A 42,086-nucleotide genomic window follows, 5' to 3' on the forward strand; every position below is an offset into this window, starting at 1 on the left:
GTCAGCACGTCGACCATGCGGACTTTGTGCACCAAGGCGCGCTCGGCGGCGCGCTGGATCACCGGGCCGTCGGCCATGGGGTCGCTGAAGGGCACGCCCAGTTCGATCACGTCGGCCCCGCCCGCCACCAGGGCATGCATCAGGTCCACGGTCAGGGTCGGGTGCGGATCGCCAGCGGTGATGTAGGGGATCAAGGCCTTGCGACCGGCGGCCTTCAACGCGCTCAGGGTGGTGGCGATCCGGCTCATTTCGCGCTCCGCAGGAAGGTCACGCCCTTGGCCTCTTCACCACGGCAGGAGGGGCGGCAGTAGAAGCTGCTGCCCGACAGGTCGGCCACGGTGCCGATGTCTTTGTCGCCGCGGCCGCTGAGGTTCACCAGCAGCACTTGGTCTTTGGCCATCGAAGGCGCGATCTTCATGGCGTGCGCCAAGGCGTGGCTGCTTTCCAGCGCCGGGATGATGCCTTCGGTGCGGCACAGGCGGTGGAAGGCGTCCAAGGCTTCGGCGTCGGTGGCGCCCACGTACTCGGCGCGGCCGATGTCCTTCAGGTAGGCGTGCTCCGGGCCCACGCCCGGGTAATCGAGACCGGCACTGATGGAGTGCGTTTCGATGATCTGGCCGCCTTTGTCTTGCAGCAGGTAGGTGCGGTTGCCGTGCAGCACGCCCGGGCTACCGGCGCTGAGCGTGGCGGCGTGGTGGCCGGTGTCGATGCCGCGGCCGGCGGCTTCGACGCCGATCAAACGCACCCCCTCGTGCGGCACGTAGGGGTAGAAGATGCCCATGGCGTTGCTGCCGCCACCGACGCAGGCGATCACGGCGTCCGGCTGGCGGCCGACCATGTCGGGCATCTGCACCAGGCATTCGTCGCCGATGACGCGCTGGAAGTCGCGCACCAGCATGGGGTACGGGTGCGGGCCGGCCACGGTGCCGATGATGTAGAAGGTGTTCTCGACGTTCGTCACCCAGTCGCGCATCGCTTCGTTGAGCGCGTCTTTCAAGGTCTTGCTGCCGCTTTCCACGGGCACGACGGTGGCGCCCAACAGCTGCATGCGGTAGACGTTCGGCGACTGCCGCTTGACGTCCTCGGCGCCCATGTAGACCACGCACTCCAGGCCGTAGCGCGCGCACACGGTGGCGGTGGCCACGCCATGCTGGCCGGCGCCGGTCTCGGCAATGATGCGCGGCTTGCCCATGCGGCGGGCCAGCAGCACCTGGCCGATCGTGTTGTTGACCTTGTGCGCGCCGGTGTGGTTCAGGTCTTCGCGCTTGAGGTAGATCTGCGCACCGCCCAGTTCCCGGCTCAGGCGCTCAGCGTGGTAGATCGGGCTGGGGCGGCCGACAAAATGGGCCAACTCCTTGCGGAACTCGGCCTGAAACTCGGCATCGTGCTGGTACTTGGCGTAGGCCTGCTCGAGCTCGTCGAGCGCGTGCATCAAGGTCTCGGCGACAAAGCGGCCACCGTAGCTGGTGCCCGAAGGGGTCGGGCCAAAGTGCCCGCGCGCGTCGGGCTGGTCGTACTGCAACATGGAAAGGTCCCTTCAGAGGGCGGCGTCGGCGGCGCGAACGGCGGCGCAAAACGCGTGGATCAGGTCGGGGTCTTTGACCCCACGGGAGGATTCGACGCCCGAGGAGACGTCAACGGCCCAAGGCCGCACCCGCCGGATGCCATCGCCGACGTTGGCTGCATTCAACCCACCAGACAAAACGACCGGACGGGTTGCGTTTGGTGCGAGCAGTGACCAATCGAATACCTTTCCACCGCCCCCGTAGCCTTCCACCGGCGCATCGACCAAGAGCGCCTGGGCCCGGGGGAATCGATCCTCCCAGTCTACCAATCGGGTGCCCGCTTGCACGGCCAAGGCCCGCAGGTAGGGACGGCCCCAGCGCTCGCAGTCGGCGGGGGCCTCGTCGCCGTGGAACTGCAACAGCAGTTGGGGCACAGCACGCAGCGCTGCCTCGATCTCGGCCGGGTTGGCATTGACGAACAGCCCCACCGGGGTGACGAAGGGCGGCAGGCGTTCGGCCCAGCGCCGGGCTTGATCCAGCGTCACGGCCCGAACGCTCGGGGCGTAGAAGACAAAGCCCACGGCGTCGGCGCCGGCCCAGACGGCGGCGTCCACGTCGGTCTCGGTTCGCAATCCACAAATCTTGATGCGGGTTCGGCGATTCATGGCAACCAGTCCATGGCAGGCGTGTGGGTGGGCAACCCTCGCTCGGCGTCGTACTGCGGGCCCAAAAAGTACAAGCCATCGGGGGCAAACGTGGGCGCGGCCAAAGACCGATCGCGGGCCTGGAGCACCTCGGCCACCCAATCCGGCGGCCGCGCCCCGTGTCCCACGGCCAGCAGGCTGCCCATCAGGTTACGGATCATGTGGTGCAGAAAGGCATTGGCCTCGAAATCGAAGCGCCAGTACGCGCCCCGCCGGCGAATGTCGAGCGTGCTGAGCGTTTTGATCGGACTGGCCGCTTGACACTCCGCCGCACGAAAGGCGCTGAAGTCGTGCTCCCCGATCAGGTGCGCAGCGGCCGCGTTCATGGCGTCGGCGTCCAGCGACCGGAAGGTCCAGCCCACGTTGCCGCATTCCCACGCGGGCCGCACTGGAGATTCGAGCAGCACGTAGGCATAACGTCGCCGTCGCGCATGGTTGCGGGCATGGAACCCATCGCCTGGCTCGGCCGACCACTGCACCGCCACATCCTCCGGCAGGTAGCGGTTGACGCCACGAACCCACCCAAAGGGCTCGCGCTGGCGGCTGGTGTCGAAATGCACCACCTGGTTGAGTCCATGCACGCCCGCGTCGGTCCGGCCCGCACACACGGTCTTGATGGGCTCATCGGCGAAGCGCGAGAGCGCCCACTCCAGACGGTCTTGCACGGTTTGCCCACCGGGCTGAGACTGCCACCCCTGGTAAGCCGTGCCGCGGTAGGCCACGCCCAAGGCCAGGCGCATCATGCGGGCGCCCCGGCAAGAAAAAGGGCGCCGCAAGCGGCGCCCATCGACGAACCCAAGAGCATCAGCGCAAGCTGTCCAGCATGGCCTTGGCCTTGTCGTACAGGGGGCCGCTGTTGACTTGGTTGATCAACTCCTGCAGCACGTCGCGCGCGCCTTCCACGTCGCCAATCTGGCGGAACTCTTCCGCCAGTTCGAGTTGACGCGTCATCGGATCGCCTTCGTCGTTGGCCAAGTCTTGGACGGCATCGATCAGGCTGTCGGCGCCCAGCTTGGTTCGATGCGGTTCGTCGGCTTCGGCCGGAGGCTCCACCGCCAAATCGCCCAACTCGAAGTCCAGCGGTTGGTTGGCGGCCGGTGCCGGCGACGGTGCCGCGGCATCCAGCAAGGGAAGGTCCAAATCGGCCGCTGCCGACTTGCTCCCACCCAGGTCCAGGTCGAGGTCCAGCGTGCTGTCGACGGCGTTGTTGGAGGCTTGAGCGAACGGCTGCGTGGCAGCACCAGCCAACGCGGCGGCAGTCGCTGGCAGGGTTGAAGCATCCATCGGTTCCGGACGCGGTGACACGTCGTCGAACATGGCCTTGGGTTTGCCGCCCGGCTGGTACAGCGTGTTCTCAGCGTCGATGCCGCGGCCCATCTCTTGGGCCTTGAGCCAATCGTCGCCCTCACCGCGGCACTCGGCGTACAGCTGCAAGGCCAGTTGTTCGAAACCGCGAACGTCACGACGCTTGGCGTACACCTCGAGCAGCTTGACGCGGATGGCCGTCCGACCCGGCTGGCTGCGCAGGGCCTCCTTCAAGATTTCTTCAGCCTGCAGGTCGCGGCCGTAGGCCAGGTACACGTCGGCTTCCGCCACAGGGTCGACGTCGCCATGGGCGTCGAGCTGGCTCAGCGAGTACGACATGGACGACACACCGCTGGCACCGTCTCGGGTGTCAACCCGCTGACCCCCGGTCACACCGAAGAAGGAATCGGGCTGCAGGCGGCTTTCGCCAAACATGGTTTCTTTGCCCAAATCAGGTTTGGACTTGCGCGTGAATCGCCAAGCCGCGAAACCGAGGGCGCCGAGCAAACCGATGCCGAGCGCCACCCCCAAGGGCGATTGCAGCCATGCCAACAAGCCGCCCTCGTCCGCAGGCTTGGCAGGCGCCGGGGCTGGCAGAGGCGCCGGCGCCGGTGCCGGCTTGCTGGCGGGCTTGGGCGCCACCGCGCTGGCTGGCGCCGGCAACGAGGCCGGCACCGAGGCCGGCAGCGCGATCGGCGCTGCCACCGAGGCCGCCGTGTCAACCGCCTTGGCCGGATCGGCCCCGGGCTTGGCCGCTTCGGACAGCTTCTTCAGGTCATCGACGTTGCGGCTCAACGACGCCACCTTGTCGGCGGGCTTGGAAGCCGCCGGGGCGGGAGCGGGAGCGGGAGCGGGAGCCGGCGCCGGCGTCGGGGCTGGCTTGCTGAGCGTCAGGCGATCGCCCGTGGGCGCAGCCGGCTTCGTCTCTTGGACCTGCGCCTGCACGGCACCCTTGGCGGTGCGTTCGGGCTCCACCGGCAAACGAGGCGCCGTGTTGGCCAGCCCTTGGCGGGCCGCGTCGAAGTCGGCACTGTGGGCACGAACCACTTGGCGCGCCTCGCCGGCAGCGATCTGCGCGGCCTCGGCACCCGGCAGGCGCAATCGAGCGCCTGCACGCAGCAGGTTCATGTTGTTGTTGAGAAACGCGTTGGGGTTCGATCGGTACAGCGCCACCAGCATCTGATCGATCGACACGCCGGCAGGAGCGTGCCGCGAAGCGATGCGCGACAGCGAATCCCCACCACGCACGACCACCGTGCCATCGGCCGGAGCCTCCGCCGGTGCACGGGGCCCGGTTGGCGGGCGCTCGGCAGCTGGCGCGGGTACGGGCGCTGAGGCGGTGCGCACCGGAGTCGGCGCAGCGACGGGCGCGGTCGGGCTGACCACCGGCGCCAGGGGCGCCTGCTCCGGCGCACGCGCCATCCGGTTGGGCGGATCGAACAGCAGGGTGTACTCCCGCGTCAACCGGCCCGTGGCCCAACTGATGTCCAGCACCACGTCCACGAAGGGCTCTTGGACGGCGCGATCGCTGACCAAACGAAGGACCGTGCGGCCGTCGGCACGCTTGACCGCTTGCACCTGGGTACCCGACAGCACGGCGTTGTAGTCCAGGCCGTTGCTGCGATAGACGTCGGGAGAGGCCAGGCGCACGCGTAAGCTGTTGGCCTCATCGGCGCTCAGGCTGGTGATTTCGATCTCAGCACGCAGGGTTTCGCCGAGCGCCGATTGCACGTTGAGGCGCCCCAGCCCGAGGGCGTGGCTGGCACCCGCCGACAGCGTGAGGCTGACCGCCAAAGCCAGTTGCGACAAGGAAAAACGCGCGCGGCGCGAGAGGTCTTGGTTCAAGGCATCCCCCATCGCCCACGACAGACCTCGTCCGTCCCCAGGGCGAAATTGCAAGAGCGGCAAGCATATCCGCTGATTTCCTGAGAAAACGCCTTCAACCCGAGGCTTGCAGGCGTTCACCGACGGGGGTTTGCCCCAGGGTGCTCAAGGAATTTCAGCGTTCCATCAAGATCCGGAGCATGCGGCGCAGCGGCTCGGCCGCGCCCCACAGCAATTGGTCACCAATCGTGAACGCACCCAGGTACTCGGGCCCCATGGCGAGTTTGCGCAGGCGACCGACCGGGATGGTGAGCGTGCCGGTGACGGCCACGGGGGTCAGGTCGCGGATCGTGGCCTCGCGGGTGTTGGGCACCACCTTCACCCAGGCGTTGTCGGCGGCGATCATGGCCTCGATCTCGTCGAGCGGCACGTCCTTCTTGAGTTTGAAGGTCAGCGCCTGGCTGTGGCAACGCATGGCCCCGATGCGGACGCAGAAGCCGTCGACCGGGATGGCCTGGGCGCCGGTGCCGAGGATCTTGTTGGTCTCGGCCATGCCCTTCCACTCTTCCTTGGACACGCCGTTGCCCAGGTCCTTGTCGATCCAAGGGATGAGCGAGCCACCCAAGGGAACGCCAAAGTTCGCGGTTTCGGCGGCGGTCAGCGAGCGCTGTTTGTCAACGATGCGGCGGTCGATCTCGAGGATGGCGCTCTTGGGGTCGTCCAGCAGGGCCTTGACTTCGGCGTTCAGCGTGCCGTACTGCGTGAGCAGTTCGCGCATGTGCTGAGCGCCGCCACCGCTGGCCGCTTGGTAGGTTTGGGTGCTCATCCACTCGACCAAGCCAGCCTTGTAGAGCGCGCCCACACCCATGAGCATGCAGCTGACGGTGCAGTTGCCGCCGATCCAGTTCTTGCCGCCCTGGGCCAGGGCTTGGTCGATCACCGGGCGGTTGACCGGGTCGAGCACGATGACGGCGTCGTCGGCCATGCGCAGGCTGCTGGCGGCGTCGATCCAGTGGCCCGTCCAACCGGCAGCGCGAAGCTTGGGGTACACCTCGTTGGTGTAGTCGCCGCCTTGGCAGGTGATGACGACGTCGCAGCGCTTGAGCTGCTCGATGTCGTGCGCATCCTGCAAGGTGGTTTCGTTCTTGGCTTGCGCCGGGGCTTTGCCGCCGGCGTTGCTGGTGCTGAAGAACAGGGGTTCGATCAGGTCGAAGTCTTTTTCGGCGGTCATCCGGTCCATCAGCACCGAACCCACCATCCCACGCCAGCCCACCAGGCCCACCAAGGTCGTCATCACCGCTCCAAAATCAAGAAAAACACGCCTAACGCATCAACCCAGCGCTTGGAGGACAGCGTCCCCCATCGCCTGGGTGCCCACCCGCTCGCAGCCTTCGCTCCAGATGTCGCCGGTGCGCAGGCCTTGGGCCAACACGGCCTGCACGGCCGCTTCGATGCGGTCGGCGGCATCAAGCCAGCCCAGGGTGTAGCGGCACATCATCGCCGCACTCAAGATCGTGGCCAGCGGGTTGGCGATGCCCTTGCCCGCGATGTCGGGGGCGCTGCCGTGGCTGGGCTCGTACAGGCCCTTGTTGGCCTTGTCGAGCGAGGCCGAGGGCAGCATGCCGATGGAGCCGGTGAGCATGGCGGCCTCGTCAGACAGGATGTCGCCGAACAAGTTGCCGGTGACGATCACGTCGAAGGCCTTGGGTGCCTTCACGAGTTGCATGGCGGCGTTGTCCACGTACATGTGGTCCAGGGCCACGTCGGGGTACTGCTGGTGCACGTCGATCACCACGTCGCGCCAGAACTGCGAGGTTTCCAGCACGTTGGCCTTGTCCACGCTGGTGACCTTGCCGCGGCGCTTGCGCGCCCCCTGGAAGGCCACGTGGGCGATGCGCTCGACCTCGGGCCGGCTGTAGCGCATGGTGTCAAAGGCCTCGTCGGCCCCGGGGAAGTGCCCGTCCACGGCCGTGCGGCGGCCGCGCGGCGTGCCGAAGTAGATGTCGCCGGTCAGCTCGCGCAGGATGAGGATGTCCAGCCCCGCCACCAACTCGGGCTTGAGGCTGCTGGCGTGCGTCAGTTGCGGGTAGCACAGGGCCGGGCGCAGGTTGGCGAACAGGCCCAGGTGCTTGCGCAGGCCCAAGATCGCCTGCTCGGGGCGCAGCGGACGGTCGAGCTTGTCGTACTTCCAGTCGCCCACGGCGCCGAACAGCACGGCGTCGGCACGCTGGGCCAGGGCCAGGGTGCTTTCGGGCAGCGGGTGGCCGGCGGCCTCGTAGGCGGCACCGCCCACGGGGGCGGTTTCCAGGGCGATCGGCAGCTTCAGGGCCTTCAGGACCTTGACGGCCTCGGCCATGATTTCGGGGCCGATGCCGTCGCCCGGCAGCACGGCGATGAGTTTCGTGGCGCTCATGCGGTCAGTTCTCGCTTCAACCAGGGTTTGGCGGCCAAGCGCTTCGCTTGGAAGGCCTCGATGTCGGCCGCGTGCTGCAGGGTCAGGCCGATTTCGTCCAGGCCGTTGAGCAGGCAGTGCTTGCGGAAGGGCTCGACGTCGAAGCCGTGCTCGACGCCCTCGGGCGTCGCCACCACCTGGCGCGCCAGGTCGATGGCCAGTTGGTAGCCCGGCGTGGCGTGCACGGCTTGGAACAAGGCGTCGACGACGGCCTCGGGCAAAACGATGGGCAGCAGGCCGTTCTTGAAGCAGTTGTTGAAGAAGATGTCGGCAAAGCTGGGCGCGATGACGGCGCGGATGCCGTACTGCTGGATGGCCCAGGGCGCGTGTTCGCGGCTGGATCCACAGCCGAAGTTGGCACGGGCCAGCATCACGCTGGCGCCGGCGTAGCGCGGCTGGTTGAGCACGAACGCGGGGTTCGGCTTGCGGCTGGCCGGGTCCTGGCCGGGCTCGCCTTTGTCGAGGTAGCGCCACTCGTCGAACAGGTTGGGGCCGAAGCCCGTGCGCTGGATCGACTTGAGGAACTGCTTGGGGATGATGGCGTCGGTGTCGACGTTGGCGCGGTCGATGGGGACGACCAGGCCCTGGTGCTGGGTGAAGGCTTGCATCACTTCTCCATGCCCAGGGCTCGGCCCTGGGCGGTTTACTTCTTGGCGGCTTCTTCGATTTTTTCGCCGGCCTTCTTCACGTCCTTGCCAATGCCTTGCAAGGTGTTGCAGGCGCTCAGGCTGACGAGGGCGAAGGCGGCGATGGCGGCGAGGATCAGGCGTTGCATGGTGGCGTCCGGCTCAGGTCAGTGACGAAGCCACCATTGTCGTCAGGCGTACTGGCGAACGTCCACGAAGCGGCCCTTCATGGCCGCCGCCGCGGCCATGGCCGGGCTGACGAGGTGGGTGCGCCCACCGGCGCCCTGACGTCCTTCGAAATTGCGATTGCTGGTGCTGGCGCAGCGCTCGCCCGGCTCCAGACGGTCGGCGTTCATGGCCAGGCACATGGAACAGCCGGGCTCGCGCCACTCAAAGCCAGCGGCCTTGAACACGCGGTCCAGTCCCTCGGCTTCCGCCTGCGCCTTCACGAGACCTGAGCCAGGCACGACCAGCGCCTGCTTGATGCCCTTGGCCACCTTGCCACCGATGCGCTGCACGATGGCGGCGGCTTCGCGCAGGTCTTCGATGCGACTGTTGGTGCACGAACCGATGAACACCTTGTCGGGCGCGATGGAACCGATTTGCTGGTGCGGCTGCAAACCCATGTAGGCCAAGGCCCGCTGGGTGGCATCGCGACGCACGGCGTCGCTCACGCGGGCCGGTTCGGGCGTGAAGGCATCGATGGGCAGCACCATTTCGGGGCTGGTGCCCCAACTGACTTGGGGCGCGATGCGCGTGGCATCGATCTCGACCACAGCATCGAAGTGGGCGCCTGGGTCGCTGACCAGGGTGCGCCAGTCGGCCACGGCTTGCTCCCACTCGTCGCCTTGGGGGCTCAACGGTCGCCCCTTCAGGTAGGCGATGGTGGTGTCGTCCACACCGACCAAGCCTGCGCGCGCGCCGGCCTCGATGGCCATGTTGCACACGGTCATTCGGCCTTCCATGCTGAGGGCTTGAATGCCCTCGCCGCCGAACTCGATGGTGTAACCGGTGCCGCCCGCCGTGCCGATGGCGCCGATGATGGCCAACACCAAGTCCTTGGCGCCCACACCAGCCTGCAGCCGGCCATTGATGCGCACGAGCATGTTCTTGGCCTTCTTGGCCACCAGGCACTGGGTGGCCAGCACATGCTCCACCTCGCTGGTGCCGATGCCATGGGCCAGAGCGGCAAAGGCGCCGTGCGTGGAGGTGTGGCTGTCGCCGCAGACCACGGTCATGCCGGGCAACGTGGCGCCCTGCTCGGGGCCGATGACGTGCACGATGCCTTGGCGGCGGTCGTTCATCTTGAACTGACGGATGCCATGCTTGTCGCAGTTGGCGTCCAGGGTGTCGACTTGCAGCTTGCTGATCGGGTCGGCAATGCCCAGCGCGCGGTCGGTGGTGGGGACGTTGTGGTCGCTGACGGCCAAGTTGGCGGCGATGCGGAACACCTTGCGACCGGCCAACGCCAGGCCCTCAAAGGCCTGCGGGCTGGTGACTTCATGCACCAGGTGGCGGTCGATGTAGATCAGCGCGGTGCCATCGGGCTCGGTGCGGACGACGTGCTCGTCCCAGAGCTTGTCGTACAGGGTCTTGGCGGTCATGCGAAACAGGGATCAGGTCGAAGACGAAGCGCGTCGCTTGGGCTTGGCCAGCGCGGGCGCGGGAATGGGCGCAGGCTCAGCGGCTTGCAGGCTGGCCTGGGCAGCGGCCAACGCCGCAGCAGCGGCGGCGGCGGCCTGGGGGGGGCACAGGGCATCGACGAAACGCTGCACCACCGCCGACAAGCTCTGCTGACGCGGCACGGCGACACGGTACTCGCGCGCGGCCCAAGGTTCTTGCAGGCTGAGTTGCTCGACGGCGAAGACTTGCGCGAACCGCTCGGCCGGCCCCTGGGGCAAGACCGCGACACCGAGACCCGCTTCCACCAACTGCGCGATGGCGTCGAAGCCTCGCACCTGCAAGCGGGCTTTCAGGGTCTTGCCCACCAAAGCGGCTTGCTCGCGCATGACTTCCTGCGCCGCCGCACCGGCGTGCAGGCCGATGAGGTCGTACTCCAGCAGGTCGGAAAAACGCACGCTGCCGCGGTCGACCAAGGGGTGGCCCCGGGGCACCAGCACCGACAGGCGGGCAAAGCGGTAGCTGCGGGTGTCCAGGCGGTTGTCCAGGACCGGCGGCGTGAAGATGCCAACATCGGCGCGCCCCTCGGCCACGGCGGCCTGGACCTCGGCGCTGGTCAAATCTTCCAAACTGATGCGGATCTGCGGGTGGCGGTTGCTGAAGTTGGCCAAGTCCGCGGGCAAGCACTCGGCGATGGCGCCGCCGTTGGCCACGATGCGCAGGTGGCCCTTGATGCCGCGGGCGAATTCCACCACCTCCGATTCCATGGCGTGCAAGCTGGCCTGCAAGGTTCGGATGTGGCGCACCAGGGCGCGACCGGCTTCCGTGGGCTCGACGCCGCGCGCGCGGCGCTCGAAGAGCTTGACGCCGAGGCGCAGCTCCAAATCGGCCAATCGCTTGCTGGCGGCCGCCAAAGCGAGGTGTTCGGCCTTGGCGCCGGCCGTGATCGAGCGGGTGCGCTCGATGGCCAGCACGAGGTGGAGGGTGGTGAGGTCGAGGCGCATGACGTTCACTGTAAACCTTCGTCTGTTGGGGAGGCTTCGACAGATTACTGCCGAATACCACCAAATCAACGAAGGCTTAACCCTGATGTCCGCCGGACTGAGCGGCGCAACCACCCCCGCGGAACGACCCTCTCAGGGCGTCAGGCCCACCTGGGCTTGCACGCCCCGCACGGTGTTGCGGGTGTGCGCACCCAGGTGCCGCAGCAGCGTGGCGATGGCCGCCACCATGGCGTCCCGCTGGGCCTGCAACTGACGACGCATGTCCGCGTCGAGGTCGATGGCGTCTTCCTGCGCACCGAAGTCGAAGGCTGGATCCAACACGAAGCGGGCGGGCGCGCCCACGACGATGGCGGCATCGGTGGCTGGACCCGCCGCATGGGCTTGGGCGGCCACCACGTCTCGCAGGTACTGCGGATGCCACGCGGGGTAGCTGGCGTCGTGCTGGGTGTCGCGCAGCGCCTGCTCCAGAACGGTGTCCTGCCCCGCCTGGGCCGATGCCAGCAGACGCCGCGTTTGGTAGTTCTCCATCACGAAGTGGCGGTTGCTTTGCAAGACGATGAGGCCAGCCTTGCGCCCGGGGAAGCCGAGTTTGTCCAACAGGTTGGCCCACACCATGCCGGGCAGCCGCTCGCCCGGGGCGGCGCTGGCGTGGTAGGGCTGCGTCAGGTCTTGAACGTAGTGCAGGGCCAAACCGGTGAAGCGCCAGCCCCAGTAGTCGTGACCGCTGCGAAACGCCAGCGCCGCCAAGGTGGTGTACTGGTGCACGCGCAGTTGCGCGTAGCTCCGGGCAAAGGCCGGCGCCAAGGCATTGAACACAGCGCCTTGGTGGAAGAAGCCCATGTGAAACGGGGCTTGGCTGCTGATGCGGATGGCCGGGTTGCCAAAAGGCTGCGGGCCCAGGCCGTAATCGGCGCTGCCAGGGTTGTCGTCGAACAGGTCGATGTCGTAGCCGTAATCTGGCTCGTCGCTGGCCGAGGCCAGTACCGCCAGCGGTGTCACGGGCTGGCCGGGCTGCAAGGCCACAAAGCGTTGCGTGGCGCCTTTGCTGGGTGGGATGTTGAAAACCGCCTCCGGCTCGAGCGGCTGACTGTGCGCCGTGGCTTCGGGGTGGCGAGGATCGACCTGCACGAACAAGGCCAGCGGCGCCTTGGGCGACAAACGCAGGGCCCGAAAAAAGGCCAGCCGGCGCTCAGCGTCGGTGTCCTGCGGCTGCGGCACCCAAGTCAGACGCTCCGGCCGCGGGGTGTACGACCGGATGTTTTCGCGCGCCCAGGCTTCTTGCGCATCGGTGAGCGCGGCCACGGCACCGGATTGGGCGCGCAAGAAGTCGTCCAACGTTTCGGCCTTCACCGCGGGGGCTTGCGCCACGGTGGGCCAGCCCTCCAGCGCGCGGTAGCTGAGCAGGGCGTGGTTGCCCCACGCCCAAGCCGCGGCATGCGCCAGCCATGCGCCTGCCACAACCAGCGCCGCCCGCCACCGACCTGCCGCGTGTCGCATCGGGGCCTCCTCCACTTCGGTCAGGGGGCGGGTGTCGCCGGGGGCAGTGCCGAGACCGCCGTGCCAGAGGGCTCGCCCGCATCCATGGCGGTCTCAGCGCCCTCTCCCGAGGCAACTCCCTCGGCCTTGCGCTGGGCCTTTTCGGCCTTTTTTTGCTTCTTTTGCTGCTCGCGTTGGCGCTTCTCGAAGGCGTAATTGGGTTTGGCCATCTCGGCTCCTCATGGGGTGGGAAGCGCCCACCATACCCCGCCCGGTGGCGCAAGGGCGCCACAGGCCGTGTGCTGGGGTCAGCGCAGCGCGTCGCGCACCTCGGCGGGGGCTTGCACCAGCTCGATCAGCACGCCCTCGCCGCCGATAGGGAACTGCTCGTTGCCCTTGGGGTGCACGAAGCAAATGTCATGGCCGGCCGCGCCGCGGCGGATCCCACCCGGCGCGAAGCGCAGGCCTTGGGCTTCGAGCCATTGCACGGCAGCTGGCAGGTCGTCCACCCACAGGCCCACGTGGTTCAGCGGCGTGGTGTGGACGGCCGGCTTCTTGTCGGGGTCCAGCGGCTGCATCAGGTCCACCTCGACCGCGTGCGCGCCCCGTCCCAGCGTCAGGATGTCCTCGTCGACGTTTTCGCGCTCGCTCTGGAAGGTGCCGGTCACCGGCACGCCCAGCAAGTCGACCCACAGGGTCTTGAGCCGCTGCTTGTCCAAGCCGCCGATGGCGATTTGCTGCAGGCCGAGGATGCGAAAAGGACGGTCGCTCATGGCGGGCTCCAAGGGTTGTTCGAAAGGTCGAGGCGGCCCCAGAGCCAGCCGGTTTTCATGCCGCTCAGGGTGGCCACGTTTTGGCCGTGGAACCAAGGCAGTTGCCCCACCGGCCCCATGAGGGCATCGCGCAGGGCGGGCAGCAAGCGCTGGTGGGACTGGAACATCGGCGTCAGCCAGCGGCTGGCCTGCCCGTAGTAGCGCAGGTGGGCGCGGCGGGCCTGGGCAAAGCGGGCCAGCAGCTCGGGCCAGGGCGCCTGCGGATGCGCGCGGCGGGTTTGCGCCAGCACCTGCGCATCGATCAAGGCCATGTTGGCCCCCTGCCCCAGCTGCGGGCTCATGCCGTGCGCGGCGTCGCCGATGGCCAGCACCGCGCCGCGGTGCGTCGGACGCAGGCGCACGTCGGCGTAGCGCGCCGGCCGCAGTTGGCGGGCGTCGGTCAAGCCATCGAGCAAGGGCGCCACCCAGGGGAGCAAGTCGACCAACGGGCGCTTCCAAGCGGCCAGGTCCAAGCGGTCCAGGTCGGGCATCTCGGCCAGGGGCAGACTCCAGAACAGGTTGATGCCGGGCGCACTCCCGGCGTCGCTGCCCCAGGCGCGCCCCACGGGCATCAGGCCCAGCATCTGTCGTGCGCCGCGGAAACGCTGGCGCAGTTCGATGGCAGGAAAGCCAGTGGGCTGCGGCAGCACCGTCCACAAGGCCCCCCACGGGAAAGGGTCGGCCCGCACGCGGCCGTGCCCGGCCACCAGCTGAGACCGCAGGCGAGAAAAGCTGCCATCGGCCAAGAGCACGGCCTCGAAGCTGCCCAGATCGGCCCCGCCCTCGTTGTGAAGGCGCACCCCCTCGGGGACGTCCGTCCAGCCCGCGACCGTGGCGCCGCAATGCCAGGGCACGCCCAGGGCACGCAGGCGCTGCCACAGCAGGCCCATCAGCACGCCGCGCTGCAAGCCCAGTCCGTAGGCCTCGGGGGCGAAGCGGCTGTAGCGAAGGTGGAGCACGGTGCGCCCGCTGGCGGTGTCGCCATGCAGGCGGTCGAGCCGAGCGCCATGCGCCAAGGCCCCGTCCAACAGCCCCAGGTGCGCCAGAACCTGCTGCCCCGTGGGCTGCAGCAGCAAACCGGCCCCGATGGGCTGGGGGTCGGCCACCGTCTCGAAGACGGTGACCGGCACGCCCAACTGCGCCAGCCCGATGGCCGCCGCCGTGCCGGCGACGCCCGCGCCAACGACCGCGACGCTCAACGGGCGAAGCGCAAGATGGGCTGGTCGACGCTCAGGGACTCGCCCGGCTTGGCCAGCACCTCGGCCACGGTCACGTCCTGGGTGGCGAACAGCACGTTCTCCATCTTCATGGCCTCGATCACGGCCAAGCGCTCGCCCGCTTGCACCTTCTGGCCCACGGCCGCAGCCAGTTGGACCAGCAGGCCCGGCATGGGCGAGAGCAAGAAAGCGCTGGTGTCGGGCGGCGCCTTGTAGGGCATCAGGGCCTGCAGCTCGGCGTGGCGGGGGCGCAGCACGGTGATCTCTGCGGACTTGCCGTTGTGCTGCAAGCGGAACGCCAGCGGGTTCTTGGCCGTGCCGCGCTCGACCTGGGCCACGAAGGGCCGGCCGTTGACGCTGCCGTTCAGGCGCACGTCGATCAAACGCGAGTGGCATTCGATGTCATAGCCCTTGCCGTCCACCTCGATGCGGGCCACGCCCGGCCGGCCGGCGATCTCGGTGACGCGCACGTGCTGGCGAAGGCTGTTGCCCTCGCCCAGGTGGGTGATGGCGACGGCCTTGTTGTCCAGCCCCACCTCGTGACCCGGCAGTTGACCGCTGATGCCCACGGCCCGCTCGCGCGTCTTGCGGCGCACGAAGGCGGCCAGGGCCACCAGGAAGTCGGGGTCGTCGTGCGTCACCGACTCGGCCTTGAAGCCGCTGGGCCACTGGCGCGCGATGAAGCCGGTGTCGAAGTTCCCCGACTGGAAGTCCGGGTGGGCCAACAAGGCCGCTTGGAAGGGGATGTTGCTGGCGATGCCGCGGATGACGAAGCCGTTGAGCGCCTCGCGCATGCGGGCAATGGCGTCGGCGCGGTCCTTCCCGTGCACGATGAGCTTGGCGATCATCGAGTCGTAGTGCATCGGGATCTCGCCGCCCTCGAACACGCCGGTGTCCACGCGCACGCCTTGCGCCACGCTGGGCTGGCCCTGCGTCAGGTCGGTGGGGGGCGGCTGGTAGCGCACCAGGCGACCGGTGCTGGGCAGGAAGTTGCGGAACGGGTCTTCGGCGTTGATGCGGCACTCGATGGCCCAGCCCTCGCGCTTCAGGTCCGACTGCTGCAGCGGCAGCTTCTCGCCCGCGGCGATGCGAATCATCCACTCCACCAAGTCCAGCCCGGTGATGCACTCGGTCACCGGGTGCTCCACCTGCAGGCGGGTGTTCATCTCCAGGAAGTAGAAGCCCTGGTCCTTGCCGACCACGAACTCGACCGTGCCCGCGCTTTGGTAGCCCACGGCCTGCGCCAAGGCCACGGCCTGCTCGCCCATGGCCTTGCGCGTGGCCTCGCTGATGAAGGGCGACGGGGCTTCTTCGATGACCTTTTGGTGGCGGCGCTGGATGGAGCACTCGCGCTCCCAGAGGTAAAGCGTGCGGCCGTGGCCGTCGGCCAGCACCTGGATCTCGATGTGCCGGGGCTGTTCGATGAACTTCTCCATGAACACCCGGTCGTCGCCAAAGCTCGCTGCGGCTTCGTTGCGGCAGCTCACCAAGCCCTCGGCGCACTCCTTGTCGTTGTGCGCCACGCGCAGGCCCTTGCCGCCGCCGCCGGCGCTGGCCTTGAGCATGACGGGGTAGCCGATCTTCTGAGCGATGGCAACGGCCTCCTCGGCGCTGAGGATGGGCTCGTTGTGGCCGGGGATGGTGCTGACCCCGGCCTGCTGGGCCAGCTTCTTGGACGCGATCTTGTCGCCCATGGCGGCGATGGCGCCGTGCTTGGGTCCGATGAAGACCAGGCCCTCCTCCTCGACCCGGCGCGCGAAGTCTTCGTTCTCGCTCAGGAAGCCGTAGCCGGGGTGGATGGCCTGTGCGCCGGTCTGCTTGGCGGCCGCGATGATCTTGTCGGCCATCAGGTAGCTTTGGCGGCTGGGCGCCGGGCCGATGCACACGGCCTCGTCGGCCAACTCCACATGCCGCGCGCGGGCGTCGGCCTCGGAGTGAACGGCCACGGTGGCGATGCCCAGGCGTTTGGCCGTGGCGATGACGCGGCAAGCGATTTCGCCGCGATTCGCAATCAGTATCTTGTTGAACATTGTTTCCCTCGCAGACTCAGCCTCGTCCGCTGCCAGCAGACCAGAGTGCCAATAGAAATAAGGCCAGCAACATCAGAACCAGAGGTACCCAAAGCCAAGTGGGTAGCCGCGTGAGATTTGCCCGGTCCTGAGAAAAGAACCGATACCACCGCATCTGTCGTTGGTACTTCGCTTTTTGGGCGTCAAGCGAGGCTCGCAGCTCGAACTCAACAGCGGCGGCCTCTTGCGCTTTCCGACGGAGTGCGGCTGCCAGATCCTGATCTGTCTGCATCACTCAGCGCTCCAAGATCGCGCGGCCATCACAGCGGAATGTTCCCGTGCTTGCGCCACGGGTTGTCCAGCTTCTTGTCCTTCAGCATCTTCAAGCTGCGGCAGATGCGCTGGCGGGTTTCGTGGGGCTGGATGACGTCGTCGATGTAGCCGCGCTCGGCCGCGACGAAGGGGTTCGCGAAGCGGGTCTTGTACTCGGCCTCTTTGGCCGCGAGCTTTTCGGGGTCGCCCTTGTCTTCGCGGAAGATGATTTCCACCGCGCCCTTGGCGCCCATCACGGCGATCTCGGCGTTGGGCCAGGCGAAGTTGACGTCGCCGCGCAGGTGCTTGGAGGCCATCACGTCGTAGGCACCGCCGTAGGCCTTGCGGGTGATGACGGTGATCTTCGGGACGGTGGCCTCGGCATAGGCGTAGAGCAGCTTGGCACCGTGCTTGATGATGCCGCCGTACTCCTGCGACGTGCCGGGCATGAAGCCGGGCACGTCGACAAAGGTCACCACCGGGATGTGGAAGGCGTCGCAGAAGCGCACGAAGCGCGCGGCCTTGATGCTGCTCTTGATGTCCAGGCAGCCGGCCAGCACCAGGGGCTGGTTGGCCACGATGCCCACGGTGCCGCCGTCCATGCGCGCGAAACCGGTGACGATGTTCTTGGCGTACTCGGGCTGCAGCTCGAAGAAGTCGCCGTCGTCAACCACCTTGGCGATCAGCTCCTTGATGTCGTAGGGCTGGTTCGGGTTGGCGGGCACCAGGGTGTCGAGCGACTCGTCGCGGCGCGTGGCCGGGTCGCCCGAGGGGCGCACCGGGGGCTTCTCGCGATTGCTGAGCGGCAGGTAGTTGAAGAAGCGGCGCAGCATCAGCAGCGCTTCCACGTCGTTGTCGAAGGCCAGGTCGGCCACGCCGCTTTTGGCGGTGTGGGTGCTGGCGCCACCGAGCTCTTCGGCGCTCACCTCTTCGTGCGTCACCGTCTTCACCACTTCGGGGCCGGTGACGAACATGTAGCTGCTGTCCTTCACCATGAAGATGAAGTCGGTGATGGCCGGGCTGTACACGGCGCCGCCGGCGCTGGGGCCCATGATCAGGCTGATTTGCGGGATGACGCCGCTGGCCAGCACGTTGCGCTGGAACACCTCGGCGTAGCCGCCCAAGGACGCCACGCCTTCCTGGATGCGCGCGCCGCCCGAGTCGTTCAGGCCGATCACCGGTGCCCCGACCTTCATGGCCTGGTCCATGACCTTGCAGATCTTCTCGGCGTGCGCCTCGCTCAGGGCGCCACCGAACACGGTGAAGTCCTGGCTGTAGGCGAAGGCCAGGCGGCCGTTGATGGTGCCGTAGCCGGTGACCACGCCGTCGCCGGGGATGTGGTTGGCGTCCATGCCGAAGTCCACGCAGCGGTGCTGCACGAACATGTCCCACTCTTCGAAGCTGTCGTCGTCGAACAGCAGTTCCAGGCGCTCGCGGGCGGTGAGCTTGCCTTTTTTGTGCTGCGCGTCGATGCGCTTTTGGCCACCGCCCAAGCGCGCCGCGGCGCGCTTGTTCTCGAGCAGTTTTTGGATGTCATCCATGGGGGGTGTTCCTCAAAAACAGGGTCAACAGTTCGCGGGCGGCGGTGCTGGCGGCCAGTGTGCCGGCGCGCACTTCGCGCTCCAGCCCGGGTAAACGCGCCGCCACGGCGGCGTGGTCGTGGAAGGCCTGCTGCAGGCCGGCCTGGATGCGCTCGCGCAGCCAGGCGATGTCTTGCTGGTGCCGCCGCGCGTCGCGGTCCTGCGCGGCCTGTTGGCGTTGCACGGCCTGCCACACCTCGGCCACGCCCTGGCCGGTGAGGCTGCTGGCCTGCAACACCTCCGGCGCGGCAAGCCCGCCGTGCCCTGGCCCATGCGCTTGGCCGTGCAGTCGCAAGCTGGACACGATCTGCACCTGCGCCCGCATGGCCGCAGCGGCATCGAGGTCGGCCTTGTGGATGACCACCAGGTCAGCCAGCTCCATCACCCCGCGCTTGATGGCTTGGAGTTCGTCACCGGCGTTGGGCAGTTGCAGCAGGCAGAAGCAATCGGTCATGCCGGCCACGGCCACCTCGCTCTGGCCCACGCCCACGGTTTCGACGATCACCACGTCGTAGCCGGCGGCTTCGACCAAGCGGATCAGTTCCCGCGTGTGACTGGCCACGCCACCCAAGACGCCGCGGCTGGGGCTGGGGCGGATGAAGGCAGCCTCTTGCACCGACAGGCGCTCCATGCGCGTCTTGTCGCCCAGGATGGAGCCGCCCGACAGGCTGCTGCTGGGGTCCACGGCGAGCACGGCCACGCGGTGGCCTTGCTGGATCAGGTGCAGGCCCAGGGCTTCGATGAAGCTGCTCTTGCCGACCCCGGGCACGCCGCTCAGGCCCAAACGCACCGCGCCGCCGCTGTGCGGCAGGCAGGCGGTGAGCAGGGCATCGGCCTGGGCGCGGTGGGCCGGAAGGCTGCTTTCCAGCAGGGTGATGGCCTTGGCCAGGGCGCGGCGGCCAGGCATGCCGGGTTGGCGCAAAGCCTGGGCAAGGTCGAGCGAGGGCTTCGATACCTCAGCCCGAACGGGGGAAGGAGACGTACCAGCGGGCTCCAATCCCCGTTCGGGCTGAGGTATCGAAGCCCCCGCCAAACGCGGCGGCAGGGCGTTCTTGGTGCCCCACGCCAATCGCTGAATCAGCTGCCAGTCACTCGCGATCAAGGCCTCCTTCTTGGCGCGAGACCAGCCCTTGATCCGCAACTCCGCCGCCAACGCCTCCTCGCGGGTGCTCACCTCCTGGTTCCATACCAGCTTCACCGGTTTGCGCGTTGCCGTGTAGCCCCCCAAAGCACCCGTCTCGTGCTGCGCCATGCGCGCCGCCAAGTCATCGGTGTGGCCCGCGTAGTAGCTGCCGTCCCCACAGCGCAGCAAGTAAACCCAAAAGCCCACGTCAGGCTTTCAGCGAAGCCTGGATGTGCTTCAGCACGTCGCGCGCGCTGTCGGGGATGGGGGTGCCGGGGCCGTAAATGCCCTTCACGCCCTGGGCGTAGAGGAAGTCGTAGTCCTGCTGCGGGATCACGCCGCCCACGAACACAATGATGTCGTCGGCGCCCTGCTTCTTCAGCTCGGCAATGATGGCCGGCACCAGGGTCTTGTGGCCCGCGGCCAGGGTGGACACGCCCACGGCATGCACGTCGTTCTCGATGGCCTGGCGGGCGCACTCCTCGGGGGTTTGGAACAGGGTGCCAATGTCCACGTCGAAGCCCAGGTCGGCAAAGGCCGTGGCCACCACCTTGGCGCCGCGGTCGTGCCCGTCTTGGCCCAGCTTGGCGATCATCACGCGCGGTCGGCGGCCGTGCTGGACCTCGAAGCCCGCCACCTCGGCCTGCAAGGCCTGCCACTCGTCGGGCGCCGTGTAGGCGCCGGCGTACACGCCGCTCACTTTGTGAATGTCCGCGCGGTGGCGGCCGTAAACCGTTTCGAGTGCATCGCTCACCTCCCCCACCGTGCAGCGCACGCGCATGGCTTGAATCGACAGCGCCAGCAGGTTGCCCTCGCCCGAGCGCGCAGCCTCGGTCAGCGCGGCCAGCGCGGCCTGCACCGCCGCCGCGTCGCGCGTGGCCTTGATGTGGGCCAAGCGCGCCACCTGCTGTTCGCGCACCTTGACGTTGTCGACCTCCAGCACGTCGACCGGGTCTTCCTTGGCCAGCTTGTACTTGTTGACGCCGACGATCACGTCGGCCCCGCTGTCGATGCGGGCCTGCTTCTGCGCCGCGCTGGCCTCGATCTGGAGCTTGGCCCAGCCGCTGGCCACGGCCTGGGTCATGCCGCCTTGGCCTTCCACTTCTTCGATGATCGACCACGCCTTGTCGGCCAACTCCTGCGTCAACGTCTCCATCATGTAGCTGCCGGCCCAAGGGTCGACGACGCTGGTGATGTGCGTTTCCTCTTGCAGGATGAGCTGGGTGTTGCGAGCGATGCGGCTGGAGAACTCGGTCGGCAGCGCGATGGCCTCGTCGAAGCTGTTCGTGTGCAGGCTCTGCGTGCCCCCGAACACGGCCGCCATGGCCTCCACCGTGGTGCGCACGAGGTTGTTGTACGGGTCTTGCGCCGTCAGGCTCCAGCCGCTGGTTTGGCAGTGGGTGCGCAGCATCAGGCTCTTCGGGTCCTTCGCCCCGAAGTCGCCCATGATCCGACTCCACAGCAGGCGGGCCGCCCGCAGCTTGGCCACTTCCAAGTAGAAGTTCATGCCGATGGCGAAAAAGAAGCTCAGGCGGGGCGCGAAAGCGTCCACCGCCAGGCCGCGCTTCATCGCGGTGCGCACGTACTCCATGCCGTCGGCCAGGGTGAAGGCCAGCTCCAGCGCCTGGTTGGCGCCGGCTTCTTGCATGTGATAGCCGCTGATGGAGATGCTGTTGAACTTGGGCATCTCCGTGGCGGTGTGGGCAATGATGTCCGCGACTACCCGCATGCTCGGTACCGGCGGGTAGATGTAGGTGTTGCGGACCATGAACTCCTTGAGGATGTCGTTCTGGATGGTGCCGCTCAACTTGGCGCTGGGCACGCCCTGCTCTTCCCCCGCCACCACGTAGGCGGCCAGCACTGGCAGCACGGCTCCGTTCATGGTCATGCTGACCGAGACCTGATCCAGCGGAATGCCGTCGAACAAGACCTTCATGTCCTCCACCGAGTCGATGGCCACGCCGGCCTTGCCCACGTCGCCCACCACGCGCGGGTGGTCGCTGTCGTAGCCGCGGTGCGTGGCCAGGTCGAAGGCCACGCTCACGCCTTGGCCACCGGCGGCCAGGGCCTGGCGGTAGAAGGCATTGCTCTCCTCGGCGGTGGAAAAGCCGGCGTACTGGCGGATGGTCCAGGGCCGCACGGCGTACATCGTGGCCTGGGGCCCGCGCAAGAAGGGCGCGAAGCCGGGCAAGGTGTCGGCGTGGGGAAGCCCGGCCAAATCGGCCGCCGTGTACAGCGGCTTGACCCGCAAGCCCTCCGGGGTCACCCAAGTCAACGCGCCCACATCCCCACCCGGGGCCGATTTGGCGGCCGCCCTCTCCCATTGGCTCAAGGTCGGGGCGGCGGTTTCAGCGGGCTTCTTGTCGGTCATGGTCGGCCTTGGGGCGGTCGGGCAAGGGATCGCGGCGGCCCACGCTCCCTGGTGAGGGGACCCGCGAAGCGCCATTTGTTGTGCGGTGCATCATAGCGTCCGCGTTATTCATAATTATGAATTCAAAACTGACTACACTCTGACGCCGTCGGCCGTCGATGCCAGGGCGCAGCGCCCATGCTGCGCCGGCACTGGCCGCCTGTCCATCCGCCCTGCCCCCACCATGCCCGCCGCCCCACTCGCCCCGCGCGCCCTCTACTTGGAGGTGGCCGAGCACGTGCGCCAGCGGATCTTTGGGCGGCAGCTGGAGCCAGGCGCCTGGATCGACGAACAGGCCCTGTGCGCCGAGCTCGGCATCAGCCGAACGCCCCTGCGCGAAGCCCTGAAGGTGCTGGCCGCCGAAGGCCTGGTGACGATGAAGGTGCGCCGCGGCGCCTACGTGACCGAAATGAGTGAGCGCGACGTGCGCGAGGCCTACCAGCTGCTGGCCCTCTTGGAGAGCGACGCCGCCGCCCAGTTGGCCGCGCGGGCCACCGAGGCCGAATTGGCCGAACTGCAAGCCCTGCACGACGAGCTGGAGCGCAGCGTCAACCAGCGCGACGCCTTTTTCGCCGCCAACGAGCGCTTCCACCTGCGCCTGTTGGAACTCGAAGGCAACCGCTGGCGCCTGCACATGGTGACCGACCTGCGTCGGCTCATGAAGCTCAACCGGCACCACAGCCTGTTTCAGCAGGGCCGCTTGGCGGAGTCGCTGGACGAACACCGACAGCTGATGGCCGCGCTGACCCAGCGGCACCCCGAAAACGCGGCGCGTTTGACCCGCCAGCACTTCGACAACGGCCTCCAAGCCGCACGCCCAACCGCCTGAAGCCTCATCCGCACAAAGGTGGACCGTCCGGCAATACGTCGCAATACCTCTCGGATCACCGGCCTATTGGAAGCTTCCGTTCTTGCTTGGGCGGCCTAGCATCAGCCGGTGAGATGGAGCCCGGCTCAGCCACGGGTAAACCCCATGACCCGCTGAAAGCCGACCTGCATCCGTGTGAAAAAGAGCCAGAGGACCCCCTCAAGTTCGACCAACAGCGACCGAAAGACCCATGACGAAGGCCTGTCGATGGCGTACGCGGTAACTCGCGTGTCGTCGTCGTACGAGCCGGCCCATGGCAACGACCCCTAGAAAAGTGAGCGCATCATGGCCTCTCTCATCTCCAGCCTGACCTCCGACCAGATTGCGGGCCTGTCTACCGCAACGATCGGCCGCCTCACCAGCGAAGACTGGGCCGCGTTCACCACCGACAAGATCCAGGCGCTGACGACCGACCAGGTTCGCATCTTGTCGAGTCAAGCGTTCTCCTTCATCAACACCGAGCAATTTGCGGCTTTCGAGACGCAGGACCTCAGGGTCATCGGCACGGCGGCCCTGAGCAGCATCAGCACCGACAAGATCGGGGCGCTCAGCACCGACCAGCTCCCGGTGTTCACCACGAATCAAGTTCGGGCATTGACCACCGCCCAGGTGGCTTCGCTGAATACCGACAGCACCAACGCACTCACCACCGACCAGTTCGCCGCCCTCAGCACCCAGCAGATCGGTGCCTTGACGACGGAACAAGTCGGCGGACTCCAAAGTGCCGACCTCGTCGCAGTCGGCAGCGCCGGCCTCAGCGCACTCAAGAGCAACGCCATCGCGGCGTTGGCCACCGACAACGTGGCCGCGCTGACCACAGCGCAGGTGCGCGTCTTGACCTCCGTTCAGGCCCAGGGTTTGGACACGGACCAAATCGGAGCGCTCAACAGCAGCAACGTCGGGGTTTTGAGCACGAGCGTGCTTCGCGGACTCAACACCGACCAGATCAGCGCCATGAACTCCCAGCAGTTCGGTGCTTTGAACAGCAACCAGGTGCAATCGTTCAGCACGGGCCAGATCTCCGTGCTGGGCAGTGACACCATCAACGCCCTGGGAACGAGCCAGTTTGCCGCCCTCTCGACCTTTCAGGTCAGCGCGCTGCAAACCGTGCAAATCGCCAACCTGGAATCTGACGACCTGCGAGCGCTAGGCACCGCTGGGCTGCGCTCCTTCACCAGCGCCCAAGTGGCGTCGCTCAGCAGCGACGGCATCGTGGCCCTGACGACCGCCCAAGCCGCGAGCCTGACCACCACGCAAGTGCAGGGCCTGAACACCGAGCAGATTGGCGCGCTGCAAACCGACGACTTCCGGGCCTTGGGTACCGCGAGCCTTCGCACGCTGACCTCGGCGCAGTTCGCCGCATTGGGCACCGACAACCTCGTGGCCCTGAGCACCGCGCAAGCGGCTGCCATCGGGTCCAACCAAGTGCTGGGTCTCAACAGCGACCAAATGGCCGCTCTGGCGACGGACGACTTGCGCGCCCTGAGCACAACCACGCTGCGCGCCTTCAACAGCGACCAGCTGGGCGCCCTCGACTCCGCTCAGCTCGGGTCCTTGAGCACCACCCAGGTCCAAAACCTGACCACGGCCCAGGTGGCCGCCCTGGCATCCGAAGACCTGAACGCCTTCGGAACCGCACAGTTTGCGGCGTTGACGACGGCTCAGCTCGCCGGCTTGACCAGCGATCAAGTCGCCACCCTGGAGACGGCCGACCTGGCTGCCGTGGGGAGCGCCGGGCTACGGGCACTCAGTTCGGTGCAAATCGGCGCCATCAGCACCGACGGCATCGTGGGCTTGACCACGGTGCAGGCTGCGAGCATCACGACCACGCAAGCCCTGGGTCTGACCACCGACCAGATGGCCGCCTTGGCCAGCGATGACCTGCGCGCGATCACCAGCAGCGCGCTCAGGGCGCTCAACTCTGATCAACTGGGCGCCCTCGACAGCGCACAAATTGGGCAGTTGAGCACAGCGCAGGTGCAATCTCTGACCACCGCGCAATTGGCCTCGCTGAGCTCTGACGATCTCAATGCTCTGCTGACGAGCCAATTTGCTGCCTTGACCAGCGCGCAACTGCGCGCCCTGACGACAGAACAGCTCAGCACCCTCGAGACCGCCGACCTGAGAGCCCTGGGCAGTGCTGGCTTGAGCGCCCTCACCTCCGCCCAAATCGCCGCGTTGAACACAGACGGCATCGTGGCGCTGAGCACCCAGCAGGCGGCGTCCATCAGCACCGCCCAGGTGGTTGGCCTGACCAGCGATCAAATCGCGGCCTTGGAGACCGACGATCTGCGTTTGATCTCCTCTGCGGCACTGCGCGAACTGAACTCAGAGCAGCTGGGCGCCTTGAGTTCGACGCAAACGAACAACCTGACCAGCGTGCAGCTGCAAGGTTTGACCACCCTGCAAGTTTCCCGGCTGGAAACCGACGACCTCAACGGCCTGACGAGCAGCCAGTTCGGGCTGCTGACAACGGCTCAAGTTCGGGCCTTGACGACAGACCAACTCACCGCCTTGGAAACCGACGACGTTGCCGGCCTGGGCACTCGCGGCGTAACGTCTCTGACGTCGGCCCAGGTGGCAGCCATCAACACCGACGGCATCGTGGCCCTGACCACGGCACAGATTGCAGCCCTGGGGACCACACAGGCAGCGGGGCTGACGACCGACCAGATCGTCGCCATCCAAACAGAGGACGTGCAAAAGCTGAGCAGCTCGGCGCTGCGCCAACTCACCACGGCACAGATCGGCGCCTTCGATTCTGACCAGCTCGGTTCGCTGACCAGCACGCAAGTGCAAGCCCTGACCACTTCCCAGGTGTCATCGCTGGCCACCGAAACCCTCAACGCCCTGGGTACGTCGCAATTCTCGGCTTTGAGCACGGCGCAAGTTCGCTCGTTCACCACCGAACAGATCAACAACTTGGAAACCGCCGACCTGCGGGCCGTGGGCACGGCAGGCATCGCAGCGTTGACCTCCGCGCAAGTTGGTGCCATCAACACCGATGGCATCCAGGGCTTGAGCACGGCTCAGTTCAACACCCTGAACACGGTGCAGGTGGCTGGCTTGTCCACCGATCAAATCGTGGCCATCCAAACCGACGACCTGCGCGCCCTCACCACTGCCGCCGTCCGCCGATTCGACACCGCGCAACTGGGCGCATTGGATTCCGACCAAATCTCCAAGTTGAGCTCCGGCCAGGTTCAGGCGCTCAGCACGGCGCAAGTGGCTTCGCTGGCCAGCGAGGACCTCAACGCACTGACCACGGCTCAAGTGGGCAATTTGTTGACCTCCCAAGTGGCGGCGCTGACCACCTCGCAGGTCAATACGCTGGAAACCGACGACGTCGTGGCCTTGGGCACCTCGGGGGTGCGGGCCTTGAGCTCGTCGCAAATCGGCGCCATCAGCACCGACGGGGTGGTCGCACTCACCACGGCGCAGACTGGCGTTCTGGTGTCCACCCAGGTCACCGGGCTGACCACCGAACAAATCGGCGTGATCGAAACGCAAGATCTGCGCACGATCAGCACCGACTCGCTGCGGGCCTTGAACACGGCCCAAGTGGACAGCCTGACGACCGAGCAATTCGCACAACTGCGCACGGTTCAAGCGCAAGCGCTGCGCACCAACCAGGTAGCGGCCTTGGGCAGTGACGACCTCAACGCCCTGGGCACCGACCACTTCGCGGCATTGGGCACGAACCAAATCGCGGCCTTCACCACGACCCAAGTCAGCACCCTGGACTCCGACGATCTGCGTGCCATCGGCAGCAACGGCGTGCGTGCCTTCAGCTCGGCGCAAATCGCGGCGCTGAGCACGGACAGCCTTCAGGCCATCACGACCAGCCAGGCCTCGGTGTTGACCACGGCGCAGGCCCTGGGCCTGAGCAGCGATCAGTTGGGCGCGATCCAGTCCGACGACCTGCGAGCTTTGAGCACCACCCTGTTGCGCAGTCTCAGCACCGACCAATTGGCTGCCTTCAGCTCTGATCAATTGGGCCAATTGACCGACAGCCAGATCAAGGCGCTCAGCACAGCCCAGTTGTCGACGCTGACGTCTGATGACCTCAACGCGCTGAGCACGGGGCAGTTCGCTGCCCTCACCACCGGTCAACTGGTGGGCCTGACGACCGACCAGATCAGCACCCTGGATTCTGACGACTTCGTCGCCATCGGCACGGCGGGACTGCGCGCGCTTACCACGGCTCAGTTCGCCGCGCTGAGCAGCGACAACATCGTGGCCCTGACCACCTCGCAGGCCGCGCAAATCAGCTCGGCGCAGGTTCGGAGCATGACGACCGACCAGCTCAACGCGCTGGCCACGGACGATCTGGCTGCGCTCGCCCCGGCAGCGCTCACCGGCTTGACCTCAGACCAATCGGGCGCCTTGCGGACCGATGGCATCGTGGCTCTGACGACCACACAGGTGGCAGCGCTCGGCACGATGCAGGCCAAAGGCTTCACGAGCGATCAGGTTGCCGCTCTGCAAACCGACGACCTTCGCGCGCTGGCGACTGGCGCGCTGCGGACACTCAACTCCGAACAATTGAACGCGCTGGGCACGGATGGCTTTGCGGCCATGACCAATGCCCAAGTGCAAGCACTGAGCACATCGCAGGTTTCCACTCTGGAAACCGATGACCTCAATGCATTCAGCACCGGTCAGTTTGCGGTCTTGACCACGTCGCAAGTGGCAGCTTTCACCACCGACCAAGTGACCACGCTGGCCAGCGAAGATCTGGTGGCCGTCGGCGCCAATGGGATCCGCGCGCTGAACAGCGAGCAAATCGCAGCGATCGGCACGGCCAATGTCCAAGCCATGACCACGGCGCAATGGAGCACGATCAGCTCCGCTCAGGCTCTGGGCCTGACGTCGGATCAGCTGCAAGCGTTGCAATCGACCGATCTGCGCGCCCTGAGCTCGTCAGCGCTGCGAGCGCTGAACTCGGATCAGCTGGGCAGCCTGACGAGCAACCAGTTCCAAGACCTGACCACCACCCAGTCGCAGTCCCTCACCACGGCACAGATCGCCGCGCTGGCCAGCGACGACCTGAACAGCTTCGGCACGCAACACTTCGCCCGCTTCACCACCGCCCAGGTCGCAGCGCTGACGACGGACCAGTTGGGTGCGCTGGAGACCGACGACTTCCAAGCCCTGGGCAGCATCGGCCTGCGTGCACTGAACTCGGCGCAGATCGGGGCGCTGAGCACCACCTCGATCGATGCCTTGAGCACCTCTCAAGCCATTGGTTTGACCACGGTGCAAACCAAGGGTTTGAACAGCGATCAGATTGCAGCCATCGCCACCGACGACCTGCGTGCCATCCCAGCAGACGTCCTGTCCAAGATGGGTACGGACCAGATCGACGCGCTGGGTACCGCTCAATTCGCCGCCTTGACCACCGTGCAAGTCCGTGCACTGACCACCGCCCAAGTGGCCGCCCTGTCGTCGGACGACTTGAATGCGCTGGGGACGCAGCAGTTCGCCAACATGCTCACCTCGCAGTTGGCAGCGCTGAAGACCGACCAAATCAACACGCTGGAGTCCGCTGATGTGACCGCCATCGGGGCCAACGGCATCCGGGCTTTCAGTTCCACGCAACTGGGCGCCTTGAACACCGATGGCATCGTGGCCCTGAGCACGGGGATGGTGGCCAACCTCTCCAGCACGCAAGCTGCGGGCCTGACGACCGATCAGATGTCGGCTTTCGAGACCCAAGACCTGCGAGCGATGGTGGCGGTGACGCTGCGCACCCTCAGCACCGACCAGTTGCAGGCGCTGACCACCGAACAATGGGCCAACCTCACGACGGGGCAGGTTCAAGCGCTCACCACCTCGCAGATCGCAGGCTCTGCCACCGACGACCTCGTGGCACTGAATACTCAGCAGTGGGCCTCCCTGGCCTCCAATCAGGTGGGTGCGCTGTCAACCGAGCAAATTGGTGCCATGGAGAGCACCGACATCACGGCCATCGGCACCAACGGCATCCGGGCGTTCAACTCGGCGCAGATCGGCGCCATCACCACCGACGGCATCGTCGCGATGACGAGCCAGCAGTTCTCGGTGCTGACCAGCGCACAAGCGGTGGGCTTGACCACCGACCAGTTGGACGCCATCGAAAGCACCGACATCGCCGGCCTGTCCACAGCGGCCTTGCGCCAGCTGAACACCGAGCAGTTCGCGGTGCTCGACTCGGCGCAGGTGTCCAAGCTGACAACGACCCAGCTGGCGGCTGTGACCTCGAGCCAGATCAACACCTTGGCCACCGACGAGATCGTGGGGCTGAGCACCTGGCAAGTCGCTTCACTGAGTACCCTGCAGTTGCAAGGGTTCACGACCGAACAAATCGCTGCTCTGGCCACGGATGACTTGCGCGCGCTCAACACGGCACAGCTGCGCAGCTTGGACAGCAGTGACCTGGCCGCCATCACCAGCGACCAAGCTGCCGCACTGACCAGTGCACAGATCGGCTCGCTCACGGGTGCTCAGATCGTGGGTATCGCCACCGAGGCGGTGGCCAGCTTCGTGACCAGCGGCATCCGGGCCTTGAGCACCGCCGCCGTGGCGGCATTGACCACCGATCAAGTGGTTGGTCTGGGCACGCAGCAGGTCGAGGCACTGACGAGCACGCAGATTGCCGCACTGAACACCGCGCAGATTCAAGCGCTCGAAACGGCGGACTTCGCCCTGCTGAGCACCACCCAACTGCGCAGCCTCAGTTCGACCCAAATCGCAGCCATCGAAACCGACGACTTCCGGCAATTGGGCAGCAATGACATCGCGGCGCTGACCACGCAACAAATCGACGGTGTGACGACCGACCAAATCGTTGCGTTGACCACCGACCAGATCGTCGGCTTCGAAACGGCCGACTTGGCCAGCATGAACATGGACCAGGTGCTGGCGTTCTCGTCCGACCAAACGGCGGCGATGAACTCGCAGCAGATCAATGCGCTGTTCCTGGCCACGCCCATCATGCTGGACTTGGATGGCAACGGCATCCAAACCGTTTCGGCGTCGCAAGGCGTTCGGTTCGACCTGCTGGGCGACGGCCAAACGGCCCAGTGGGGCTGGGCAGCCGGCAATGACGGCTTCTTGGTGATGGACCGCAACAACGACGGCCAGATCAACGACGGCAAGGAGTTGTTCGGCTCAGGGACCCGCTTGGCCGATGGCAGCCGCGCCGCCGATGGCTTTGCCGCCATGGCCGCCGAGGACAGCAACAAAGACGGGAAGCTCGACGCCAGCGATGCCAACTGGAGCAAACTGCAGGTGTGGGTGGACGCCGACAAGGATGGCGTCACCGATGCTGGCGAACTCAAGTCGCTCGCCGAGCTGGGGATCACCTCCTTCGACCTGGGCGCCGCCAAGGGCACGGAGCTCAACAACGGCAACTTCGTGGGCTTGGTGTCGAAGTACACCAAGGACGATGGAAGTACCCACCAGTTGGCCGACGTGTGGTTCGCCAAAGACACCACACCGCCCGCGCTGGGCGATGTGGTGGCGGCGGCTCCCGACGAGTTGCCATTGCCAGAGGTGTCGCCCACGGCGGCCGCGGCGGCATCCACTGCCGCCACAAGGGTCGACATGGAGCCGATGCTGGGAGTTCAAGACGCACCGAATCAGCGCCACATCGATCTCCCGCCGCAATGGCTCGTGAAGAGCGAAGAAGACGACAGTTTCAAGCCGCCCTTGATCTGACGTCGGCCATCGCAACGTTTGCGCGAACGCCAGTCCCAGTGAGGCTGGCCCCAGCCCCAGGCCCAGTGCTTGGGGCTTTTTTGCATGGGTCTTGACCTAGCCGGATTGGCAGGTAAAGCCAGGGTTGTTCCGCGCCGAGACGCCTTGGAGCGGCCCCTAGCATTGCCGTCATGCAAGCCGCCCTGCCCCAGCCCAAGCCACCGCTGGTGAGTTTGTGCATTCCCACGCACGAGCGTCCGGACTACCTGCGCCTGGCGCTGGAAAGCGCCTGCGCCCAGACCTACCCGGCGCTGGAAATCGTCGTCACCGACAACAGCGCCACCGACGCCAGCCTCGACGCGGTGCAAGACCTGCTGGCCCGCCACCCCAACGTGCGCTTCTTGCGCTGCCCCGACAAGTCCTACTACATGGACAACTGGCAGAACGGCCTGGCCGCCTGCCAGGGTGAGTACATCAGTTTCCTGATGGACGATGACCTCTATCACCCCACCAAGGTGGCCCGGATGGTGGGGGTGTTCGAGGCCAACCCGGAGTGCGGGCTGGTCACCTCGCACCGGCAACTGATCGGGCCGCGCGGCGAGCTGCTGCCGCAGCTGCCCGGCACTGAGCATCAGTTCCCGGGCGACGCCATGGTGAATGGCGACGATTGGTCGCGTCAGATCCTGCTCACCGGTCGCAATGTCATCGGCGAGCCAACCACCGTACTCATGCGTCGCAGCGACCTGGGCGCCGCCTTTGGCTTTTGCATGGGCCGCCAGTACCAGGTGCTGTCCGACATCGCCACCTGGGTGCGCCTGATCCGCGGGCGAAAAGCAGCCTACCTTCACGACTCGCTGTCGCAGTTCCGCCTGCACGAAGGTCAAGACCAGCGCCGCTCCCTGCAAGCCCTTTGGGCCAACGTGGAATGGCTGCAGTTGCTGCTCGACGCCGACAACGACGGTCTATTCGACGGCCACGACGACGCTGTACGCACCAGCCTGAAGGGCAAACTGGATGCGCTAGTGCCATTCATCACGATGCACGCCGGGGCGCTGCGCGAGCAAGGCGGCCCGGTGGACAACATCCCCCGCCTTTTGCGCCAGGCCCTCGACCGGCTGCTCCACTGATGCGCCCCTACGTCATCGTCACCCCCTCCTGGTGCCCCAGCGCTGGCGTGCGCGTGCTGCACGAGCTGTGCCATGAGCTGCGCAGCCAAGGCCTGGAGGCCTACCTGCTCATCACCCGCGACATGAGCAACGGCACGGCGCCCTTGGTGAACCCGGCCTTCCACACGCCGGTGATCAACGGCGCCATGGAAGCCCAGTGGCCGCGCCTGCAGCAAGAGGCCATCACCATCTGCCCCGACAGCGCCACCCCCAACGAGATGGGCGCCAAACGCGTGGTGCGCTACGTGCTGGGCAAGGAAGTGCCGCAGCCGCACGACAACCCGCGCGAGTTCCGCGTGTACTGGTCCCGCGCCTACCCGGCGCAGCGCCGGGGCGACCACCGCGTTCTCTACCTGCAGCCCGTGGACCTGGGCCTGTTCAACGACCTCAACCGCCCCGCGCCCACGCAAGACATGCTGTGGATCGGCAAAGGCGGCCGCTACGTCGGGCCGGACGTGCCGCAAGGCCCGCAGGTGGTGCGCCTGACGTACGAGTGGCCGGCCACACGCCCCGCCCTAGCGGCCGAGCTGCGCAAAACCCGCTACCTCTACACCTACGACACCCTGTCGTCCACCAACCTCGAGGCCATCTTGTGCGGCGGCATCGTCATCCTCAAGACGATGAAGTACCACGCCTGGGACTGGACGCGACGCGACATCGAGGCAACCGAAACCGGCAGCGGCGGCTACGCCTTCGACGAAACGCCCTACGAGATCGAGCGCGCCTGGGCCACCCGCGGCGAGCTGGTCGAGAACATCCGCCACCACAAGGCCATGTTCCGCCAGCACCTGTGGGAGTTCGTGCAGGCCTCGCAGCGCCACTTCCGCACGGGCACCAGTTCATGACCGCCGCGGTTCAACTGGCCGACGGCAAGCGCTTCGACGTGCCCGTCGGCGTCACCTTGCTGGACGCCGCCCAAGCCGCGGGCTTGACCCTGGCCCACAGTTGCCGCACCGGCCGCTGCAGCAGCTGCAAGGTGCGCGTCACCGAAGGCGCCACCCGCGCGCTGCGGCCCGACGCCGTGCTGAGCCCCGACGAGCGCGCCGCCGGCTGGGCGCTGACCTGCACCGACACCTGCGACGCGCCCGTGGCCCTGGCCGCGCGTGACTTGGCAGAACTGGCCGGCTTCAAGCTCTTGACCCTGCCCGCCCGCATCGACAGCCTGAGCCTGCTCGCGCCCGACGTGATGCAGGTGCGCCTGCGCCTGCCGCCCAACCACGGCCTGCGCTACCTGCCCGGGCAGTTCGTCGAGCTTGTTGGACCCAACGGGCTGCGCCGCGCCTACTCCGTGGCCAATGCCAGCGCCACCCAAGGCGTGGAGCTGCACGTGCGCCGCGTGCCCGGTGGGGCCATGAGCGCCTACCTGTTCGACCAGGCCAAGCCCAACGACTTGGTGCGCCTGCAAGGCCCGCGCGGCAGCTTTCACCTGGGCGATGTGGCCGGCCTGCACCTGGTGTGGCTGGCCACGGGCACCGGCATCGCGCCCTTCAAGGCCATGCTCGAAGGCCTCGCCGCCCAGCCTGAAGGCCAATGGCCGGCGCGCATCGACCTGTACTGGGGCAACCGCCTGCCGGCCGATGCCTACTGGCAGCCCGAGCCTGGTGCCCTCGGCGGGCGCTTGAACCTGCACCCCGTGTGCAGCCGCGCCGGCGCCGACTGGACCGGCCTGCGCGGCCACGTGCACGAACGCGCCCTCGAAAAAGAAGGGCGTGACGCGGCCAGTCTTCGGGTTTTCGCCTGCGGCTCGCCAGCGATGATTGACAGTGCCCAAGCGGCCTACGCCGCCTGGGGCTTGAGTGACGTCCACTTCCACGCCGACGCCTTCGTGCCGTCGGGAGGAGCCTGAACCGATGAAAGCCGTCATCCTGGCCGGGGGCCTGGGCACCCGCCTCAGCGAAGAAACCACCCTGCGCCCCAAGCCCATGGTCGAGGTGGGCGGTCGCCCCATCCTGTGGCACATCCTCAAGATGTACGCCCACCACGGCATCAACGACTTCGTGATCTGCTGCGGCTACAAGGGCAACGTCATCAAGGAGTTCTTCGCCAACTACTTCATGACGCAAAGCGACGTCACCTTCGACATGCGCAGCAACCGCATGGAGGTGCACCACAAGCGCGCCGAGCCCTGGAATGTGACCGTGGTGGACACCGGCGAAACCACCATGACGGGCGGCCGCCTGCAGCGGGCTGCACGCTACATCGAGCGCGACGAAGCCTTCTGCTTCACCTACGGCGACGGCGTCTCCGACGTCAACATCTCCGCCAGCCTCGATTTCCACAAGCAGCACGGCAAGGCCGCCACGCTCACCGCCGTGTACCCGCCGGCCCGCTTCGGCGCGCTGGACATGGACGGCGCCCGCGTGCGCGCCTTCCAAGAAAAGCCGCGTGGCGAAGGCGGCCGCATCAACGGCGGCTTCTTCGTGTTGTCGCCCAAGGTGCTGTCGCTGCTGGACGGCGACGACTGCGTTTGGGAGCAGCGCCCCCTGGCCTCGCTGGCCGAGCAAGGCGAGCTGATGGCCTTCGAGCACGACGGCTTCTGGCAGCCCATGGACACCCTGCGCGACAAGAACCTGCTCGAAGATCTGTGGGCCAGCGGCAAGGCGCCTTGGGCGGCGTGGCAGCAAGGATGAGCGGCCTGGCCCTGCTTCGGGGGCAGCGCGTGCTGCTCACCGGCCACACCGGCTTCAAGGGCGGCTGGCTGGCGCTGTGGCTGCACCACCTCGGCGCCGAGGTACACGGCTTCGCCCTCGACCCCAACACCCAACCCAGCCTGTTCGACGTGGCCCACGTCGGCCGCGTGCTGGCCAGCGACACCCGCGGCGACCTGCGCGACGCCGCCGCCGTGCAGGCCTGCGTGGCCGCCGTGCGCCCCAGCCTGCTGATGCACCTGGCCGCCCAGCCCCTGGTGCGCGAAAGCTACCGCGACCCCGCCGGCACCTGGGCCAGCAACGTGCAAGGCACCGTGCACGTGCTGGACGCCCTGCGCCTGCACCCCGGCTGCCAGGCCGCGGTGGTCATCACCACCGACAAGGTCTACGCCAACCGCGAGTGGGACCACGCCTACCGCGAGACCGACGCCCTGGGCGGGCACGACCCCTACAGCGCCAGCAAGGCCGCCTGCGAATTGGTGGTCGACAGCTTCCGCCGCAGCTTCTTCGCCGCCCAAGGTCTGCGCCTGGCCTCGGCCCGGGCCGGCAACGTCATCGGTGGCGGCGACTGGGCCGCCGACCGCCTCGTGCCCGACGTGCTCAAGGCCTTGGCCGAACACCGCCCCGTCGAGCTGCGCCACCCGCAGTCGGTGCGCCCCTGGCAGCACGTGCTCGAACCCTTGAGCGGCTACCTGCGCCTGGCCGCTGGCCTGCTCGGCGGCGAGCAAGGCCTGGACGACGCCTGGAACTTCGGCCCCGAGGCCAGCGACGCCCTGCCCGTGGCCGCCTTGGTCGAGGGCCTGGGCGCGCAGGCTGTGCGCCAACCTGGCCACCACCCGCACGAAGCCGGTCGGCTGGAGCTCGACATCGCCCGCGCCCGCCACCGCCTGGGCTGGCACCCGCGCTGGCGCCTGCAGCAGGCGCTCGACCACACCCGCGCTTGGCACGAGGCCTGGCGCGCAGGCCAAGACATGCACGCCTTCACCCTTTCCCAGATCCAGCAGTACGCCGCCTGAGGCGACGAGTTCCCCATGACCACCATCCCCATCCAAGCCGCTCCCAATGCCCCCGTCCTGGCCCCGCCCCCGCACACCAGCCCCGAGGCCCTGGCCCTGCGTGAGCAAATCCGCCAGCTGGTGGCCCAGTACGGCGCCCTGACCCACGACGCGCCCCAGCCCTTCGTGCCCGGCGAGACCGTGCTGCCCCCCAGCGGCAAGGTCATCGGCACGCCCGAGCTGCAGAACATGGTCGACGCCTCGCTCGACGGCTGGCTGACCACCGGCCGCTTCAACGCGGCCTTCGAAGCCCGCCTGGCGCAGTACCTGGGCGTGCCCCACGTGCTCAGCGTCAACAGCGGCAGCTCGGCCAACCTCGTGGCCTTCCAAACGCTCACCTCGCCGCAGCTCGGCGACCGGGCCATCCAGCCGGGCGACGAGGTCATCGGCGTGGCCGCGGGCTTCCCCACCACGGTCAACCCCATCCTGCAGTTCGGCGCCGTGCCGGTGTTCGTGGACGTCGACCTCGTCACCCACAACATCGACGTCAGCCAGCTCGAGGCCGCGCTCAGCCCCAAGACCAAGGCCGTGATGATTGCCCACGCCCTGGGCAACCCCTTCAACCTCGACGCCGTCACCGACTTCTGCAAGCGCCACAAGCTCTGGCTGGTGGAAGACTGCTGCGACGCCCTGGGCGCCACCTACCGCGGCCGCCGCGTGGGCACCTTCGGCGACATCGCCACGCTCTCGTTCTACCCCGCCCACCACATCACCATGGGCGAAGGCGGCGCGGTGTTCACGCAAAGCGCCGAGTTGCGCCGCATCGCCGAGTCCTACCGCGACTGGGGCCGCGACTGCTACTGCCCCCCGGGCAAAGACAACACCTGCGGCAAGCGTTTCGACTGGCAGCTGGGCTCCCTGCCCCACGGCTACGACCACAAGTACATCTACAGCCACAGCGGCTACAACCTGAAGATCTCCGACATGCAGGCCGCCTGCGCCCTGGCGCAGATGGACCGGCTGGACGGCTTCGTGGCCACGCGCCGCCGGCACTTCGACTTCCTCAAGAACCGCCTGCAAACCTGCGCCGAGTTCTTGATGCTGCCCGAGCCCACCGAGCACAGCGTGCCCTCGTGGTTCGGCTTCCCCATCCACCTCAAGCCCAGCAGCGGCCTGCAGCGCGTGGACCTGCTGCGCTTCCTCGACCAACAGCGCATCGGCACCCGCCTGCTGTTCGCCGGCAACCTCACGCGCCAGCCCTACATGGCCGACCAGCAGTTCCGCGTGGTGGGCGACCTGCCCAACACCGACGCGGTGATGAACGGCACCTTCTGGATCGGCGTGCACCCCGGGCTGGACGAGGCCAAGCTCGAATTCATCGCCTCGCAAATCGAAACCTTCCTCGGCGTCAACTTCTGAGCATGCGGCTCGACGGCCCCTTCGCCCTGCCCGACGACGACCTGGAGGCCATCGCCCCGGCGCTGCGCCCCCTGGCCGGCCAGCGCCTGCTCATCACGGGCGGCACCGGTTTCGTGGGCAAGTGGCTGCTGGCCAGCCTGCTGCACGCCAACCGCCACCACGGCGCCAGCCTGCACGCCACCGTGCTCAGCCGCGACCCCGGTCGCTTTCTGCGTCAGTTCCCGGCCCTGGCCGACGAGCCCGCGCTGGCCTGGTGCCAGGGCGACGTGCGCGACGTCCAAGCACCGGCCGGCCTCGCGCTGGACGCCTGCATCCACGCCGCCACCGACGTGGCCAGCGCCCCCGACGCCCAGGCCGTGTTCGACACCTGCGTCACCGGCACCCGCCGCGTCATCGACATTGCCACCCAAGCCGGCGCGCGCCGCCTGCTGCTGCTCAGCTCAGGCGCCATCTACGGCCCCAGCCAAGGCGGCGAACGCCTGAGTGAAGGCCACCGCGGCGGCCCCGACCCCCTGAACCCCGCCAGCGCCTACGCCGAGGGCAAGCGCGCTGCCGAGCAGCTCACCGCCCTGGCGCAAGCCGCCGGCCGCCTGCACACCAGCGTGGCGCGCTGCTTCGCCTTCGTCGGCCCCTACCTGCCGCTGGACAAGCAGTTCGCCGTCGGCAACTTCCTGTCGGCCGCGCGCGACGGCCAGCCCATCGCCATCCAGGGCGATGGCACGCCGCTGCGCAGCTACCTCTACGCCGGCGACCTGGCCCGCTGGCTCTGGACCCTGCTGGCCCAAGCCCCAGGCGGCAGCGCCTGCAACTTGGGCGGCGACGAAGCCGTCTCCATCCGCGACCTGGCCGAGCGCGTCGTGGCCGCCACCGGCCGCAGCGTGCCCGTCACCGTGGCGCGCGAGCCCGGCGCCGGGCCCGTGTCCAGCTACCTGCCCGACCTCACCCGCGCCCGCCAGCTCGGCCTGCAGGGCGAACGCCCGCTGGACGAGGCCCTGCGCCGCACCTGGGCCTGGCTGCAGCACACCGGGGGCGTGGCATGACGCCCGCCTTCCTGCGCGTGGTGCAGGGCGACACCGCCCGCGTGCTGGCCGCCGAGCTGCCGTGGGCGCGCCTCAGCGGCGCCCGCGTCGTCGTCACCGGCGCCGCCGGCTTTTTGGGCGGCGGCCTGGTGCGCACCCTGCTGGCCCTGCACCCCGCCGGCCGCGTCGCGCGCCCGCTGCAGGTCGTGGCCTTGGTGCGCGACCCCGCCCGCGCCCGCCAGCGCCTGGCCGACGTGGCCGACGACCCCCAACTGCAGTGGCTGACCTGGGACCTGAACCGCCTAGCCGTGCCCGACCTGGGCGCGCCCGACTTCGTCGTCCACGCCGCCAGCCAGGCCAGCCCCAAGTTTTACGCGCACGACCCCGTCGGCACCCTCATGCCCAACGCCGTGGGCACCGCCGCCCTGCTGCAGGCCAGCGCAGGCGCGCAGGGCTTCTTGTTCGTGTCCAGCAGCGAGGTCTACGGCGCCGCCACCACGCCCGAGGCCCTGCAAGAAACCCAGTTCGGCGCGCTGGACCCCGCCACCGTGCGCGCCTGCTACGCCGAGAGCAAGCGCCTGGGCGAAACCCTCTGCGTGGCGTGGCACGCCCAGCACGGCCTGCCCACCGTGGTGGTGCGGCCCTTCCACACCTACGGCCCCGGCCTGATGGCCGACGACGGCCGGGTGTTCGCCGACTTCGCCTACGCCATCGCCCGCGGCGAGCCCATCGTCATGACCAGCGACGGCAGCGCCCGCCGCGCCTTCTGCTACGGCAGCGACGCCACCGCCGGCGTGCTCACCGCCCTGCTGCGCGGCGCGCCGGGCCAGGCCTACAACCTGGCCAACCCCCAGGCCGAAACCTCGGTGCGCGAGCTGGCCGAGCTGCTGGTGGCCCGCTTCGCCGCGCGCGGCGCCCGGCTGGAGCGCCGCGAGCCCCCCGGCGGCTACCTGCCCAGCCCCTTCAACCGCCTGGTGCCCGACATCGCCCGCCTGCAGGCCCTGGGCTGGACGCCGCACGTCGGCCTGGCCGAGGGCTTTGACCGTTTCATCGAGGCCATCTCCCCATGACCCCCCTGCACGAGCTCCAAACGGAGCACCGCGAAGGTCGCCTGAGCAAGGCCGACTTCATCCAACAAGCCTGCCAAGGCCACCAGGCCCTGTGGCAGCTGCTGCCCCACCTGCGCAGCAGCGAGGTCAAAGAAATCCGCCTCACCCCCGAAGGCGTGCAGTTCCTGATGGGCGCCGAAGGCGTGCGCCTGTGGGCCCCCGCCCAAGAGGCCCGCGTGGCCCCGCTGGAGGCGCTCAACTTCGGCGCCTACGAACCCGAAGAAACCGCGGTGATGAACCTGCTGGCCGCAGGCGCGCGCTGCATCCTGGATGTTGGCGCCAACATCGGTTACCACGCGCTGCGCCTGGCGCTGCGCGAGCCCCAGGCCGTGGTGCACGCCTTCGAGCCCCTGCCCGCCGCGCTGGAGCACCTGCAGCGCAACGTGGCGCTCAACGGCTTGGGCGAGCAGGTGCGCGTGCACGCGCACGGCCTGTCCAAGGCCAACGGCAGCTTCGAGTTCTTCATCGCCCCCGGAAACGGCACCAACGCCAGCCTGATGAACGTGGTCGGCCGCGACGACGCCCGCCGCGTGGTGGGCCTGACCCTCACCCTGGACGACTGGGCCCGCAACACCGGCGCCGCGCCCGACTACATCAAAGTCGACGTCGAAGGCGCCGAGCTGCTGGTGCTGCAAGGCGGCCAGGCCACGCTGGCCCAGCACCGCCCCAAGGTGTTTGCCGAGCTGCTGCGCAAATGGAGCGCGCCTTTCGGCTACCACCCCAACGACGTGCTGACGCTGATGGCCGGCCTGGGCTACGGCTGCTGGGCCGTGGGCCCGCACGGCAACCGCCGCCTGTTGGAAGTGACCGACGACACCTCCGAAACCAACTACGCCTTCCTGCACCACGAGGCGCACGCCGACACCATCGCCGCCCTGGTGCGGGGCCCGGAGGCCGCATGAACTCCACCGACTTCGCCCGCCAGGTGCGCGCGCACGCCGTGCGCATGGTGCACCGCGCCAAGGCCTCGCACATCGGCTCGGCGCTCAGCATCGTCGACGTGCTGGCCGCGCTCTACGCCCCCGAAGGCGGCCTGCTGAACGTGCAGCCGCGCAACCCCAGCTGGGCCGATCGCGACCGCTTCCTGCTCAGCAAGGGCCACGCCTGCGTGGCCGTGTACGCCGCGCTGGCGCAGCGCGGCTTCTTCCCCGTGGAAGAACTGCAAACCTACGGCCAAGACTTCGCGCGGCTGATGAACCACGTCAGCCACAAGGTGCCGGGCGTGGAGTTCAGCACCGGTAGCTTGGGCCACGCCCTGCCCTTCGGCGTGGGCAAGGCCCTGGCCGCCAAGCAGCGCGGCCAGGCCTGGCGCACCGTGGTGCTGGTCAGCGACGGCGAGCTCAACGAAGGCTCCAACTGGGAGGCGCTCATGTTCGCCTCGCACCACGGCCTGGGTCGGCTCACCACCGTGGTCGACGCCAACGGCCTGCAAAGCCTCACCACCACCGAGGCCACGCTCAACATGGGCTCGTTGCGCGCCAAGTTCGAGGCCTTTGGCGCCGACGTGGCCGAAGTCGACGGCCACGACCACGTCGCCCTGCGCGCAGCCCTGTCGCACGTCGACGGCCCGCGCCCCAAGGTCGTGGTGGCCCACACCACCAAGGGCAAGGGCGTCAGCTACATGGAGAACAGCGTGGACTGGCACTACCGCAGCCCCAACGACGCCCAGCTCGCCCAGGCCTTGGCCGAGATCGAAGGAACCTGACGTGCGCAACGCCTTCGTCCAAGAACTCTGCGCCCTGGCCGCGCAGCACCCCCACCTGGCCCTGGTGGTGGGCGACCTCGGCTACTCCGTCGTCGAGCCCTTCCAGGCCGCCTTCCCCGAGCGCTTTTTCAACGCCGGCGTGGCCGAGCAGAACATGACCGGCCTGGCCGCCGGCCTGGCCAGCGAGGGGTACCACGTCTTCACCTACTCCATCGCCAACTTCCCCACCTTCCGCTGCGCCGAGCAGCTGCGCAACGACGTGGCTTACCACGGCCTGCCCGTCACCGTGGTCACCGTGGGCGGCGGTCTGGCCTACGGCGCCCTGGGCTACAGCCACCACGCGGTGCAGGACTACGCGCTGCTGCGCACCCTGCCCGGCCTCAGCATCGCCGCGCCCGGCTGCCCCATGGAGGTCCGCGCCTGCCTGCGCCACCTGGTCGCGAACCCCGGCCCCAGTTACCTGCGCCTGGGCAAGGCCGGCGAGCCCGCCTTGCACCCCGCCCCGCCCGAACTGACCCCCGGCCACTGGCTACCCCTGCGCCGCAAGGGGCATGAGCGCCGCGCCCTGCTCGGCACCGGCGCCGCCGTGGCTGCGGCACTCGCTTGGGCTGAGCGCGACGACCACGCCGACTGCGCCGTTTTCAGCCTGCCCCTGTGGGGCATGGCCACCAAGGCCCTGCAAGCCGAGCAACTGGCCCAGTTCGACGAGGTCATCGCCCTGGAAGACCACCTCAGCGATGGTGGCATGGGCTCTTGGCTGCTGGAAGCCGCCAGTACCGCCGGCCTGGCCGGCCGCGTGCGCCTGCGCGGGCTGGACGCGAAGGTGTGCGGCGAGGTGGGCAGCCAGGCGACCTTGAACCGGCTGGGTGGGTTGACGCCCTGAGGCCATTGGACTGGGGGTTCGCTCCGTCCCCAAGGGTCACCCCCAGTCATCGCTCAAGGCAGGTGCTTGTGCATCAACAGCGCCAGCCCGCGGCGAGCGCGATGTGCGTGCTTCGTAGCGCTTGGAGCCGTCGACTACAAGCTGACTGCAGTCAGTGAACGCAGCGCAGTTGAACGGCTGGACTCGACCCAGAGCGGCTGTAGTGGGCGCCGACCGGAGCAGCTGCAATGCAGCGGGAGCGGTCCTTGCCAGCGGTCCGATGAATGACCGCTAACGGGCTCGACAGGCCCGCCGCGCGTGACGGTGCCCGGTTTGACTGCAGCGACCTCTAGCGCGCGAGCACCACGGCGATGGCGGTGGTGTCGGAGACCGGTGCCCACCTCACCGCCTTCCCCACGAGCAAGCACTTCGCCAGCTGGCTCGGCCTTGCACCCGGGACCAAGATCAGCGGGGGCAAGAAGCTCAGCGGGCGCACGCTGCCCAGCTCCAACCGAGCGGCGCAGGCCTCCCAAGTTCGACACTTACGGCGCGTAAGTTGTTGATTTGATATGCGGCCGACCTCAATCCGCAGACTACAAGTCAACCGTCGGGTTGTCTTCCCGCGTCTGGCGGCAT

General features: G+C 67.8%; 33 protein-coding genes and 1 pseudogene. 14 read left to right on the forward strand and 20 right to left on the reverse strand.

Translation table 11 applies throughout. The features are described from left to right. The 20 genes and pseudogenes from O9335_RS07965 to scpA form a co-directional block, all read right to left on the reverse strand. Positions 1-248: tryptophan synthase subunit alpha (locus O9335_RS07965; protein ID WP_298386187.1), on the reverse strand; the 248-nt coding region annotated here is incomplete at its 3' end. Continuing rightward, positions 245-1,525, reverse strand: a complete 1,281-nt coding sequence (gene trpB, locus O9335_RS07970; protein ID WP_298386189.1) for a tryptophan synthase subunit beta — start codon at positions 1,523-1,525, stop codon at positions 245-247. The genes O9335_RS07965 and trpB, both read right to left, overlap by 4 nt. A 12-nt stretch (positions 1,526-1,537) precedes the next feature. Beyond that, on the reverse strand, positions 1,538-2,170 hold the full coding sequence (locus tag O9335_RS07975) for a phosphoribosylanthranilate isomerase (protein WP_298386192.1): 633 nt from the start codon (positions 2,168-2,170) through the stop codon (positions 1,538-1,540). Further along, positions 2,167-2,949, reverse strand: a complete 783-nt coding sequence (truA, locus tag O9335_RS07980) for a tRNA pseudouridine(38-40) synthase TruA (protein WP_298386269.1) — start codon at positions 2,947-2,949, stop codon at positions 2,167-2,169. Before truA ends, O9335_RS07975 begins: the two co-directional genes overlap by 4 nt. Positions 2,950-3,013: 64 nt before the next feature. Continuing rightward, entirely contained in the window at positions 3,014-5,359 is a 2,346-nt protein-coding gene (locus tag O9335_RS07985) for a FimV/HubP family polar landmark protein (RefSeq protein ID WP_298386195.1), read from the reverse strand. Positions 5,360-5,513: 154 nt separating this feature from the next. After that, on the reverse strand, positions 5,514-6,632 hold the full coding sequence (gene asd / locus O9335_RS07990) for an aspartate-semialdehyde dehydrogenase (protein ID WP_298386198.1): 1,119 nt from the start codon (positions 6,630-6,632) through the stop codon (positions 5,514-5,516). A 36-nt stretch (positions 6,633-6,668) separates the two neighbouring features. After that, positions 6,669-7,751, reverse strand: coding sequence for a 3-isopropylmalate dehydrogenase (gene leuB / locus O9335_RS07995; RefSeq protein ID WP_298386201.1), 1,083 nt, complete (start codon positions 7,749-7,751; stop codon positions 6,669-6,671). After that, positions 7,748-8,398: a 3-isopropylmalate dehydratase small subunit gene (gene leuD / locus O9335_RS08000; RefSeq protein ID WP_298386203.1), complete on the reverse strand. Its 651-nt coding sequence runs from the start codon at positions 8,396-8,398 to the stop codon at positions 7,748-7,750. The genes leuB and leuD overlap by 4 nt, the downstream gene beginning before the upstream one ends. Positions 8,399-8,433: 35 nt before the next feature. Beyond that, positions 8,434-8,565 carry an entericidin A/B family lipoprotein gene (locus O9335_RS08005; protein WP_298386205.1) on the reverse strand — a complete coding sequence of 44 codons (132 nt, stop codon included), beginning with the start codon at positions 8,563-8,565 and terminating at the stop codon, positions 8,434-8,436. Positions 8,566-8,607: 42 nt separating this feature from the next. Then, positions 8,608-10,020, reverse strand: coding sequence for a 3-isopropylmalate dehydratase large subunit (gene leuC, locus O9335_RS08010; RefSeq protein ID WP_298386208.1), 1,413 nt, complete (start codon positions 10,018-10,020; stop codon positions 8,608-8,610). 12 nt (positions 10,021-10,032) lie between these two features. Further along, a complete protein-coding gene (locus O9335_RS08015; RefSeq protein ID WP_298386211.1) occupies positions 10,033-11,040 on the reverse strand; it encodes a LysR family transcriptional regulator in 1,008 nt (335 codons plus the stop codon). Positions 11,041-11,172: 132 nt separating this feature from the next. After that, positions 11,173-12,537, reverse strand: a complete 1,365-nt coding sequence (locus tag O9335_RS08020; protein WP_298386213.1) for a hypothetical protein — start codon at positions 12,535-12,537, stop codon at positions 11,173-11,175. Between the two features lie 20 nt (positions 12,538-12,557). Then, positions 12,558-12,746, reverse strand: coding sequence for a hypothetical protein (locus tag O9335_RS08025; RefSeq protein ID WP_298386216.1), 189 nt, complete (start codon positions 12,744-12,746; stop codon positions 12,558-12,560). Positions 12,747-12,824: 78 nt separating this feature from the next. Then, entirely contained in the window at positions 12,825-13,289 is a 465-nt protein-coding gene (locus tag O9335_RS08030) for a VOC family protein (RefSeq protein ID WP_127680887.1), read from the reverse strand. Next, positions 13,286-14,527, reverse strand: coding sequence for an NAD(P)/FAD-dependent oxidoreductase (locus O9335_RS08035; RefSeq protein WP_298386222.1), 1,242 nt, complete (start codon positions 14,525-14,527; stop codon positions 13,286-13,288). Before O9335_RS08035 ends, O9335_RS08030 begins: the two co-directional genes overlap by 4 nt. Further along, entirely contained in the window at positions 14,524-16,575 is a 2,052-nt protein-coding gene (gene accC, locus O9335_RS08040) for an acetyl-CoA carboxylase biotin carboxylase subunit (RefSeq protein ID WP_298386225.1), read from the reverse strand. Before accC ends, O9335_RS08035 begins: the two co-directional genes overlap by 4 nt. 299 nt (positions 16,576-16,874) lie before the next feature. After that, positions 16,875-18,407, reverse strand: a complete 1,533-nt coding sequence (locus O9335_RS08045; protein ID WP_298386228.1) for an acyl-CoA carboxylase subunit beta — start codon at positions 18,405-18,407, stop codon at positions 16,875-16,877. Then, positions 18,400-19,443 (reverse strand): methylmalonyl Co-A mutase-associated GTPase MeaB, encoded by a 1,044-nt coding sequence (meaB, locus tag O9335_RS08050; RefSeq protein ID WP_298386271.1) that lies wholly within the window; start codon positions 19,441-19,443, stop codon positions 18,400-18,402. The genes O9335_RS08045 and meaB overlap by 8 nt, the downstream gene beginning before the upstream one ends. A 123-nt stretch (positions 19,444-19,566) precedes the next feature. After that, positions 19,567-19,776, reverse strand: a pseudogene (locus tag O9335_RS08055) (GIY-YIG nuclease family protein); the annotation flags it as partial. Between the two features lies 1 nt (position 19,777). Next, positions 19,778-21,940: a methylmalonyl-CoA mutase gene (scpA, locus tag O9335_RS08060; RefSeq protein ID WP_298386231.1), complete on the reverse strand. Its 2,163-nt coding sequence runs from the start codon at positions 21,938-21,940 to the stop codon at positions 19,778-19,780. A gap of 223 nt (positions 21,941-22,163) precedes the next feature. Between scpA and O9335_RS08065 the strand changes: the two genes are divergently transcribed. From O9335_RS08065 to O9335_RS08130, 14 genes are all read left to right on the forward strand, one after another. Further along, entirely contained in the window at positions 22,164-22,808 is a 645-nt protein-coding gene (locus tag O9335_RS08065) for a GntR family transcriptional regulator (RefSeq protein ID WP_298386234.1), read from the forward strand. Between the two features lie 324 nt (positions 22,809-23,132). Then, entirely contained in the window at positions 23,133-30,548 is a 7,416-nt protein-coding gene (locus O9335_RS08070) for a heme utilization protein (RefSeq protein ID WP_298386237.1), read from the forward strand. A 170-nt stretch (positions 30,549-30,718) separates the two neighbouring features. After that, entirely contained in the window at positions 30,719-31,654 is a 936-nt protein-coding gene (locus O9335_RS08075; protein ID WP_298386239.1) for a glycosyltransferase family 2 protein, read from the forward strand. Continuing rightward, entirely contained in the window at positions 31,654-32,538 is an 885-nt protein-coding gene (locus O9335_RS08080; protein WP_298386242.1) for a hypothetical protein, read from the forward strand. The genes O9335_RS08075 and O9335_RS08080 overlap by 1 nt, the downstream gene beginning before the upstream one ends. After that, positions 32,535-33,539, forward strand: a complete 1,005-nt coding sequence (locus tag O9335_RS08085) for an FAD-binding oxidoreductase (RefSeq protein WP_298386245.1) — start codon at positions 32,535-32,537, stop codon at positions 33,537-33,539. Before O9335_RS08080 ends, O9335_RS08085 begins: the two co-directional genes overlap by 4 nt. 4 nt (positions 33,540-33,543) lie before the next feature. Next, positions 33,544-34,323, forward strand: coding sequence for a glucose-1-phosphate cytidylyltransferase (rfbF, locus tag O9335_RS08090; protein ID WP_298386248.1), 780 nt, complete (start codon positions 33,544-33,546; stop codon positions 34,321-34,323). Next, positions 34,320-35,357, forward strand: coding sequence for a CDP-glucose 4,6-dehydratase (gene rfbG / locus O9335_RS08095; protein ID WP_298386251.1), 1,038 nt, complete (start codon positions 34,320-34,322; stop codon positions 35,355-35,357). Before rfbF ends, rfbG begins: the two co-directional genes overlap by 4 nt. Before the next feature lie 15 nt (positions 35,358-35,372). Next, positions 35,373-36,755: a lipopolysaccharide biosynthesis protein RfbH gene (rfbH, locus tag O9335_RS08100; protein ID WP_298386254.1), complete on the forward strand. Its 1,383-nt coding sequence runs from the start codon at positions 35,373-35,375 to the stop codon at positions 36,753-36,755. A 2-nt stretch (positions 36,756-36,757) separates the two neighbouring features. Then, positions 36,758-37,795 (forward strand): NAD(P)-dependent oxidoreductase, encoded by a 1,038-nt coding sequence (locus O9335_RS08105; protein ID WP_298386256.1) that lies wholly within the window; start codon positions 36,758-36,760, stop codon positions 37,793-37,795. Continuing rightward, the gene (locus O9335_RS08110; RefSeq protein WP_298386259.1) at positions 37,792-38,844 is read left to right on the forward strand and encodes an NAD-dependent epimerase/dehydratase family protein; all 1,053 of its coding nucleotides are present in this window, start codon (positions 37,792-37,794) and stop codon (positions 38,842-38,844) included. The genes O9335_RS08105 and O9335_RS08110 overlap by 4 nt, the downstream gene beginning before the upstream one ends. Further along, entirely contained in the window at positions 38,841-39,785 is a 945-nt protein-coding gene (locus O9335_RS08115) for an FkbM family methyltransferase (RefSeq protein WP_298386262.1), read from the forward strand. The genes O9335_RS08110 and O9335_RS08115 overlap by 4 nt, the downstream gene beginning before the upstream one ends. After that, positions 39,782-40,588: a transketolase gene (locus tag O9335_RS08120; RefSeq protein WP_298386263.1), complete on the forward strand. Its 807-nt coding sequence runs from the start codon at positions 39,782-39,784 to the stop codon at positions 40,586-40,588. The genes O9335_RS08115 and O9335_RS08120 overlap by 4 nt, the downstream gene beginning before the upstream one ends. A gap of 1 nt (position 40,589) precedes the next feature. Continuing rightward, complete coding sequence (locus O9335_RS08125) at positions 40,590-41,471, forward strand: transketolase (RefSeq protein WP_298386265.1); 882 nt, start codon at positions 40,590-40,592, stop codon at positions 41,469-41,471. 350 nt (positions 41,472-41,821) lie between these two features. Continuing rightward, a complete protein-coding gene (locus O9335_RS08130) occupies positions 41,822-42,013 on the forward strand; it encodes a transposase (protein WP_298386267.1) in 192 nt (63 codons plus the stop codon). Positions 42,014-42,086: the final 73 nt, after the last annotated feature.

Origin of the sequence: Inhella sp., assembly GCF_027532025.1 — a bacterium.
Lineage (GTDB): Bacteria > Pseudomonadota > Gammaproteobacteria > Burkholderiales > Burkholderiaceae_C > Inhella.

Bases quoted from the DNA above. Each gene is read 5' to 3' on its own strand.
- trpB (WP_298386189.1), bottom strand. From the start codon at position 1,525: ATGTTGCAGTACGACCAGCCCGACGCGCGCGGGCACTTTGGCCCGACC.
- O9335_RS07975 (WP_298386192.1), bottom strand. From the start codon at position 2,170: ATGAATCGCCGAACCCGCATCAAGATTTGTGGATTGCGAACCGAGACC.
- truA (WP_298386269.1), bottom strand. From the start codon at position 2,949: ATGCGCCTGGCCTTGGGCGTGGCCTACCGCGGCACGGCTTACCAGGGG.
- asd (WP_298386198.1), bottom strand. From the start codon at position 6,632: ATGACGACCTTGGTGGGCCTGGTGGGCTGGCGTGGGATGGTGGGTTCG.
- leuB (WP_298386201.1), bottom strand. From the start codon at position 7,751: ATGAGCGCCACGAAACTCATCGCCGTGCTGCCGGGCGACGGCATCGGC.
- leuD (WP_298386203.1), bottom strand. From the start codon at position 8,398: ATGCAAGCCTTCACCCAGCACCAGGGCCTGGTCGTCCCCATCGACCGC.
- O9335_RS08005 (WP_298386205.1), bottom strand. From the start codon at position 8,565: ATGCAACGCCTGATCCTCGCCGCCATCGCCGCCTTCGCCCTCGTCAGC.
- leuC (WP_298386208.1), bottom strand. From the start codon at position 10,020: ATGACCGCCAAGACCCTGTACGACAAGCTCTGGGACGAGCACGTCGTC.
- O9335_RS08015 (WP_298386211.1), bottom strand. From the start codon at position 11,040: ATGCGCCTCGACCTCACCACCCTCCACCTCGTGCTGGCCATCGAGCGC.
- O9335_RS08020 (WP_298386213.1), bottom strand. From the start codon at position 12,537: ATGCGACACGCGGCAGGTCGGTGGCGGGCGGCGCTGGTTGTGGCAGGC.
- O9335_RS08025 (WP_298386216.1), bottom strand. From the start codon at position 12,746: ATGGCCAAACCCAATTACGCCTTCGAGAAGCGCCAACGCGAGCAGCAA.
- O9335_RS08030 (WP_127680887.1), bottom strand. From the start codon at position 13,289: ATGAGCGACCGTCCTTTTCGCATCCTCGGCCTGCAGCAAATCGCCATC.
- accC (WP_298386225.1), bottom strand. From the start codon at position 16,575: ATGTTCAACAAGATACTGATTGCGAATCGCGGCGAAATCGCTTGCCGC.
- O9335_RS08045 (WP_298386228.1), bottom strand. From the start codon at position 18,407: ATGGATGACATCCAAAAACTGCTCGAGAACAAGCGCGCCGCGGCGCGC.
- scpA (WP_298386231.1), bottom strand. From the start codon at position 21,940: ATGACCGACAAGAAGCCCGCTGAAACCGCCGCCCCGACCTTGAGCCAA.
- O9335_RS08065 (WP_298386234.1), top strand. From the start codon at position 22,164: ATGCCCGCCGCCCCACTCGCCCCGCGCGCCCTCTACTTGGAGGTGGCC.
- O9335_RS08070 (WP_298386237.1), top strand. From the start codon at position 23,133: ATGGCCTCTCTCATCTCCAGCCTGACCTCCGACCAGATTGCGGGCCTG.
- O9335_RS08075 (WP_298386239.1), top strand. From the start codon at position 30,719: ATGCAAGCCGCCCTGCCCCAGCCCAAGCCACCGCTGGTGAGTTTGTGC.
- O9335_RS08080 (WP_298386242.1), top strand. From the start codon at position 31,654: ATGCGCCCCTACGTCATCGTCACCCCCTCCTGGTGCCCCAGCGCTGGC.
- O9335_RS08085 (WP_298386245.1), top strand. From the start codon at position 32,535: ATGACCGCCGCGGTTCAACTGGCCGACGGCAAGCGCTTCGACGTGCCC.
- rfbF (WP_298386248.1), top strand. From the start codon at position 33,544: ATGAAAGCCGTCATCCTGGCCGGGGGCCTGGGCACCCGCCTCAGCGAA.
- rfbG (WP_298386251.1), top strand. From the start codon at position 34,320: ATGAGCGGCCTGGCCCTGCTTCGGGGGCAGCGCGTGCTGCTCACCGGC.
- rfbH (WP_298386254.1), top strand. From the start codon at position 35,373: ATGACCACCATCCCCATCCAAGCCGCTCCCAATGCCCCCGTCCTGGCC.
- O9335_RS08105 (WP_298386256.1), top strand. From the start codon at position 36,758: ATGCGGCTCGACGGCCCCTTCGCCCTGCCCGACGACGACCTGGAGGCC.
- O9335_RS08110 (WP_298386259.1), top strand. From the start codon at position 37,792: ATGACGCCCGCCTTCCTGCGCGTGGTGCAGGGCGACACCGCCCGCGTG.
- O9335_RS08115 (WP_298386262.1), top strand. From the start codon at position 38,841: ATGACCCCCCTGCACGAGCTCCAAACGGAGCACCGCGAAGGTCGCCTG.
- O9335_RS08120 (WP_298386263.1), top strand. From the start codon at position 39,782: ATGAACTCCACCGACTTCGCCCGCCAGGTGCGCGCGCACGCCGTGCGC.
- O9335_RS08130 (WP_298386267.1), top strand. From the start codon at position 41,822: ATGGCGGTGGTGTCGGAGACCGGTGCCCACCTCACCGCCTTCCCCACG.